Raw genomic sequence first — 57,671 nt, forward strand, 5'->3', positions numbered from 1 at the left:
ATTGTTAAAACATTTAACGAATTCCAGACGGCAGAAGAAGACGTAGTCGCTGCTAATGAAATGCTCAAGGAAGATGATGCTGAAATGCGCGAGATGGCCGTGGAAGAGAAAAAGGATGCAACTGGTCGCATAGAAAACCTGGAACTTGATTTACAAAAACTACTGTTGCCGAAAGACCCTCATGACAACAGCAATATTTATCTTGAAGTAAGAGCAGGAACTGGCGGTGACGAAGCGGCTATTTTTGCCGGTGACCTGTTTAGAATGTATAGCCGTTTTGCAGAAACCCAACGCTGGCAAGTTGAAGTCATGAGCGAAAATCATGGTGAACATGGTGGTTACAAAGAAGTTATTGCTCGCGTTGTTGGTCAGGGCGCTTACTCTAAATTAAAATTTGAGTCAGGTGCTCACCGGGTACAACGTGTTCCTGAAACAGAATCACAGGGCCGTGTACACACATCAGCAGCAACCGTTGCAATTATTCCAGAACCGGATGCTCTGGAAGAAATCACTATTAGCATGTCTGATTTACGAATTGATACTTATCGTGCATCAGGGGCCGGTGGACAGCACGTTAATAAAACTGACTCGGCTGTTCGACTCACACATATTCCAACCGGTGTTGTTGTTGAATGTCAGGATGAGCGCTCACAACATAAAAACAAAGCACGTGCATTATCTTTACTGCAGGCCCGACTAGTTAGTGCAGAAGAAGAAAAGCAGGCGGCTGAGCAGGCTGAAACACGTAAATCACTTGTCGGCAGTGGTGATCGATCTGAACGAATTCGTACTTACAACTATCCACAGGGCCGAGTAACCGATCACCGTATTAATCTTACGTTATACAAACTGGATGAATTTATGCAAGGCGGGCTGGAATGCATAATTTCACCGCTGATAAATGAATATCAGGCAGAGCAGTTAGCAGCGCTTTCAGACCAGTAAATATCTACTCCGTCTACCCTGAAAAATATAACCAGATTTTTTCATTATAGCCGAGCACTAATTGCAAATTATCGAACACTTAATCGCCGCAACAAAACAGCTTGAAAAAACAAGTGATTCACCCCGCCTTGATGCGGAAGTTTTACTTGCTCATAGTCTAAATAAAAATCGTACCTGGTTAATTACCTGGTCAGATCGTGAGCTCACCGAGCCAGAAATTCTGAACTTCGAAAAACGTTTAACAAGACGTGAAAAGGGTGAACCTGTTGCCCACATTACCGGCTCTAGAGAGTTCTGGTCTCTCGATTTACAGGTCAGTAAAGACACCCTCATCCCACGCCCCGAAACCGAGTTAATAATTGAGAAAATTCTCGAACAATATGCTCAATCATCTGATATTAAAGTTCTGGACCTTGGCACAGGTAGTGGCGCTATTGCACTGGCGCTTGCCTCAGAAAGACCCGGCTGGGAAATTACCGCGACGGATAAATCAGCCGCTGCACTCGAAATAGCTAATAGAAATGCACAGCAACTGAATTTAAACAATATAAATTTCATACATGGAAACTGGTTTGAACCCTTTGAAAACCCGTCATCTGAGAATCTGCTGTTCGATATCATCGCCAGCAATCCACCTTATATACCTGATCAGGATCCTCACCTTTCACAGGGAGACGTTCGTTTTGAACCCATGTCCGCACTGGCATCAGGTAAGGATGGTCTGAATGATATTCGCCAGATTTGCCAGCTGGCATCAAAACACCTGAAACCCGGCGCTATGCTAATAATTGAGCACGGATTTGACCAAAAGGAGGAATTACACAATATATTTATGCATTCAGGCTATAAAAATATCAGCCAATATACAGATCTGACTAAAAACCCGAGACTCACATCAGGAATAAACCTATAAATATCAATAATATAAACAAAAACAACTTGCTTTATCTGTTTTATACAGACAAACAGCCGTTAGATAAAAAATACTTGTAAAATAACCATACTTCCTCTAACTTATTAGTTATGAGCGAAGCAGAAGAGCTAATTAAAAGGCGTGAACTTCGGTTCTGCCACCTTCATCCAGATCCAAATCAGGCCCGCAGTGCATTGCTGCTCCTGTCAGATGCAGCCGGTGTGGTTGATATCACTCTCGCCGATGAGCTTTGCCTGTATATATCCTATGATGTACGCCACCTGACTCTTGATGCCATTGAGAGCGTTTTAACACGTCTGGGTTATCATCTTGATAATCGATTGCTTACCCGTATGAAACGAGCGCTTTATAGTTACTCTGAAGAAACTCAACGAGCTAATCTGGGTGTTTCTGACAATACCGACAATACAACGCAGGTATTCGTAAAACGTTATACCAGCAACTACCATGGTTGCCGTGATAAGCGCCCTGATCACTGGCGTAAATACCTCTAACTACTCAGCTCCTGGTGGTATGGGTTTAGGTGACAGAGCGCCAAACCTGTTATCATCACCACCCATGAATGACGAGCAACTCCTTCGCTATAGCCGACAAATATTATTACCCGGCTTTGATGAAAATAAACAACAGAATTTACTCGATGCCCACGTTTTAATTATGGGACTGGGCGGACTGGGTTCTCCCGTTGCCATGTATCTGGCTGCAGCGGGTATAGGTAAATTAACACTGGTCGACTTTGATCATGTAGAGCTGTCTAATTTACAGCGACAAATCATTCACACTACCAGTAACCTCAAACAACCCAAAGTAGACTCAGCTGCTACGACAATCAAGAATCTCAATCCTCAGGTTGAAACAAACTGTATAAATCAGCAGTTAATTCAAAGCGAACTGGAACAACTGTTAGAAAACACAGACCTGCTAATTGATGCAACAGATAATTTCACCAGTCGTTTTATGATAAACCGCGCCTGTTATAATACCCGCACACCACTGGTGTCCGGAGCCGCTATTCGCATGGAAGGCCAGGTGAGTGTATTTAATTTTCAAAACCCGGAAAGTCCCTGTTACCGATGCCTGTATGATGAAGAGGGTGAAGAAGACACCAGTTGCAGTGAAAATGGTGTGATGGCACCCATGGTGGGAATTATTGGCTCTATTCAGGCCATGGAAGCCATTAAAATTTTAACAAGCTATGGTGAAACATTAACCGGTAAACTTTTAATTGCCGACGCGATGTTTCAGGAGTGGCGTTTAATGAAATTTAAAAAAGCCCCTGACTGTCCTGTATGCGGACAGAAATAAACCTAATAATTTAGTATAAAAACAACAATCAATGACACAAATAATAAGCATTCCCCGAACACTGGCAAACCGATTACTTACACTGGCACAGTTAACACCTGACACTGAAGTATGCGGTTTAATTTCGAACAACACAGAAGATAAATATCAGGTTTACCCTGTTAATAACATTGCGAACAATGCTCACAGTATTTTTGAAATGGATCCACAACAACAGATAAATGCTTTCAAACTAATAAGAGAAAAGCAGCAGACATTATTTGCGATTTATCACAGTCATCCGGATAGCGACGCAACTCCTTCAGCAAAAGACCTGCATGATGCAGCTTACAAAGATACTCTAAATATTATTATTTCACTTAGTACGGAAGGTGTATTAGATATGCGGGCTTATTTTTATCAACAGGATAAAATTGAAGCGGTAGATCTGATCATTGAATAATTCTAGAAAGATATTGCTATAGAAACAGTAAGAATGCGTCTACAGCAATATCTTTAATTTCTACAAACGATAAAGAACATTAAACTGTAATGAGTTCACCTCATCACGAGCAACAAACTCCAGTCTTGTATCTATTTTTTTACTAATCGCATAACTTAGACCAGCACCTAACATAAAACCACTATCATCACCCAGATCCAGACCTAAACGAGCCAACCATCCGAACTGGCCACTCATCGCACCATCAATAACATAGGTACCCCAGATACCATTACTATCAGCTCCCGAAAATCCATAATCCATATAACCAAACTCTACAGAGCTATCCACACCGTCCATCAGTTTAAGCTGGGTAAGATCATATGCTCCAAAAAACTGGAATCCAACTTCATCATCAGCCGGCCCACTCACTGAATTTAATGAAATACCCGCACCTATTGAAAATTTACCTTTATCTAATAATGGACCTTTTTTAGTCGAACCGTTATCAGCAAACACAGGCGTTATAAGGCTTACAGAGAGTAAAAGAGCCGTTAATAGCGTAAAGATTTTATTAATATGATGCATTATTGAGACCTTTATCATTGAACTTATTGTAATTCTGAGGCATCTTAAACACTGTGTTACTAACGATCAAGGCGAACATTTACAGACTTTGATACAATCGACACGATAGACACTCTATATTTAGACTACACTTATATTTATATAACATTTCACAACAACTAATTTACTGATTTATATGAAGTTTTCAATAAAAACACCTTTTAGAACGCCTGCTATGGTTATTGGCCTGTTATTTAGCTTTACTATTTCCACGGTTGCCGCGAATACCAGCACATCTCTTGAGACACTAAAGCCACTCGATGAACACAATCGCACGACAGCCGAAATTGTTAATCGTTTAGCCCAACAACACTACCAGCGAACTCAAATACGCCTGGACAACGATTTATCATCTGTTGTTTACAATCGTTATATAAAAGAACTGGATGGAAACCGCAGTTATTTTATTCAGTCTGATATCGATTCATTTGAAAAATATCGTTACCGTCTTGACGATGCACTACGTGCACGAAAAGTTGACCCCGCCTTTGTCATTTTTAATCGTTATCAGCAACGTGTAACCGAAAGACTGGAATACCTGCTTGGGGCAATTAAAGAGGGTGTAGATAAGCTTGATTTTAACAGTAATGATTCTATTCATATTGATCGTGAAAATCACGCATGGCCACAAAACACTCAGGAACTCGATAATCTCTGGCACAAACGTCTGACTAATAGCGCATTAAATTTAAGGCTTTCAGGTAAGGAAGACGATAAGATTACCGAATTACTAACCAAACGTTACACTAGCCAGTTAAAACGTATACAGCAAAATAATGCGGAAGATGCTTACCGTGTTTATATGAATTCGTTAACTCTGAGTTACGACCCGCACACGCAATATTTTTCACCTCGTGGCACAGAAAATTTCAATATCCGTATGCGCCTTTCATTACAGGGCATAGGCGCTATGCTTCAGGCTGAAGATGAATATACAAAAGTAACCCGTTTAATTCCTGCCGGCCCGGCCGACAAAGCAGGTGAGCTCAAAGCCAATGACAAAATAACGGGTGTAGGCCAGGGAGCTAACGGAGAAATAGTAGATGTTATAGGCTGGCGATTAGATGATGTTGTGGATTTGATTCGCGGTAAAAAAGGCACGGTTGTTCGTCTGTCAGTTTTAAAAGCTAATGCTGTAGATACCTCCAAAACAAAAATAATTTCTATCACCCGTGACAAGGTAAAACTGGATGAGCAGGATGCCAGCCAGGAAATTATAGAACTTGATAATTACGGTAAAAAATATCGTCTTGGCGTAATTGATATACCTAAGTTTTATATCGACTTTGAAGCGGCAAACAAGGGTGAGCCAAATTATAAAAGCACCACCCGTGATGTTAAAAGATTATTAAAAGAGCTTGAAGCAGAAAAAGTGGATGGCGTTATCATTGATTTGCGTGACAATGGTGGCGGCTCTTTACACGAAGTGAATACATTAATCGGACTCTTTATTAAGTCTGGCCCTACCGTTCAGGTAAAAGATATTACAGGCCGTATTTATGTATCAAAAGACAAAGATGACAAAGTTTCTTATACCGGCCCTCTAGCTGTACTGGTTAACAGAATCAGCGCATCAGCTTCTGAAATTTTTGCCGGTGCTATACAGGATTACCACCGGGGCATTATCGTTGGCACTCAAACCTACGGTAAAGGCACTGTGCAGGCCATGTTGCCTTTATCCAGCGGCCAGATCACTTTAACCCAGCAAAAATTTTATCGCATTACTGGAGGCAGCACACAGAATCGCGGCGTTATCCCTGATATTGAATTACCTTCTCTGTATGATGTTTCAGAAGTAGGTGAAAGCTCATTAGAAGCTGCCCTTCCCTGGGATAAAATCAAAGCAGCCCAGTTTGACAGCTTTAGTGATTTTTCACTTCAGATACCCAAGCTAACGGCATTACATAACAAACGCATTAGCAAAGACCCTGACTTTATTCATTTAACTGAAACCAATAAACTGATAGAAGAACGTCGCCAGCAAAAAGAAATTTCGCTCAATGAAAAGACACGTCGTCAGGAGAAAAAGGAACTGGAAGACTTCCAGATAAAACTCGAAAACAATCGACGTAAGTCACTGGGCATGGAACTCATTAGTAGTCTTGATGAACTTGATAATGCCATTGGTGATAGTAGTGAAGAAGTTGAATCTGAAGATACTGATAAGGAAAAAGATGGCCCTACACCACTACTAACAGAAACAGGAAATATTTTAATTGATTTTCTGAGTTTAAGTCATCCTAAAATGGCGAACCATAACTAGAAATTATTCGGCTAATTTAATCGGGGAATGATTATTTAAATATTTTCCCCGATTATTATAAATTAACTTTCAATTTTTAATGTCGAACACCATTCACACCAAAACCACCTGCATATTTTCTCATCACTTCACGTACATTATCAGGATAGCCGACAACATCCATTTGTTGCATACCTTCATTAAAAAACTGCTGGCAGTCTGCCGGAATATTTTTAATTAACTGATCAAATACATGCTGCATGATTTCAGAATTATGCGTTCGTGTCGCAACTATACCCCAGTTCAAATTAAGTATACGCCAGGGTCGCATGGGATTAGTCGCTTCCAGATCCCGCTTAATTTCTATATCAGTAACATCAATTACATTACTAATAAGTTCACACAAAAGCTCTAACTGCTTATTATCCTGAATTGTGTTTGCGTAACTGGCTATCGCATTTACAACTATATCCAGTTTTTTTACCTGTCCACCATAAACTTTCAGCCAGCTAACAACCGGTAATGAAAGGCGATGCAATTCCAGCATCTGATCCTGCATACCTCTGGAAGCACAACTCACTGAAATTTCATCAAGCAAATTTAGTGCATAATCACCGATCTTACTCACCTCTTCTGCACTTATATCAGGTTGCTTATTTCTATCCACATCAGAGGCAAGACGTAGCATTATCTGTATATTCTGACGCAATGCATCAATCATTTTTAACGTTTGCTTTGACTCATCTGAATCAGTCGACTGAAGGCTCAATATTAGCGCCTCAACAATGGATTCATATTCTCGACTTAACTCATTAATACCTGTTTCTAACATTACTTATTCATCCTGATCTGGATTGAGATATACTAAATCACCTAAACTAAAAGACTTCAGGTGAGAATTATATGCGTATTTTACACACTATGCTTCGTGTAGGAAATTTAGAAAAATCTATAAAATTTTATACCGAAGTATTTGAAATGCAGTTGCTACGCAGAAAAGACTACCCTGATGGCAAATTCACATTGGCATTTGTAGGTTATGGCGATGAAAAAGAAAACACTGTCATTGAATTAACCCATAACTGGGATACTGACAGTTATGATATGGGCAATGCTTATGGCCATATTGCACTGGAAGTAGATGATGTTTATAAAGCAGTTGACGTCATTAAAAAACAGGGTGGAAAAATACTTCGTGAAGCCGGCCCAATGAATGCGGGGGCAACGATTATTGCATTTGTTGAGGATCCTGATGGATACCAGATAGAGTTACTAGCCGCTAAATCCTGACAATAGCTCATTTAAAAACCAGATTAAGCCAGATCATCAACCATCTTATCTGATACACGATTGCGGCCATTGCGTTTGCTTTCATATAAACAGGTGTCTGCTGCTCTAACCAGAACAGCGCTAGACTGATCAAACTCAGCTGTGGTTGTTGCCAGACCAATACTCACAGTTACCCAGGGGCTCACATCCTCTTTACCGGCCTTTATTCTGGCTTCTTCCACCGATCGTCTCAGTCGTTCAGCTAATAAACGAGCATGCTCAACACTGGTATTAGGTAAAACAATTGCAAATTCTTCACCGCCGTAACGAGCCGTGAAATCAGCGGTGCGTTTTAACTGGCCAGACAAAACCTTGCCTACGGTAAATAAACAGATGTCTCCCAGCTGATGCCCGAAGCTATCGTTATAAGCTTTGAAATAATCGATATCAACCATCAGCAAACTCAGAGGTGTATACTCTCGCATACTTCGTTTCCATTCTTCCTCAAGCACCATATCAAAATAGCGGCGATTATAAGTACCGGACACATCGTCAATAATCGTCATACGGGAAACGCGACTAAACTGTCTGCCAGATGTTCGTAGAGCAACAACTACTACTACCGCTATGACACAAAATATTAACGCAATCCCTATCAATGTATATAATCGAGACAGCTCATATTCAGCAACTACATTTTTATGTGTTTTTGCCTGATTTTCTACAATTCGATCTAACAGGAAAAGCACACTGGTACTAGCAGCCCTACCTTCTCGAAATATGGCTTCAATATCACCCGCATCAACACCACCAAAAATCAACGCTTCAACCAGATTATTATGATAAGGCTGTGCATATGCAACTGACTCATCCAGCTTTTTCAGGTTATCAAGTAAGGTGGTATCTACCATTGTTTTCATTAACTGTTCACGAGCATTCGCATAAACACCTGCCATATGATGAAAACGTGTCGCTTCTTCGTCACGATCAAACACTTCTTTCATGTTTATCATGCGCTGAATGGTCATCTCTCGCTTTTGCACCGCATCACGCATTGTCATTACAAGGCGGACCTGCTGAGTATTATTTTTAACCAGATCAAAGGCAGATCGACTCCAGACATCAATCTGAATCAACAACGTCACAATAATCGCGGCACAAAGCAGAATCACCGCTGCAAACCCAAACAAGGTTGAACGGGTGCTTATAAACTTCGGAAACTGTATCATTAAATTCTTTATTATTTTTTTATCCCTTCAGGTTACAATATAGCCTGTTTTTAGCCAACAAGTAAGCCACCGATGGATATAGTTTATATTGACACTAATGAAGCCCTGGCGCTTTCTTGTGACACCATTCGCCTTAGCAAGGTTATCTGTATTGATACCGAGTTTCACCGTGAAACCACATACTACCCTGAACTTGCCCTCATACAGGTATCAGACGGTGAACAAACCTGCTGTATTGACCCCCTTGGAATTACGGATTTCACACCTTTTCTGGCGCTATTATCAAATTCAAATGTAACGAAAGTACTGCATGCCTCAGGGCAGGATCTGGAAATATTTAATCATTTATTTAATACCTTGCCTTCGCCCATGTTTGATACTCAAATAGCAGCAGGCCTACTCGGTTACGGCGATCAGATTGGTTATGCCGCATTAATTAAAAAAGAACTCAATATTGATATTGATAAGTCACAATCACGCACCGACTGGTTAAGACGTCCATTAAATAAAGACCAGTTACTTTATGCCGCCAGTGATGTGTATTATCTAGCGAAAGCCTACCCTAAAATGGTCGCACAACTCGATTCTCTAAACAGACTTGAATGGTTACACGGTGACTTCTCTGAACTTTGCATGCCGGCCAAATATCAGGTGGATACTAATAACATCTGGAAAAAAGTTAAAGGCAATCAGAAACTTCACGGCATTCAGCTCGCCATTTTACAGGCTGTTGCTGCATGGAGAGAAGAATCTGCACAAAAACGCAATCGACCCAGACGTCGTATCGTACCCGATGATGCATTAATTGATATTGCACGTTTAAAACCGGATAGTGCAGATAAAATTAAAAAACTGCGTTCATTAAACAAAACGCGCCTTAATTCTGAAGATGCATCACAACTGTTACAACGCATGAATAATGCGTTACGCATGGAGAAGGAACATTGGCCTAAACATGCTAAACGTCACAAGTTAAATATGCGTGAAGAGGCCATAATCGATTCACTAATATCCCTGTTAAAATTAAAAGCAGATGAACACCACATAACCCCTTTGAACCTTGCATCACGAAAAGAACTTGAATCCTTACTTCAGGGGAACACCGACATTCCTCTGATGCAGGGATGGCGTTATACACATGCGGGTCAGGTAATAGAAGAGTTTTTAAATGGCCGAAGTTTTCTGAAAATTATTTCTGGTGAATTAAAACTTCAGGTTGAGGAACAATAATGTCTCAGGTTAACGGTATATGTGATTTCCTTAATCAGGCAGGCACTCAATATAAAATTTTTGATATGGGCCGACGTATTGAAGAAATAAATCAGGCAGATTTCCTGCGTTTTGAACAGGGAGAAATTCCCTACCCATTACCACTACAACAACAGGCATGGCTGGGTTTTCTGGTCTGGACAGAAGATAAAAAATCAGAACTTGTTATCTGGTTTTTACGCTTTCCACTGGATGCTGCGGGCAAACTTACAACCGGAATTCGTGATGATTTTGTTCTACAGCTCATTAATAAAGAAGGCAAAGATACTCCAGAGCAGGACGAAGAAAACCCTTATGGTTTCAAACCAAAACAGGAACACATGGCCTGCTTTCATGCAAAAGCGGCAAAGCTGTTAAATCAACCCGCATCCAGTTACTACGAACACACCAGAGATTATTTTATTGGCAAACCCGGTTATGATCAGTGGGCTTTCGTTGGTTTTCAGGGAATTGCAGATTTAGCAACCAGGCTCGATGAAGATAATAATGCCGAGTTAGTTGCGGAATCAATCGAGAAAATTCCACACCAACCATTTGAAGCATTAGCGCAATGCCTTGAACACGAAAAAATTAATACCGATATCTCCCAGTCTATAGTTAATATTATTAATCATGAGCTCGAAAAAGATGAAAGTGATGCTACTTTTATTTCTCTTTGTATTCGTGCTCTATCCAATACACAAGATCAGACATTACTGGAACTAAGCCTTAGCAAAATATTAAAAACTGAAGCAGGCAGACACCCTGAAGTACTGGCTTCAATATCTGGGCGTTGCTGGTTAGCGTTAAAGAACGAAGAGACTATCAATCTTTTTCTTGAAGCTCTCGCTCATTGCAGTGAAGGTCAAAATTTTTTCACACCGGTAATTATCGATTTAATTAATATTCCGGGTATGCAGGAGAGTATCCTTAAAGCGGTGAAATCACCTGAGCGATCCGAGAAATTATCTGTTGCGATTGGTGAGTTGTTTAAGAGTTTTACCTGAATCAACCAGTTTCATCACTTTACTGCCATACGTTCGATTGCTTTGCTCGGGGATGGATCGCGCTTTTTGCGCTCCGTCCCCTGCGGTGATTCCAATCTGACTGGAAGAGTAATGAACGACTCCACACAACTCCCGGTGACCTCAATCAAAGGACAGAGCGCCATAAAACGACAGCTTATCCCCGATAGAGATATGCCATAACAGCACAATTAACCAACATACAAAATAACAACGCATAATCCTCTTGAATTTCAATAAAATACCTCCTATTATCTAGAAACAGCATTAACTGAGATAATAAAAATGAACAACGTCAGTTTATTAATCCCCAAACAGCAGCACCCTACATGGACACCTGAGCTTGATGAAATCGAGCCAGCTATTTCCGAATTAGTAGAAATTCCATTACTTGGTTTTATCACAGCTGGTCAGCCCATTGAACGCATAGAAAATCATGATTCAATAAAAGTACCTTCACATATGGTGCGTAAAAACACCTATGCATTAAAAGTACAGGGTCACTCGATGATTGATGACAACATTCAGGATGGAGATGTCATTATTGTAGAAAAGCAGTTATCTGCAGAAAATGGGCAATCGGTTGTTGCATTAATTAACAATGAACAGGTAACGCTGAAAAAGTTTTACATTGAAGCCGATGGCATTCGCCTGCAACCGGCTAATCCTGACATGGAACCAATTATCCTGAAAAATGAAGAAGTTCAGGTACTGGGTATTGTATCCGGCGTTATTCGTAATTTCGAATAATAGTTTATTACCCCGTTTGGCGTATATCCATCGGGGAAAGAGCGCGCTTTTTTTGCACTCTGTCCCCTGTGGTAATTCCGATCAGGTTAGCAATGTAGTGTAAAAATCAAATTCCCAGCAAACTTTTCATTTCATTAATCTCTTCTCTCGCCTCATCTAATACCTGCATTGCAAAAGCCGGGTCATGTTTATTTGGAAATAATTTTTTAAATGCGGGTACTTTATTTATGTCAGGTAAACTGGAAAGTTGTTTTCGCCTTAATTTATCGTAAACCTGAGCAATAATAATAACGTCTTCAACTTTTAGTTCTTTTCCGCTATCGTGATACCAGTGCTCAGCATGGGTAACTACATTTAACATTTCTTTAGGTAAATCCCATGATTTAACTACCAGCATACCCACAGCAACACGCAGTGAATGAATTAACTGCCTTATTTCCTCCTCATCAGTTAACTCCAGACCTGTTTTCTCTATATAGGTAATAACAGGAATAACCCCAATATCATGAACCAGACCTGCCAGTAACAGTTCATCGGCATCCAGATTTTTTATGTGCTTTCCTAATGCATAACAAATTGATGCTATTTCTATACTGTGTGCATAAAATATTTTCATCTGTTTTTTCAAAAATGGATGCCGTGTTTTAAACAACTGTGCCACACTGAAACTCAACACCAGATTACGAGTCATTTTTAAACCCAGACGAACTATCACATCACGCATGCTGTGAATTGGGTTTACACCTCTCGTTAACGGGCTGTTTGCTACTTTTATTAATCGCGTAGAAATCGCAGGATCTAACTCTACAATTTTACCAATGTGTTCAATGTCAGCTTCACTCTGCTCTACTGCTTTTTTTATACGAAGTGCAATTTCAGGCAAACTGGGTAACTTTAACTGACCCGTCTCTACTGCATTCATTATTTCATTATAAATATTACTTTCAACATGACTCATCTGATGACTTAATGCACGTTCATCCACGAGCACTTCTTTTTCAATTAAACGATTAAATAACTGCCTGTTAAATTGCCATATTTCACAATTAGCCGTAATTGCAATATGCGTTTCTTCTTCTTCGTTTTCTGAAAATACAGGTTTTAAAGCTTCAACAGTATCCGCTACTAACAATTGTGGTGTTAAATACTGCAAACACAAATCAAGTTTTCCACTTATCAAATAAAGCATCTGATCTTTACATTCATTTGAATATAAAGTTTCACCAATGGTCATTTTAATTAACTGACCTGTCTTGGCCAGCTTAATTCGATCACCTGTTGCAAGGTCTTTAAATGGAATTAATTGATGGATGCGTTCTTCTAACTCATTTTCTGAAAATGACATAACCTGTCTCTACATTTTTAATAACTGCATCACTGATGCAATTTCTTCATGCGCCTGCTGAAAAACATTCTGTGCAAAATCAGCATCCTGATTACCGGGATATAGCTTTTTAAATGCGGGAACTTCATTTATTTTTGGCAACCCAGCCAACTGATGATGTTTCAAACGATGATAAATCTGTGCAATTATAATCATATCACAGGTGTCGATTTCTCCCGTTTCCTCTCGTTGCCAGTTTTCAAATTCTTCAACAACAGCAAATAAATCATTTGATAAATCCCAGTGCCGAATAACCATACTACCTACCGCACCTCTGAGGTGCATAATAATATTATTTAGCTCCGCCTCATCAGTTACAACCAGCCCGGTATCTTCTATATAACTTAAAATAGGAATCACACCGATTTCATGTAATAACCCGGCGAGCAACATATGATCAGGGGATAATTTTCCGCTTTGCTTTGATAATGCAAAACTGATTGAGGCAATATCAACACTATGATCATAAAGTTCATGCATACGTTGATTTAACATTTTTGATTTTGTATTAAATAGCTGCTTTATTGCAAAACCGGTAACCAGTTCTTTACTGGTTTGCATACCTAAACGGACAATCGCTGACTGTATACTGTTAATGGGATCAACTCCCCTGCTTAACGGTCCGTTTGCTGCATTAATTAATCGGGTTACCATGGCCGGGTCAGCAGAAACGATACGCGCAACATCCTCGGCACTGGTGCTTTGACTATTCAAGGCTTTTTTAACTTTTACAGCAATATCAGGCAAACTGGGTAGTTTTAAATTCCCCATATTAAAGGCATGCATTATCTCATTAAACAGATTGCCTTCTACTTCATTCATTTCAACCGTTTCAAGCTCTTCACCGGTAATTAACTCCTGATCAACAAAAGTATTAAAGAGCTGTTTTTCAAACCGTGCAATAACACATCCAGCCTGAGCAACCAGACGGGTATTACGTTCACCATCATTAAATAACGGGTGGTATGCTCTCTCATCAGACGCATTTAATAGCACTGGTGGTTTGTCTATGCCCAGCAAATCAAGCTTTCCCTTTAAAAGATAAATAAACCACCGATGCTCTTCATTAGCAGACAGTTCATCACCCGTTCTGAGCTCAATCATTTGTGACTGCTCAGCTATTTGTATTCGGTGCTCACTTTGCAGTTGCTTTATGGGAACCAGATACTTCAGAAGTGTATTATCAAATTGCACTTTAATTATTTCTTTTATTAGTTAGTTTGCCTCTTATAAAAATAGCACATATAAGCAATATCTTTATGATTTTCCTCAAAATAGTATAAGCCTTCCAAAACAGGGCAAATCTCTATTTTTTGGTCTATAGTTGAACACATAGAACCAATATCCCCGTTAGAGAGAAAATAAATATGACACAACATAAAATCACCCTTATTAGCGTATTGATGTTATTTTTCAGCCTGTTTTCCGGCAATATTAATGCAGAAAATTCAAAGCAGTTTGGCAACTATGTTATCCACTACAATGCTTTTCGTAGTGATACCCTGACACCTGAAATTGCTAAGGCCTACTCACTAACGCGACGTAATAATCGCATGGTTATTAATATCACTGTGCAGAAAAAAAATGGTGATGTGACACGACCGGTAAAAGCCAAAGTTAATGGTTTTGCCAGCAACCTGACGGGGCAGATCAAAGCACTGGAATTTAAAGAAATTCACGATGGTGAGGCTATATATTATCTGGCTCAATCTCAGGTATCGAACCAGGAAACACTAAAATTTGACATTAAAGCGACACCAGCAGGCGAGTCTCTGGTCGCTAATGTTAAATTTAAACAGAAATTCTATACTGATTAAATCACCAATTTACTCCAAAAGTGGTAATTAGGCCCTGTTTTTACAGGGCCTGTTTTTTGACCTTAAACAAATTCCTTTAATCCCGCCCTATCAGACATACCATCATTGCCCTATTTCCGTTACAATTCCCCCCCACAGAATTGAGAACAGCTAAAGGCTAATCAAAGCAATGACAAAACAAAGCAGTTATACGAAGGAAGATTTAATAAAATGCGGCCATGGAGAACTGTTCGGACCGGGCAATGCACAGCTTCCTGTCGACAATATGCTTATGATGGACCGTATTAGCCTCATATCTGAAGAAGGCGGGGAATACGACAAAGGCCAAATACAGGCCGAACTGGATATAAGCCCGGATTTATGGTTTTTTGAATGTCACTTCCCCGGTGATCCGGTTATGCCAGGCTGCCTTGGACTAGATGCTATGTGGCAATTAGTTGGTTTTTACCTTGGCTGGAAAGGCCACCCGGGTAGAGGTAGAGCACTAGGTGTAGGCGAAGTTAAATTTACCGGTCAGGTTTTACCTACCGCTAAAAAAGTAAGTTACCAGATCAATATCAAACGAGTTATTGCCCGTGGTTTGATTCTGGGTATTGCTGATGGCGTTATCATGGTTGATGGGCGCGAAATTTATTCTGCTAAAGGGCTTAGGGTAGGTCTGTTTAGCTCAACTGATGATTTTTAGGTAATTAATACATGAAACGAGTTGTAATCACTGGATTTGGGATCGTCTCCTGTCTGGGAAATGACAAACAAGCCGTAACAGAATCACTACGTGAAGGCCGCTCAGGCATTAAGTTTCAGGAAGAATACGAAAAAATGGGCATGCGCAGCCATGTTGCGGGCTCTATAGATATTGATTTAAGCGAACATATAGACCGTAAAGTTAAACGTTTTATGGGTGATGCGGCAGCTTATACTTATGTCGCTATGCAGCAGGCAATCGAAGACGCTGGTCTTTCAGACGAGCAGGTATCTAATATTCGTACAGGACTGATCATGGGTTCTGGTGGCGGTTCGCCTGAAAATCAGGTTATTGCTGCTGATACACTTCGCGAAAAAGGCATTCGTCGTGTTGGTCCTTATATGGTACCCCGCACTATGGCGAGTACGGTTTCAGCCTGCCTTGCGACACCTTTTAAAATAAAAGGTGTCAATTACTCTATAAGCTCTGCCTGTGCGACAAGCACACACTGTATTGGCAATGCTATGGAGCAGATCCAGCTAGGTAAACAGGATATTATTTTTGCCGGTGGTGGTGAAGAAGAGCACTGGGCCATGAGCATGTTATTTGACGGCATGGGCGCACTCTCATCCAAGTACAATGAAACCCCCGAAAAAGCATCACGTAGTTATGATGCAGATCGAGATGGCTTTGTTATCGCCGGTGGCGGTGGTGTTGTTGTTCTGGAAGAACTGGAACACGCACAGGCGCGTGGTGCAACTATATATGCCGAACTGGTAGGGTATGGTGCGACATCTGATGGCCACGATATGGTTGCACCGTCAGGTGAAGGCGCTGTGCGTTGTATGCAAATGGCCCTGTCTACTGTTGATACACCTGTTGATTACATTAATACACACGGCACCAGCACACCGGTTGGTGATGTTGCAGAAACCGGTGCAATTAAAGAAGTATTCGGTGAAAATATTCCACCATTTAGCTCAACCAAGTCATTATGCGGTCACTCACTTGGCGCGGCAGGTGTACAGGAAACCATTTACTGTCTTCTAATGATGCAGAATAATTTCATTCAGGCCTCCGCCAATGTTGATAATCTGGATGAGAAAGTAGATGGGATGCCACTGGTAACCAAACGCGTAGATAACGCCGAGTTAAATACCGTTCTTACAAATAACTTTGGTTTTGGCGGCACTAATGCCTGCCTCGTACTGAGTAAGTTCAAAGCTTAAACCATCGCAAATTAATGTTAGCTCTTACGCAATAAAACTTATCGTGTAGAGTTAGCGTTAACTAACGATAGAGCATTTAGACCCATTCCATGGAATCTCAACCTCCAACTCATGACTTCGCAGCACTCGATCCAACACTTATTATTGATTCAGTAGAATCACTAGGCCTGCAAAGTGATGCTCGAATTTTTGCTCTAAACTCTTACGAAAATCGTGTTTACCAGATAGGCCTGGAAGAAGGCTCTGATTTTGGACAAAAAATAATAGGCAAATATTATCGCCCAAACCGCTGGTCTAATGAACAGATACAGGAAGAACACGATTTCACCACCGAACTATCCGATCTGGAAATTCCAGTCGTTGCACCGCTACAGTTTAATCAACAAAGTCTTCTTAACTATAATAATTTCCGATTTGCACTGTTTCGTCAAAAGGGCGGTCGCACAGCCGAGCTCGACAATACAGAGCATCTTGAGTGGATAGGTCGCTTTTTAGGCCGTATTCATCTGGCAGGTGCCAGCAAACCTTTTAAATACCGCCCACAGATATCGGTACAGGATTATGCAATTGATAGCGCACGTTTCTTACTGGATAACAATTTCATCCCCGACTACCTGCTCGAAGCCTACCAGACGTTAAGCAATGACCTGATAGGTCTGTTAGAACAACGTTTTCAAAGTGATAGCATTAGCTCTATACGCCTACATGGTGACTGCCATCAGGGTAATATTCTGTGGACAGATCAGGGCCCTCATTTCGTCGATTTTGATGACTGTAGAAGCGGCCCTGCGGTGCAGGATATCTGGATGTTGTTATCAGGTGATACGCAGGAACAACAAAAACAGCTAAACCATGTGCTCGATGGTTATTTTGAGTTTGCCGAATTAGAACCAGCTGAATTACGTCTTGTTGAACCGTTACGTAGTCTTCGTTTAATGCATTATGCCAGCTGGCTGGCCAAACGCTGGTCCGACCCGAGTTTCCCAATGAATTTCCCCTGGTTTAATACACCAAACTACTGGGAACAGCACATTCTTGAATTACGTGAGCAGTTTGCCCTGCTTCAGGAAAGCGAAAATCTGCATCTTTAATCAAATTAAATAGCCAAATAACCCGCATTTCTCGAAAACCCATGAAATATTAAGGCTAAGCACCTGTATTTTTTATGAAAAAAGACTAGAATCAATAAAAAAGAGAGAATGGCGAGAGCAATGAAAAATCTTACATTGAAAACAGCAGGTCTACTCATATTAGCTTTGTTCAGTACTCAGGGACTAGCAGGCAGCCCATGGGCTGATGATACGGCTGCTGATGATACGACAGCAACAGAGCAGACAACAACCGAAGTTATGCCACAGGAAACTGGTGGTAGCCCGGCCATGACTGAAGAAACAACTAAACCTGTTGAAACAGTTGAAGTTAGCCCGCAGCCGGAAGTAATTAATGAAACGGTTCAGCAGGGTGATGTACTAAATGTTAATGAAGCACCTCAGGCTGTTGGTGTCAGGTTACTCGATTTTCCACGCCGTGGCATGACAACTGACAAGGTAGAAAATGAACTTGGACGTCCGTCAGAAATAATACCGTCAATTGGCCAGCCACCAATCAGTCGCTGGGTTTATGATGACCGCACTGTTTACTTTGAATATTCATCTGTTATACACGTTGTTGCAAAATAAAAACCTGTCATCCTGAGCAGTAGTGAAAATTTATAACCCACGCAATTACTACACTTTATCTCAGGATGACAACATGCACATTCAATGAGCATTCTTGAAAAACTCAACCTCCCCTCTCCAGTCACTCAAATAAAAAACCCTCTTTTAGACGAAAAAAAAATACAGTTATTTATTAAACGTGATGAGTTAATACATCCTGTTATTCAGGGAAATAAATGGCGAAAATTAAAGTACAATCTGCTGAAAGCTAACAATAAAGGGAAAAAAACCTTACTCAGTTTTGGGGGGGCATATTCAAACCATCTTCATGCACTGGCCGCTGCAGGAAAAGAACTCGGTTTTAAAACCATTGGCATTATTCGCGGCGAAGCACCAAGAGTTCTCAACCCCTGCTTACAGGATATGATGAACTGGGGGATGCAACTCAAATTCATTACCCGTTTAGAATACAAACAAAAAAATAATCCTGAATTTATTAAAAACCTTAAAACCGAATTTAGTGATTTTTATTTAATTCCTGAAGGTGGAAATAATACAGCCGGAAAAAAAGGCTGTGCTGAGTTACTGGATGAACTGGAGGATCATTATGATGTTATATGCTGTGAAGTTGGCAGCGGCACCATGTTAAGTTCACTTATCCACACCAACACCGATCCGGATACTCGTTTTTTAGGCTTTGCCGTAATGAAAAACACAATGCTTAATGAGGAAATTAATGCCAGTTTAGAACTTTCAAAAACTTTATCAGACTGGACAATTAATCACGAATACCACTTTGGCGGTTTTGCAAAATCTACCCCGGAATTGAATGACTTTATTGTAGATTTTAAACAGACATACAACATACAACTGGAGCCAGTCTATAGCGGAAAAATGTTATGGGGTATTCTAGATTTAGTTAAATATGACTATTTCAAAAAAGGATCTAAAATACTAGCTATACATGGGGGAGGACTTCAAGGTTTACGAGGTTTCAAACAGTTTAAAGAGAAGGGTTAGTTAATAACAAAATAACCTCTAATAAATTAATTATTCTGATAAGAGTTAGATTTAGCTGACGATTTACAGTGCGAAGAAAAGCTAGTAATAAAGAACTAATGGTTCGCTATGCACCTCAGAAAATATCGTCAGTTAAAGCTAACTCCAATAAATAACATACATTCGTATTGTTATAGAAAGAATAGGTAGATAACCATCAATCAACTTTAAAGCGTGAAACCAGATCACTAATTGTTCTGGTTATATTTTTAATGTTCTGCGCTGATTCTTCAGACATTTTTGAGCTGACTACCGTTTCATCTGCCAGTTGCTGAATCGAGCAAACACTTTCCTGCACACTCGAAACAACATCACTTTGCTCTCGTGTAGCCACTTGAATTTGCTCAGCCATATCATTTACAGACTGACTTGCTGCAGTAATTTCATTTAGTGCACTACCCGCCTCTCTTGATTGTTGTACACCTTCTGCAGCCAGACTACTTCCTCGCTCCATAACCTCAACCGCTGCTTGTGTATCTGTTTGTAATTTTTCAATTATTTGTTGTATTTCATTCGTAGAATCATGCGTTCGGTTTGCCAGGGTTCTTACCTCATCAGCAACCACCGCAAACCCTCGCCCGGTTTCACCCGCTCTGGCGGCCTCAATTGCCGCATTCAGCGCCAACAGGTTAGTTTGTTCTGCAATTGATAAAATAACATCAGACACCGAACCTATTTGTTCACTACTTTCCGCGAGCGAACCAATAACTGTACTCGCCTGATTCACTTCATTTGCCAGCTTCTGCATAGACTGAACCGATAACTCAACAACTTCTTTACCTTTTATTGCCTGTTCTTTTGCTGACTCACTGTCCTGTTGTGTTTGTCTGCTGATATTTGCAACTTCTGCAGATGATGCATCCAGCTCTGTTATCGCCGTTGCTATTAACTGGGTTTCCTGGCTTTGCTGATTAATTTTATCTGCAGTACTGTGACTGACTGACTCAGACATAACTGCTGCCTGCTCAAAACCAGCTGTTGAATTTTTTACTTTACTAATAATCGTTTGCAAGCTGGCCATAAATTCATTAAATGAATTGGCTAAATAAGCCAGCTCATCTTTGCCTTCAGCATCCAGCCTTTGCGTTAAATCAGCTTCACCATGTGCAATTTCGGACATTGCAAACGCGAGTTTTTTTACCGAACCTTTAATACCCTTCGATACTATTAATGTAATTAGCAATCCCACAATAAATGCGATAGCGGTAACAAGCATACTTGAATTAGATAACTGCTTTGCACTGCGATTGATAAACCTTGCCTGACTTGACAATGCCTGCCAGGATTCCGCCTCCAGATTCACTGAAATAGCCGATAATTTATCAGCGTATTCACGTAACTCCGCCTCTAGCTCTTCAGTAAAATTATAATAACCATCAGACGCGACAACTTCTTCCGTCATTGTTAAAAAAGCACTTGTGTATTTTTTATTTAAATCATCAATTAACTCCAGCTGCTGTATCTTCTTCTGATTATCAGCTTTTGTTTTTAATACATTCAGAGCGGCTATTAGCTCTGCATCATATATCTTAAACAGTGAAACCAGATCCTGGCTATAATTTGATGTATATCGTTCAACAACAATCTGCTTTTTATTGACTGACTTCAAAACCAGACCCGCTTCCTGTGCCTGGACTTTTAAATCATTTATCATTGAATCTACCGCATCAGACACATGCGTTAAATTAAATAGAACATACGAAGAAAAACATAACATCATGATTAATATTATTACTGGTGCCAGCAATAATTTGATGCCTAATCGCATTTTATTAAGTAACATACTTTTTCCTAATTATTTATTTTATACCTGAAATTAGCAGATCTATATTCCGACCTACTAATTGCAAATTTGACAGTACATCCTTTGGTTTTTTTCCTGTCGATTGAGATCCACTCTCAACCTTTATTAAAATTTTATGATGCCTTTTCACATAAGCCAGTTCTGCCATCATCATATTAATTGCATCATAAACATCTGAAGGATTAATCTCACCCTGTGGGTACTCTGGCACACGAAAAGCATTTAACCCGTATTTTTTTTCTAAATATGTAAATTTATGCAAGTTAAGATAAGCCTGCAAATTAACCTGATACGGCGTGGTTTCATCAGGGTTAGTATTAACTTCAGTTTCTAAACTAATTGAATGTTTATTAGCTAATAATTCTAAATTTTTTAAAATCAGAACACTACGCTGATAGACATCATCCGGTGATATCTTTGGCGCCAGACCATCAAGCATAAACGATGCTTTCCAAAAATTCTGGTAAACATCACTTGGCGTTTTACCCAGCACTAGTTGAGCTACCTCTTCTGATTGCCCGACATTTTTTGAATTCTGTATCTTACGCAACTCTTCCAGAATTAACTCTGCCTGCTGAAAAACATCCTCAGGTGTGATCACCTTTAATGGTATTGGCTCAACCTTAACCGCTGCCAGCCCCATGCTCACCTCAGCATCATGAATTTTCTCAAGAATCTCTAGTGATTTAGCATAGACATGCAAAGGTTTTTTATTATTTTGAACACCGGGAACGCGGGGACTATGCTGAACATTTAACTCATTTCGTAGATGCTGTATCTCTAACACCACCTGTTCAGATCGTTCATAAACATCAGAAGGGGTTATTTCGGCTTTAACCGTTGAAGCAACAGAAAATAAAATGACAGAAAAAAAATAAGCGAAGCCGACTAGAGGACATGACCTCATTTTTATCCCCTTATATAATTAAAAATCTAAACTAGTAAAAGGATAGTCCAATAACAAGGCTAGTCAAACAAATACAATAGATATACCTGATTTAAAAGCGCCCCTTCATTTCTAGCTCTAATGGTTGCCATCTGTAAAATCATCCAGCTCTTTATATGCATCAATATAATCTTTAGAAAAATCAGCAAAACCATCAAATGAAGATGTCCAGTCCTTATTTAAATCAGTTTCATTTACCCGGCTACCATTAAAACTAACGACTTTGTTGGCTTCCAGGTCAAAACTCTTTTTGTATTCTACGAATTCTTTACCAATATCTTTCTTGTAGTTACTAAACTCATCATCCAGAGCCTGTTGACGCTGTCTTGCCTGTTGCTTAAAAGCAGCAAAATCATCAGCTACATCTGCTGGTTTATGTATTTCATAATCATCACCAGGAGATTCAATATTTAACTTACCTTCCTGCAAGGCAACCTGCTGATTATTATCATCCGCATCAACGATAAAGGTAGTACCCCGAATGCCGATAGTTGCAAACTTTGTACGTACCTTTTTAGGCTTTTGCTTACCTATTACTTTTCGAAAGACATAATAAATTTTACCGCCCAATTGTGACAACCAGCCTGACTGCTCCACTCTTAAACTACTTTTCTGATCCAGTACCGACATAGCACCATCATCAAACTGTAATACTGCCTTGCTATTTTTACTGGTAACAACGGTTTCATCACTATTCACCAGAAACTGCATTTTCTCGGGTTTTCTCTTTTCACCCTCCGAATTCATCACATATACCTGCCCCTGAACTTTTACAATTCGGGCTCTGAAATTTTCAGCTAATAATGTTGATTGGAATAAAAAGGGTGATAAAACAAATAAAATGCCTGCCAGCTTTGTAGAATTCATTTTTGAACTATCCTAAGTATAATTATCTGGCCGCCATATTTTATGAAATCTGTTAAATATTAAGCTAGCCCTTGCTCTATATTAGCCTAGAATTTACCTGACCGCATTACAGTAGACACGTTAATCATGTAGGATTTTAGAGGTATTTTCCTTTTCCCACCTGATTTCCAGATCCAGTAGCGCCTGAGGTAGTGCCATATCATTAACACTTAATGGATATTTTTTCCGATAATCTTTCATTGCGAGCCTGAGCTTTTCAAACTGACCTGTTTGATACAGTGTTATTAATACATCCTGTTCGTTTTTCTGCTGACTTTTAGCCAGAACGGCCTCTTTGTGCCCCATCGGCGCACCTCCCGTATCTAATGCCTCTTCGGATACCGCCTGTGACATAACCGGCATAGAGGTTATTCCCCTCGATACTTCAGCATCAGACTCCATATACTGATGACTTTGACTCACCGGTAACGATGCTGATGGAGCACTAACCGGCGCCCGGCTCAGTTTTTTACGCTCCTCTACTGCCCTCACTTTCGCTCTTGCAGCTGATGATGCTACTTTTTTCTGTTTACGTTGATCCGATTTTTCACTCATCTTTCGTGCTTGACGCATCTTCATATCAGACATGATAAGTGTTTTTTCATCTGCCTTTCGTTGTTCGTCTTCAGCAAAATCTGACTCCATAAATCTGGAATCTATTACTTCATTCACCGTTGTATCGGGTTCAAATGCAAATTTCAATACAACACTTAAGCTTAATACCATAACCGCCACATAGGACATGGGCACATACCAGGCACGCTTAACATACTTGTTCAGTATTTTTGAATTATTGTTTTTCTCTATTTCACTCTGTTCTAGTTCATGAGAATCAACAGCCTGATGTGCAGCCTGCAATAGTTTTGCATCTACCGAATCAGGAGGTAGCTCGGTTGATTCCAGCAGATATTTATCATGTAAAAGCTGGAAATCCTTATCCTGATCAAATTCTTTATTATTCATGATACAGGCCTCAGTGGATGCAATATTCCCCGTAAACGTTTTATGCCATAACGTAACCTGCTCTTAACTGTTTCCCTGTTTACACCTGTCACTTCAGCTATTTCAGCAAGACTAAGCGCGGCTTCCTCTTTTAATAAGATCGCACTACGTTGTTCTTCAGGTAAGGCAGCTATGGCCTGTTTTATCTGCTGACGCATCTGCCCCTGTTGCAGGTCTACCTGTGGTTGAGAAGACTGACTCTCTATTGATACATCTGTTACCTGTGACTCTGCTGTTTCTTCAAATTCAACCTGGTACTTTAAATGCTTTTCACTACGCCAGTAATCAACCAGCCGATTATGAGCCAGATGATAAAGCCAGGTGCTAAATTTGGCAGTCACCTGATAATTTGAACGCGCATTAATCAGTTTCATCCAGACATCCTGAAATATTTCGTTAGCAATTTCCTCCCGATTATTCAGCTGGCGTAAAACATAACGATACAAACCGCCTTTATGTCGTGCGTAAAGCACATCAAAGGCGGCTGCAGTTCCATCACGATAACTTAACATAAGGTCTTCATCCGTTAAGTTATCAATATCATTAGAAGAAAAACTATTCAAATTCGACTTTTCTAACGGGTGAATCTAATAAGTTGATCCACCCTGTTTTTATTTAAATTCTCAGGTATCTAAAGACTTAGCCAGAGCAACAAGCTGTAAAAATTCACCTCGATAACCGAAGGAATCATCTCCTTTAGATTTTTTAGCCAGCTCAAGAATATCATTATAATCAAAATCTCGCAGATATTTTCCTCCTCTTAACTGTTGAGCAAAAGCCGCTACTGACGCTGAGAACTTAAAGTTATTACTAGCCTGACTAATGTTTTTAATTACATCATGTTTATATATAGGTTTTTCTATCAGCTGACTGGTAGAGTGACTATCTTTTTTATATCTCAAACGAAGAAATGCCAGCTCATTATTATGTTTAACTGAATCAGCCTGCGAACTATCTGATACGGTTTTAGAATAGCGATTATTATCAATCTGTTTTACTGCACTATCCGTAAAGGTCACTTCATATAATGCGGTTACGCTATGACTTTCACCTATATCTCCCGCATCAACTTTGTCATTATTAAAATCCTCCTGTTTTAATGCACGATTTTCATAACCAATTAAACGATACTCAGAAACCTGATCAGGATTAAATTCAACCTGTATTTTCACATCATTCGCAACAGTGTTCAGCGTTGAATTCATCTCTTCAACTAAAACTTTTCTTGCTTCGTTTAAGTTATCAATATAGCTATAATTACCATTACCCACATCTGCCAGCTGCTCCATTAAATGATCATTATAATTACCTCGACCAAAGCCCAGCGTAGTTAATGAAATACCCGTTTTACGTTTTTCTTCAACAATTTGTTTTAATGCCTCAAAATCAGTAACACCCACATTAAAATCACCATCAGTGGCTAATACAATTCGGTTTACACCCCCTTTGATAAACGATTTCTGTGCCATCTGATACGCCAGTTTTATTCCGCTTGCACCATTAGTTGATCCACCGGCAGTTAAGTTATCCAGTGCCATTGTAATATCAGAGGTTTGATCTCCTTTCGTTGGTTTTAAAACCACACCTGTAGATCCTGCATACGTCACAATTGAAATACGATCGTTTTTATTAAGGTTATTAACTAGTAATTTCAAACCTGACTTAAGCAACTGCAGTTTATCTCGTGTATGCATTGAACCAGAAACATCAACTAGAAAAACAAGATTACTTGCGGGACGCTGTTCGTTATGTGACTGATACGCCTGCAACCCTATATGAACTAAATGGCTATATTCATTCCATGGTGTGGGTGCAATTTCAGTATTAATTGTAAATGGCTGACTTTTACTTTTCGGGTATTCATAATTGTAACTAAAATAATTTATTAACTCTTCAGTACGAACCGCATCCCTTTGCGGTAGCTGGCCCTGATTTAGAAAACGTCTTACGTTTGAGTATGCACCTGTATCCACATCAACACTGAATGTTGAAACTGGAATATCAATAGATTTAAAAATTTCACTATCTGTAAAATGATTATAATTTTCTCGATTTTCTTCAATCTGATGGCTAACAAACCCCTGATAATAAACCGGTGCTGAATGCATACGCGCCATAACACCCGGACTTGCACTTTTAGCCATAATAGATTTTCTATATTTAGCTTTTTCACTAGCAGAAGCCCTTGCTGCATCCTGACTCATCAGTTTTTGTTCAGCCATTACGTGTTGCTGAGAATGCTCCTGACGAATATCTGATTCATTTTTTCCGACTAGACCACATGCCGTTAACAGAACACTGCTTACACAGATTAATGATAGTGATGCGGGGGTAATTGAATTATTCATTATAAAACTCCTTAGTTGGTTTAGAGCTATAAACGTAAGGAGTCAGACAATGGGGTTAAATTAATTTATTTTTTGAAGATTTTTCCAGCAGCGATTAAGGTATACACGGTAAAACAGGAACTTTATACAGGGAAATTTATTAGTCAGGTACGGCAATTATAAAATGCTACGATAGTTCATAGCACTTTCTAATTTTACGCCTCAGGTGTTTTCGATAAGTGATTCAATTGTTTCCCAGTTTCTATCTTCCTGAGTTGTGGAAGTAACTGAGTGATATATCCAGTCTTTATTTAAATCATTAATCGTTTTCAGACAAAAGTCAGGTAGATATGTATACAGGATAAACACTCGAAAACCATCTGAAGTAACAACAGCAGCAAATACAGACATTTGCTGCTGCTCCAGCTTCTCTTTTAATAACATTTCGAGTTCATCGAGCAATTTGCATTCTTCAGGGAAAGGAAAACCGCTTTCATCCACATCGTTTAATGGAACAGCTATACATACCTGATGCATATAACGAGGATGACAGACATAATCTTTTATGCCTTCATTTAGACGTACCCTTAAAGGGCTACCTTCGTACTGCTTTTCGTATAATCCCCAACATTCCTGTAGAGCCATAATCTTATCGTCCCTGAAAATATTATTTACAGTTGATTCTTCTTACTAGTGAAGCTAATGCAATTAGACCTGAACCAAATAACCAGAATGCAGCAGGTACCGGTACAGCTTGAATGCGGCCATATATTTGTGCTGTGGTTTTTGAGTGTTCATCCGCAAAAGTGTAATTTTCAAATGTCAGGCCACCATCACGACTAAAGCCTAATATTTCAAATGCATATGACTGACCCTGATAATCAAACAACGAGTCTTCACTAAACGCCGTAAGATTCACGTAATCAGGCGCATTTGTTGAACCATTAGGTGTGTTATCTATACCCAGAGAAAAATCAAAGGTAGACCAGCCAACACCATTTAATTTTACATTCAGATCAAAATCAACACCGGTTACACCGCTGGAATAATAAGTAGATTTATTATAATAGGTAAAATCACCCAAAGAAAATGCCACGCCATCTGTTATGGAAAAATCTGGCTCATAAGCGTCACTGGCAGTGCCATCAAATTTGAACTGACTGCTTCGATTGTAGTAATCCAGCCCCCAGTTAAAAACACTTCGATCATTAGAGTAGTAACCCAGATCATTATTTCTAATTGAAGTGTAATCACCGTAACTTGCTACAGGATTACTAAACTCACCATAGGCATAACCACTAAAACTTACAGAATGGGCTGATGCACTAAACAGCGCCGCACCAGAAAGAACACACACTTTGATATACTGTGAAAGCTGATCCATCATTTATCCTTAAATACTTAAAATACTTAAATTTGTAACTATTAATTATGATTATTTTTGTATGTGTAGCTGCAAGAAACACCCCACGACCTACTTTTTTGTATACTTTTCAACCAATTAGCTAACACACAGTATTTTATGAAAATTATAGCATTTTAAAAAAACCGACAGTCTTTTTAAAAAAAACTATATTTTTCAATCAATTACGTAAATTCAATATTTTAGAAAATGACGGGATTATTATCACTTTGTGACATTTGTCACAGACTCTTCCAGGATTTGGCTCAAGTGGTTCATATCATTAATCAACTTCCAGTTACCGCCTCCCTGCTCAACCCGATTGGTCCATTCATCGACTCGCTTCTGATACTTTCGTGGATCAACATTGTCACTTTTGAGTTTAGTGACATTTATGGCTACAACATGAATACCGTTAAAACTGATAGGAAAATTACGTATCTGCCCTTTCTTTATTTCTTCTTTTAAATCAGAAAATATTAGAATATATCGCTGAGTCGCCTGAGTTTCGTTTAAATACTCAATCGCCTGAAGAATCCCCCCTGTAATATCCGTATATTTACTGGATTTAATGTTTTTGCCAAATTTATCTACTGACTCAAGAAAAGCACGTTTTTGTGCATTAGCCATAGAAGGCCTTAAATCAAAACTCATTCGAGCAACAATATCTTTTTCATTAAAACTTTCACTATCAATTCGTGCCAGCGCCAGAGACTCTCCCGGCTGTAGTGACCCTAATAGATAACGCAATACAGTTTGTACCTTATCAAACTGCTTACTATACGTTCCAGAGGTATCAACCAGTACATATACCGCCTTTTTCTCCCTCGGCTCCGAACAACCATGCTGCGCCAGTATGCTAAGGGAAAGTAGAAAACTCAGCATTATGAATAAACCTTTTGCTGCTAATGCCCTCATAACTCTGCTTCCTGCTCTTTCTGATGAGTCAAAACACCACTGATCTTCTCTTCTTTTTTCTCTTTCTTATCCACGGCACTTTTCTTAACACTGATTTCTAATTTTAACGGTATAAAAATAATCAGGTCATAAAGACTCATCAATAATCGCCCAATACCATAAATGACATTCGCGACAAAACGAATAATCACAACCAGCATATGCAATACCCAGACAATAAATAATCCGCTTACGGTTCTAAAAGAATGGATAAAAGACTCCAGTGGAATCGCTACAAATGTCAGTACAAAGGGCAAAGTAAAACCCATCACCATCTGACCAACCGAAGGTATCCAGCGCAGTGGAGGTTCTGCTACTTCGACCCCCGTAAGTAATTGAGACAACGCTTCACGATCAGCGGCTAACATATCACGCATGTAAGCCAGCGAGGCCTCAATGCCCGCGAAAATAAATAGAAAACTCAGCATAATCCAGAAAATAATTTTACGTTTGTGGTCTTCCAGTAAATGAATAACCGGAAACAGGCGAGTCACTCCCACCGACTCCATCAGGAATAATCCCAATATGACTTCAATGCTAATGATAAACAAAGCAGAAACATCCGATGCCCTGATTGAGCTTGACCCCAGATAACTGGAAGCCCCTACCATTTCCTCCATTGGCAGTGCGACCAGTTGAAAGTTTACATACATACCTATAATGGCCAGACACAGGGCCAGACCCGATATAAAAAACTGAGTCATTGATGAAGATGACAGCATGCGCACGGCATAATCAGTCTGATTCCTGATATCTTCATAACATTTCATCTGTTCATCAAGGATAAGCGAACGCTGCTCCAGACCCGTAATTTTTGTTTCAACAGAATTCAGACTATTGGTAAGAGAGCGCCAGTAAGGCATCATTTTTTTCAATAATCCATGTCTATCCCGATTAGCACGGCGATATTCCTGTAAATCAGTTTCAAGTGCTTTTTTCAAAGTGCTGTGAATATCATTTAATATTTTAGCAACTACCGGTGAGCCATTATCCGGAATATCAGCAACCGCCTCCACTGCTTTTAGCCATTCGGGAGGTTTAGGCGGGACTTCACTCGATTGAACGTAATCTTCATCAATACGTGTAATCTGCTCTTTCAGGTCCCTTTGTAATGATGGGTAACCGCTTAAATCTCGGTTAACCAACGTTTCTACACGCTGGAATTCTCGCTCAATAAAACGTTCCGCATGAACCTGCCCCTGCACTAACAGCACTTCACGATTGCGAGATCGCAGCTGTCTTTCAGCTAGCATTACAGACTGGGCCATCAGGCGTAACGCATTTCGTAAACTACGCGCGAGCAGAAGAATCATTTGATGAGCTGGCTGCCTGGCAATGTACATCACTATAACCAGTGCACTTAACCAGATTAGGAGTGACAACTCCGGCTGGCCATCAATTAAACTAACCCAGAAATCAAACGTCATACCGTGACTCCATTAAAAATTTATTTTTATTATCGTGTGTATGAGGATACACCATAGAAAACGACTTCGCTCAATCTTAACAAACCTGTAAAGAATTAACGCTAAACATATGATACTGTTAATAAACTTACTCCAGATTAATGGCTAAAACTGCAAACTTGGTCTAATATTCATTAAAGAATTCAATAAAAACCTAAAAATACTCAGATAATGGCAAACGTTAAAACAAATAAAAAGACTCAAGAAAAGAAAGCTACAGATAAACCTGTGCTCATCGATTTCAAGAAGCCCGAATACTACCTGAACAGACAACTGAGTCTGCTTGAGTTTAACTGGCGTGTTTTGCAACAGGCGAGAGATAACAGCATCCCCCTGTTAGAGCGTTTACGTTTTTTATGTATATTTAGTACAAACATGGATGAGTTCTTCGAAATCCGTGTTGCCGGGCTACAACAGAAAGTTGAGCTAGGGGCACAACACAATGAACCGGACAATACTTCACCTAAGCAGATTTTAAAACGAATCAGTCAACGAGCCCATGACCTGGTAGATGAACAGTATCAATTATTAAATTCAATTCTGGATGAAAATCTAGCGGATGAAAATATCCGCTTTGTACGACGTACACAATGGAATAGCTGCATGGACAGCTGGCTAAAAGATTACTTTGATAATGAACTGTTACCCATTATTAGCCCTTTAGCTCTCGACCCGGCACACCCGTTTCCTCGCATACTCAACAAGAGCCTGCACTTTATTGTTTCATTAAAAGGTAAAGATGCCTTCGGGCGTAATAGCGGTTTAGCTATTGTGCAAATTCCACGTGCACTTCCGCGAATTATTCAGTTACCTCATGAAGAGTGTGATTGTGGACCCGATGATTTTGTTTTTTTATCATCCGTGGTTCATGCCTATGTTGGCTCACTATTCCCGGGCATGAATGTTAAAGGCTGTTACCAGTTCCGTGTAACCCGTAACAGTGACTTATATGTAGATGAAGAAGAAATAGATGATCTATTACGCGCGGTAGAAGGTGAATTAGGTTCCCGTCGTTATGGTGACGCTGTACGACTTGAAGCGGCACATGACTGCCCTGATGCAATCTGTAATTACCTGCTTGATAAATTTGAACTGTCTGAACAGGATCTTTATAAAGTAGAAGGGCCGGTAAATGTAAATCGTCTAAATGAAGTTTACGATTTAATTAGCCGCCCTGAATTAAAGTACAAACCTTTTGTTCCCGCTATCCCGTCAAAGGTCACACTGAAATCTGATATTTTTGAGTCTATCCGCAAACAGGATATATTACTGCACCACCCATACGAATCTTTTGCGCCGGTTGTTGATTTTATTCGTCAGGCGGCAAATGACCCTAATGTACTGGCAATAAAACAGACCCTGTATAGAACCGGACCGAGTTCTGCTGTTGTTAATGCACTGGTAAAAGCTGCTAAGTTAGGCAAAGAAGTAACCGTTGTAGTAGAGCTGCGCGCACGCTTTGATGAACAGGCCAATATTTCACTTGCGGCTAAATTACAGGAAGCCGGTGCCCATGTTGTATATGGTGTAGTAGGTTATAAAACCCATGCAAAAATGTTACTGGTTATTCGCAGAGAAACCCAACACCTGAGACAATATGCCCATTTAGGTACGGGGAATTATCATTCACGCACTGCCAGATTATACACCGATTACGGCTTTTTCACTTCAAATAAGAAAATTTGTGAAGATGCAAACCGTGTGTTTCACCAGTTAACCAGCATGGGTCAAACCAAGAATTTAAATAAACTGCTGCAATCTCCTTTCACACTTCAGGATACGTTAGAAGCGAAAATTGAAAGAGAAAGACAACACGCAGCGCAGGGAAAAGACGGCCGCATAATCATTAAACTAAACTCTCTCGTCGATTCTGAAATGATCAGCGCCCTGTACCAGGCATCATCAGATGGCGTAAAGATTGATTTAATTATACGTGGCATGTGCAGTCTGCGACCGGGTATTCCCGGTGTATCTGAGAATATAAAAGTTACTTCTATCATTGGCCGTTTTCTGGAACACGATAGAGTTGTCTATTTCAAAAACGATGAAAAACCCGAGGTTTTCATTTCCAGTGCTGACTGGATGGAACGAAATTTATATCATCGAGTTGAAATAGCAACACCAATTGAAAACAAGGTGCTGCAAGATCGTATTATCAATGAATTAGAGTACTACTTACTTGATAATACCCACGCATGGATTATGAATTCTGATGGTGTATACACTCAGGCTGCACCTGAAAACGGTAAAGAAGCCTTTGTTTCTCAGGAGAAGTTTTTAGAAGATCTTGCAGAAAGCAGTTAATAAAATAGTCGTAAGTATTAATGCTTACGACTATTTTATTAAACCATTCTTTCCGTAACAAGTTTTAAGCCAATCACCGACAGGTATTCGGCCTCCTGCTCTAAATCATTAATCGTTAATGGGTGTTCATTAAGCCACCTTTCAGGCAGCTTTAAAGTTAATTCTTTTTCAGAAATAAAAACTTTAATTTCAGGTAATTCATTTTCAGTTCGACTACGATGAAAGATAACAGATAAACGTAAAATAATCGCAAGATGATTTAAAATTAGTCGTTGATCCTTATGCGTTTCACTCGAATTATCCTTAACAAACTTACCACGATGCAATTTAACAATTGCAGATAATCTGCATTGCTCCTGACGGGAGAAACCCGCTAAATCAGCATTTTCAATTATATATGCACTGTGCTTCTGAAATGAAGAATGAGAAATATTTCGTCCAATCTCATGTAATTCACAGGCCCAGAGCAATAAATTTGCAGAGCCCTGAACATCCTTAAACCAGTCATCTTTTAACTGCTGAAACAAACTAAATGCAGTAACCTCTATACGTTGCGCATGTTTAATATCTGTATTAAATCGAATGGACAGTGCATTAATACTCTCATTTCGAATATCTTTGTTCTGCCTCCGACCAACCATGTCATATAACAGGCCTTCTCGCAAAGCACCATCGGATACGTGCATATGCTCGATACCCAGCGCTTCAAACACACCCGCCAGAACAATCAAGCCACCAAGGAATACTGGTAAGCGCTTTTCACTAAGACCTGGCAAGTCCAGTTTTTTAATTTTCTTATAATCACTACAGATAGCCACTAACTTAGTTAAAGACTCACGATTAATACCATCATTTTTCTGTAATTTCATTTCACGAATAACACTGGAAATGGATTTTATTGATCCGGATGAGCCAATAACAGACTCCCACCCCAGTCGTTTATAAGTAAAGTTTATTGCTTTCATTCGCTGTAAAACAAAAATTCGAGCCGCCTGCAATCGTTTAGCTTTTATTTTTCCATCAGCAAAAAATTTCTGCGTCATCATTACACAGCCCATTTCAAGACTGTTTAATAATTGCGGTGTAAAACCCTCACCTATTACTACTTCTGTGCTACCACCACCAATATCAATAATTAATTTTGAATGCTGATCCTGCTCAAGCGTATGCGCAACACCCTGATATACCAGTCGAGCTTCTTCATAACCCGATATTATTTCAATAGGAAAACCCAGCGCCTGTTCGGCCTGAAAAATAAAATCATCAGAATTATTAATACGACGTAAAGTATTCGTTCCAACGGTACTAACGCACTGAGCTTTTAGTGTTCGAATTCGTTGCCCAAATCGACTCAGGCAATCAAGCGCTCTTTGCTCAACATCTGCATCGAGCTCACCCGAACCATCAAGCCCTTCAGCCAGTCGTACCATTTCACGAATACGGTCCTGAATAACAAGCTGACCCTGATCTTCTTCAGCTACAACCATATGAAAACTATTTGAGCCCAGATCAATTGCGGCTATTGTATTTTTACTTAACAAGGAATGTAGTACCCATCAATAATTTTTATCTAAAGGCATTATAGTGCCTTCAAGTTTATGGTCAAAATGTTTTATTTAATAAATTCAGACCCTCTACTGTGGTTTAACATAATTTTTATAGGCTTGCATTGTCTTATGATTATCTATAATTATTTTTATTAAATATGGCCTGTTTATTGCTCATTTTTCATTAACACCGACGAAGTATCAAAAACGTCAATTTTATAACTCTGTCGGTCTGTAACTATATACCGGTTATCTGCAAATTAAATTTGTGCATAAAGTCACTATTTAATGGAGATATTTGCAATTATTCTGGTCTATAGTTTTAGTTAGACAATAATAATTGCATTACTATTTTAATACCACTTTCGGTAGTCGCGCAGCGGGGACAATGAATATGAGTATTTTTGACCACTACACACAACGCTTCGAAAATAATAAGGAAGAAGAATTAAGCTTGCAGGAATATCTTGATCTCTGTAAAAGCGACCCTCTCACCTATGCCAGCCCTGCTGAACGCATGTTAAAATCAATTGGTGAACCTGAATTAATCGACACCCATAACGATCCTAAATTAAGCCGTCTGTTTCAGAATAAAGTCATTAAAATATATCCGGCATTCCGTGAATTTTATGGCATGGAAGAAGTCATTGAGCAAATAGTCTCATTCCTTCGTCATGCAGCTCAGGGGCTGGAAGAAAAGAAACAGGTTTTATATCTTCTTGGACCGGTAGGTGGTGGTAAATCATCTTTAGCAGAACGTCTGAAAGCTTTAATGGAGAGAATCCCTTTTTACGCCATTAAAGGCTCACCTGTTTTTGAGTCACCCCTGTCTTTATTTGATACAGAAGAAGATGGTGAAATTCTTGAATCCGATTACGGCATTCCAAAACGTTACGTTAATAGCATCATGTCGCCATGGGCAACGAAACGGCTGGATGAATTTAATGGCGATATAAGCCAGTTTAAAGTAATTAAAATATACCCCTCCATACTAAGACAGATAGCCATCACTAAAACTGAACCGGGTGATGAAAATAATCAGGACATTTCCTCACTTGTTGGTAAAGTTGATATTCGTATGCTTGAGGATTTCTCACAGGATGATCCTGATGCTTATAGTTTTTCCGGTGGATTGTGCCGTGCAAATCAGGGCTTAATGGAATTTGTAGAAATGTTTAAAGCACCAATTAAAGTGCTTCATCCACTTCTAACCGCTACACAGGAAGGAAATTACAAAGGCACTGAAGGCCTTGCAGCCATTCCATTTGACGGTATTATCCTCGCCCATTCCAATGAGTCTGAGTGGCAGGCTTTTAGAAACAATAAAAACAATGAAGCCTTTCTTGATCGTATTAATATAGTTAAAGTACCTTACTGCTTACGCGTTTCAGAAGAGTTGAAAATTTATGATAAGTTACTCGAAAACAGTTCACTGAACGAGTCACCCTGCGCCCCTGGCACATTAGAAATGATGTCTCAGTTTGCAATACTCTCCCGCCTGAAAGAGCCTGAGAATTCAAACCTGTTTTCAAAAATGCGCGTATATGATGGTGAAAACCTGAAAGATACAGATCCGCATGCTAAGTCATATCAGGAATACCGTGATTATGCTGGTGTAGATGAAGGCATGACCGGTTTATCTACCCGATTCGCATTTAAAATAATTTCTCGTGTTTTTAATTTCGACAATACTGAAATTGCTGCCAACCCTGTACATCTTCTATATGTACTCGAACAACAAATTGAAAGAGAGCAGTTCCCTAAAGAAACTGAGGAAAAATATCTATCCCATCTAAAAGGTTATTTAACACAAAAATACATTGAGTTTATCGGCAAGGAAATCCAGACCGCTTATCTACAGTCTTATTCGGAATATGGACAAAATATATTTGATCGGTATGTTACCTATGCCGACTACTGGATTCAGGATTCAGATTTTCGTGACCCTGAAACCGGTGAAATGTTTGATCGCAGCTCACTTAATGATGAACTGGAAAAAATTGAAAAACCGGCAGGCATTAGCAACCCTAAAGATTTTCGTAATGAAATCGTTAATTTTGTATTACGTGCCCGCGCGAATAATGAAGGCAAAAATCCGACCTGGACCAGTTACGAAAAACTACGAACGGTAATCGAGAAAAAGATGTTCTCAAATACCGAAGACTTACTACCTGTTATTTCATTTAACAGCAAAGCCTCTCAGGACGACCAGAAAAAGCACGAAGACTTTGTCTCACGCATGGTAGAAAAAGGTTATACCGAGAAACAGGTGCGTTTACTAAGCGAGTGGTATCTACGCGTACGTAAATCATCATAGGTTATTCGTATGGCTCAAATTGTAGATAGACGACTTAATGGAAAAAACAAAAGCGCTGTTAACCGGCAGAAATTTCTTCGCCGTTTTCGTAAACAGATAAAAAAATCTGTTGAAAATGTTATCGCTGAACGCAGTGTAACTGACCTTGATAAAGGGGAAAGAATATCAATCCCCAAAAAAGACACGTCTGAACCTTTCTTTCATCATGGGCAGGGTGGGCATAGAGATATGGTTCATCCGGGAAACAGGGAGTTTCATCAGGGCGATAAAATACCACGACCACAGGGCGGTTCAGGACAGGGCGAAGGTGGTGAAGCTTCCGACTCAGGAGAGGGTGAAGATGACTTTGTATTTGAGCTCAGCCGTGAAGAATTTCTACAGTTTTTCTTTGAAGATCTCGAATTACCTAACCTGGTTAAAACCAAACTATCGACTATTACTGAAACAAAAAAAATACGTGCGGGGCACACGTCAGAGGGAATGCCGTCCAATATCAATGTGGTTCGTTCCTTAACAGGGGCAATGGGACGTCGCATAGCGTTACGAGGACCATATAAAAAAGAAATTAAGAAAATTGAAGCAGAGCTTGATGATTTACTGAAACGATATACTGAAACTGATCAGATTATTATCGACTTACGTGAACGTATTAACTATCTGAGAAGTAAAATAAAGAGAGTACCTTTCATCGATAGTTTTGATTTACGCTATGACAATAAAATTGATCAACCAGTGCCGACCACTCAAGCAGTCATGTTTTGTATTATGGATGTATCAGGTTCAATGGGAAGAGAAGAAAAAGATATAGCCAAACGTTTCTTTATGTTGCTGTACTTATTCCTTACTCGGACATATGAAAAAATTCAGATAGTTTTTATTTCACACCATACCATTGCATCTGAAGTTGATGAAGAAACCTTTTTCTACTCACGAGAAACAGGTGGAACAGTTGTCTCTAGCGCATTAAAACTAATGGCATCTATTATTCAGGATCGCTACCCTACAAACGACTGGAATATTTATACCGCTCAGGCATCTGACGGTGACAACTGGCATAACGATTCAAAAATATGTATTGATCTGCTCAATAAAAACATAATGCCCTTTGTACAATATTACTCGTACATAGAAATCACAGCTGATCGTCATCAGAACTTATGGGAAGAGTATAAAAATATTCAATCAAACTGGGATAATTTTGCTATGAAGAAAATTGAAAAAATTGCTGATATATATCCTGTATTTAGAAAACTTTTTCATAAGCAAGAAGCCTGAGTCATGACAGTAAAGCATAAAAAACATCAGCCTATATCAGAAACATCTGAATGGACTTTTGAACTTATTGAAGAGTACCACACTGAAATTGAACGCATTGCAAATAACTTCGGCTTAAACACCTATCCTGTTCAACTAGAGATTATTACCGCTGAACAAATGATGGACGCCTACTCTTCTGTTGGCATGCCTGTTGGTTATAGCCACTGGACTTTTGGTAAGGAATTTGTAAATACTGAAAAAAATTACAAGCGGGGCCAAATGGGCCTGGCTTATGAAATTGTTATTAATTCAGACCCCTGCATTGCATACCTTATGGAAGAAAACTCAATGCCTATGCAGGCACTGGTTATCGCTCATGCAGCCTATGGACATAACTCTTTCTTTAAGAATAATTACCTGTTTACAACATGGACCAGCGCTGACTCCATTATCGATTATTTGCTCTTTGCTAAAAACTATATTGCAAAGTGCGAATCAAGATACGGTGAAGAAGCTGTAGAAAACATTCTTGATTCATGTCATGCATTGAAAAATTTTGGGGTAGACCGTTATAAGCGGCCGCCCAAATTATCTATGCAAGAGGAACAAAGTCGCCAGCATGAACGTGAAGAGTACCTACAGTCACAGGTGAATGAATTATGGCGCACCATTCCTGAAAAATCTGAAAATTCAACTGATGATCAGGCATTTAGATACCCTTCTGAACCTCAGGAAAACATTCTCTATTTCATTGAAAAACATGCTCCACTACTTGAACCATGGCAAAGAGAAATAGTCCGTATTGTAAGAAAAATCGCCCAGTATTTTTACCCGCAGCGGCAAACTCAGGTAATGAATGAAGGATGGGCGACATTCTGGCATTATACAATTTTAAACCAGCTTTATGATGAAGGCCTTTGCACAGACGGCTTCATGATCGAGTTTTTACAGTCTCATACCAATGTTGTTTCCCAACCATCATTCGACAGTGAATATTATTCAGGTATTAATCCTTATGCATTAGGTTTCAATATGATGACTGACATACGTCGAATATGTGAAAACCCGAATGATGAAGATCGCGAATGGTTTCCAGATATAGCCGGAAGTAACTGGCTTGAAACCATGGATTTTGCCATGCGTAACTTTAAAGATGAAAGTTTTATTGGGCAGTATCTTTCACCAAAATTAATTCGTGATTTTAAAATGTTTGGCATTACGGATGATGATAAGAACAGACAGATTGAAGTGAGCGCTATACATGATAGTGCAGGTTATCAAACTATTCGAAGCACTCTTTCGGAACAATATAATCTGGGCAGCAATGAACCAAACATTCAGGTATACAACGTAGACGCCAAAGGTGACAGATCACTTACCCTGCGCCACACGCAACATCTGCGTCGACCTCTGGACAAGTCAGCCTATGAAGTCATTAAACATGTTGCCAGATTATGGGGCTTTGACATTAAACTTGAAAGCGTAGATGAGAACGATAAAATAATTAAAACGTATGAGTGTTCTCCTTCCAAACAATAAGTATTAGTCAAATTAATTTTCAGTATTCGCAAAGTATTCTTTCGTGCCACGCATTTTAATAACCTGTTCCAACTTACTTAATGCTTTGGCATAAGCAGCAGTTCTTAAACTGGTATTTTCACTTTGATGTTGATACTGCCACATTTCGTCAAAACTCATTTTTAATACTGCCTGCAAACGTGTTCGGACTTCATCCAGAGACCAGGGGTATCCGGCTTTATTCTGTACCCACTCAAAATAACTAACAATAACACCTCCTGAATTTGCCAACACATCAGGAATGATAACCGTACCTCTTGCATGCAAAATTTCATCAGCTGCAGCTGATATTGGGCCATTGGCAACTTCGGTAATCCATTTGGCTTTTATATTATTAACATTTTTTATGGTAATTGCATTTTCTAAAGCCGCCGGCACTAATAACTCAACATCAAGTGCTAATAACTCTTCATGACTTATTGATTTATGCGTTTCAGATTCACACACAGAACTTTTACAATAGTCCGAGTCAAATGAACGATCTTTATCCTTAAAACTTTTAACCTTATCAACATCCAGTCCTGCGGCATCACAAATTGCACCTTTTGAATCACTAATTGCGATTATTTTATAACCCGCATCAAATAAAAGCTTAGCTACGTTATAACCCGCATTACCAAAACCCTGAACAGCAACACGAATATCTTCAGGTGCTTTTCCTTCTTTGCTGCGTAAAAATTCAGTTACAAGAAAAGCCCCCCTACCGGTCGCTTCTTCCCGCCCTAAACTACCGCCCAGATTTACAGGTTTGCCCGTAATTACTGCCGGCTGTTTATGTCTCTTGATTACCTCAAATTCATCCCGCATCCAGCCCATTATTCTGGCATTCGTATAGACATCGGGGGCCGGAATATCTTTATCTGGCCCGATAAAATCAGCCATTGCTCTCATATAGGATCGTGACAGTCTTTCCAGCTCCATACGAGATAAAGTTTTCGGATCGACATTCACTCCTCCCTTTCCACCACCAAAAGGTAAGTCGACAACCGCGCATTTAATCGTCATCCACAATGCCAGTGCCTGAACTTCATCCTGCGACACATTTGGGTGGAATCTAATACCACCTTTACAGGGCCCTAGATGTGAACTGTACTGACAACGATATGCATCAAAATACTGTGTTGATCCATCGTCCATTAATACGGGCAATGATGAACAGAGAGTTGACCTGGGACGAGACAGGCTTTCAATTACCGTAGCTGAGATACCTGATAATTTACCTAATGATTTTAAACGTTCGCGGGCATCATGAAAGACAGATGGCATTACATTTACCTGAGTTTATAAAAATATAAACAAGAATAACTCAGAATGATTTAAATTTGAAAAATACTTTTTGAATTAACGTACTACTTTCGTAGAAGGGCCTTTGATGGCATTACAACAGGGATAGACCTTGCTTTTTAAAAGTCTATCCCCGGGCATATTAGTTGCGGGGATATAATCTACGCCGCTTCTGGTCGTTTGCTGTAATTACTTTTCTTCGAACTGACATTCTTTCCACGTTTTTTATAACGTACATTAGGGTTGCGACGTTTAACACCGGATTTTCCAGCATTAAATTTAGGCCTTTCCTGCTGAGGCTCTAAACCGGCAATCACGGTTAATTCATAACGCGTATCCACAAATTTCTGTACACGGTAAAACAACTGCCAGTCCTGTGGACCAATTAATGAGTAAGCCGAACCGGTTGAACCACCCCGACCAGTACGCCCTATTCTATGAACATAGTCTTCTGCCTGCATAGGCATATCGAAGTTAATAACGTGTGACAGTGTTTTTATATCAAGACCGCGGGCAGCAACATCTGTTGCCACTAGTATCTTTAGACGTCTACGTTGCATCTGCTCAATCACACGACGACGCATATTCTGACGCATATCCCCATGCAGAGCAGCACATGCATACCCTTCATCCTTTAATTTTTCAGCCAGTTTATCGGCACCTTTTTTAGTTGCCGTAAAAATAATTGCCTGCTCTACCGACTCATCAGATAACACATGCTCCAGTATTTTTCTTTTATGGCGAAAATCATCTGCCTGCAACATATGCTGAGTAATAGAATCATGCTTAATTTTTACACCGGCAATTTGAATTCGCGCAGGCTCTTTCAAAAGTGCACGCGCCACTTTTTCAACCTGGCCTTCCAGCGTAGCTGAAAACAGTAATGTCTGGCGAGTAGCCGGTGTTTCATTCGCAATACGAGTTACTTCATCAACAAAGCCCATATCTAACATACGGTCAGCTTCATCTAAAATTAACAGCTCAATACGGGAAAAATCAACTCGACCTGAATTCATATGATCAATTAAGCGACCCGGGGTTGCTACCAGAAAGTCTAATGACTGACGTAGAGCTTTAATTTGAGGGGGATAAGGCATACCGCCCACAATAGTGGTTGAGCGCATACGCAAATATTTAGTTAACTGATAAATATTATCTGAAACCTGCTTTGCCAGCTCGCGGGTTGGTGTTAACACCAGCACACGCGGACCTTTACCCTGACCGGCTTCACTCTGAGATAGAAGATGTAAAGCGGGTAATACAAAAGCGGCCGTCTTACCTGTACCCGTAGGTGCAGATGCCATCACATCCTGACCCTCTAAGATATGTGGAATAGCCTGTATTTGAATATCTGATGGTTCGGTAAAGCCCAGATCACTAATAGATTTTAATAAATCTGGATGTAATGCTAATTGATCAAATGACAAGCTGAAAGCCCCTATAACGATGAAATTGGTAGATTTACGCTACCAACCGGGTCTTGCCTGATTACTTTTTAGGCCTAAAGGCTGGAGCGTTTCATGGTCGATTGCAATACTCGCAATCAGGCGTGAACTATAGGTTAAATCGCCTTCAAAAGATACAGTATATTAGAATATATTTAAATATTTACACTTACTTAAGTGGTTAATTATTATACAGTTTTAATATAACACCCTGCCCCTTCAAGCAATTTCACTCATCTCTGATATGAATAATCTAACCCGCTAACCTCTCCTATAATGTGGGCATCGAAATACGCTCCATCAAATAACACAAACAATCCTGGCGAATCACCTGAGTATCCATGGTTAACATAGCCGGCATGACCGGTCGTTTTAATACGATTTTTTCTTCAGAATATTCAAAAAATTCCCGACCCACTTCTCGCTCATCATCATCAAACGCCTGTAAATAAGCACTGCTCTCAGGCTCCACTAATGCCAGCACCGTTCCTTTATCTAACTCACAAAAATTATAATCTTCGATTTCTGGTAACAGGTTAATAGTTGCATCATCTTCAAAACCAAAAGAATATCCTTCTGGAATTTTTACTCTGGCTACAGTGTGAAATAAATTTAAGTTCATATCTGCACACTCGGATAATTTTTCACAACTTAATACACTTTGTAAATAATGCAGAACATGATCAATGCCTGATTTTTCTCCTGATAGACCGCACTCTAATGTAACTGCCGGACATAACTCGGCAAAAGCAGATGACTGCACGCCTTTAGGCGTAGTGAAATAAACCAGTGTTTCACTAAACAACCCCGCCAACGATAAAAATGATTGCTCTAACTTATTGATGCAGGCGTAATGAGGATTTTTACCTGTATTATTATGAATATCTATACTCGCCCAGACATTCATCTGCTGCATGATATCTGTCACCTGTTGCATCATATGCGCTTCGGCTAAATATTGCTGATGAGTACCCGGCCATACACGGTTGTAATCGACCTGCTCATCTAATCGTCGCACACCCGCTTCAGCAGCTTTTACATTACCCACAAAAATTGAAATAGATCTGGGCAAGTTACCATTCTGATAACTACGTAATAATTTTTGTATGGCATAAAGCCCGGTCGTTTCATTGCCATGTAATAAAGTAGAAATAAACAACGGCTCGGGCTCTTTACCCTTTAAATGAATTAAAGATGGTTTGTCTAAAATACGATGCAGGTTTTCAGCTTTAGCATTCAGGAAACCCTCTGGTAATTCATTATATTGCTCTAACATTTCATCTCTTACCTGTAGATTTCAAAATCCCAGCCATGTACCGGCTCACCGGTTTGCTGGTTATGATAATAAGTTTCCAGTAATCGCTGCATATCATTTCCATGAAGTTTTACAAACTCTCGCTGCCAGTGACTACCTGTTTGTTTATGTTCTGCGCGCGACTGAATAATATTTAAATAATATTCAATATCATCCGCATCCAGTTTTAAACTCTCTAAACCTGCCTGAGCATTATCAATTAACTGATGTAAAATAAGATGGCGCATATCACAGCGATCACAACCGGGCCAACTAACCTTATTATCCAGACCATGCTGTGCTGAAGTATAAAAATTATCTCTTGCCTGTGAAAAATGTAACTGCTCATTTGGCGGTGTTTCATGCATCGCATAAAATTGCACCAGACCAAAATAAAAAGCCATATTAGCAATATTATCCACCACACTTGGTCCGGCGGGTATAACACGATGCTCAATTCGTAAGTGTGGCGTGCCGTCCGTATCGTATCCAATTAATGGCCGATTCCAACGCCAGATCGTGCCATTATGTAAACTCACATGCTGCATCAAACTGGTATCTTCAGTAAAACACATAGGTAACAGTACGGGAAAATGCTGTACGTTTTCCGTAAAACACTCCATTAATGAATGCCGCGCATAATCAGTTCCAAAACTGACACGATGTATCGGTCCCTGTGCTGCACCGTTATACCCGCCTACGTCAACCGCCTGTTCAAAAACAGGAATGCGTGTTTCATCCCACAGATCTTTAGCAAACATAAAAGGAGAATTTGCGCTAATGGCAATCATCGGCGCTGAAATTAAAATAGATGCATTGTAATAATGATGAGCCAGTTCCTGCGGAGCCTGTAAATGAATTTGCAAAGAAGTAGCAGCAGCTTCAAGCATAACATTATGATGAGTACTTTTTAGTGATTGACGACCATTTATCTTTAACTCTAATGCCCGCCCCTGACGTTGCAACAAAACCTGTTCATTAAGCGCTTTATAACGTAATAAATTAGAGACATTAGCCATACTCAAGTGTTTATTCTGCAAGGTCTGCAAAATACCCGTGCTCAATACACGACAGCCAATATCATCTGCAACTTTTTTACAGTAATTCCAGTTTTGTTGAAAATCTTTTTCAAACTCAGAAAGAAAATTAGACTGTATACTAGCTGGATCTGCATTAAGCTCGATATTAAATTGAGCTAACTCAGCGGTATAAAGAGAACTATTTGCAGTCTTTAAAAAAGCATCATTACTGGGAGATGGATCTGCATTCTGATCAATTAACCAGGCCTCCATTTCATAACCGGCTACCGGCGATCGAGTAGAAAATACCCGATCAGCAAACCATGTTTCCAGTTCAGATGTTTCCCGTTGAAGACGCTGAAGAAAAACCTGAATATCCTGCTCGGTAAAGTGATCCGTCGTTATTTCCTGACCCATACTACAGCAGCACCTCAGTTTATTTTTTAGCAAAACCCGGATTTTTCAGACTGGATTTAAAAACATCCAGTCATATACTAGTATAGTAGAACATTATAGAAATCTAAACTATTGATAAGCCATTGAAAAACAAGCATTTATATCAACAAATTATAAGGTTGCACCAGTATCCTTGTGTAGAATATTACAATCCTTTTGTATATTATTGATTTTCATAAGGTATTTTCTTTAAAACATGCTATTATCATTTTTATATGCATGGTTTAACCAGAGCACAACCGACTTATTTTGAGGAACAACGGATGAAATTTAAACAAAACTTATTATTAATCATCACGACCTTTTTTATGTTGATGTCTGTAGAAAGTCAGGCAGGTCGTCAGGGCATAAGTTTTTATTACGGTTTAGGTCTTGGTGCAGTAGCTCCTACTGACTTTGATGTGAGTGCGACCGGTGATCTTATGTTCGGCATTGAAGAAGATGGCTGGGCACTCGAGCTTATCGGTTATGGCAGTGTTGAGGCCGGGTCTAATAATAGCGCCGTAGACTATTCAGTAAGTGGCAACCATATTGGGCTGGCATATAGAACGATTGAAAAAGACGGTCAATGGTACAAATTCAAAGTAAGTGGAACGGACATGGACTTCGACCTTAGCAACACAACAACTGATACTGTTACTAGCGGTAACAGTTACACATTTGGCTGGGGGATGCGGATGAACAGGGAAGCACGTCTTGAAATAGATTACAGTTATTACAAGAGTGACGATCTGGCTGACGCAGTTCATATGGCAACTGTTAGATATTTCTGGGGTGGCTCAGAATATCAGGGTAGCTCATACTAAATAGAAAAATCTATAACAGAACAATAAAAAGGCAGACCTGATGGTCTGCCTTTTTATTTTTTATAATCAATATTTAACGATTCAAGTTTTGATGAAAAACCAGCCCACTTTATATTAATCCAGTGACTGAATTAAATCCTGCAGCCTCTGTTGCGTACCTATATCCATCCACTTTCCATTATACAATTCACCACTGATTTTATTTTCAGAAATGTACTTCCTTATCATGGGTGCTAATGGAAATTTATCATTAACCTGTCCTTTAAAAAAATCAGCCGAATAAACACCAATCCCGCTAAAGGTAAAATTATCAGATTGCTTTTCAATTAAGCGATTATTTAGAATTGCAAAATCTCCTTCAGGGTTATGCTCAGGGTTATTTACCAATACCAGATGCGCTTTATCTTTTAGTGAAAAATTAATTAATTTTTCAAATGGGTAATCAGTCCATACATCTCCATTAACAACCAGAAAAGCATCATCTCCCAGCAAAGGCAAAGCATTAACAATACCTCCTCCAGTTTCCAGCGCCTGCCCCCCTTCATTTGAATACTCAATATTTAGATTATATTTTTCACCATTACCGATGGTATCGATTATTTTCTGTCCCAGCCATGCGACATTAATAACAACATCTTTAAAACCAGCACGAGCAAGATTGTATAAATGAAATTCGATTAAACGTTTCGTGCCAGCCTTAATTAAAGGTTTGGGTACACTATCAGTTAATGGACGCATTCGTTCACCACGTCCGGCCGCTAATATCATAACTTTCATCTAATTAAATCCAGCGTCATCGCATCTGCCTTAATTTTTAATATTGATAACATGCTTGAGAATTCGGCTAGTTCTTCATATCGCTGACAAACATCAAACACATAAGCCAATGTACGGGGAATATCATCCAGATAACCCGGTTTACCATCACGGTGATTCAATCGTGCAAAAATACCTATGGCTTTCATATGTCTTTGCATGCCCATGAAATCCATCTGTTTAATAAATACCTGTCGGTCAACATTCAGTGATGATAATTTTAAATACTGATCCACCCATTGCAGCTGTTTAACCCTGGGCCAGGCAATGTAACAATCTTTTATAAGAGAGACCAGATCATAAGCCGGAGAACCATTCACCGCATCCTGAAAATCGATTACTCCCGGATTATTTTCATCTGTAATCATCAGGTTACGTGAATGAAAGTCACGATGCACAAAAACAGCAGACTGCTGTAATGCTGATTGCATCAGCAAATTAACTGTATCGGTTATTATTTTATTTTGAGATACATCTAACTCAATATTTAAATGTTTTAGCAAAAACCAGTCTTTAAATAAACTCATTTCAAATTGTAAAAGCTCAGCATTATATTCTGGCAACTCGGCCTGGATACCCTGCATTTTCACAATTGACTGAATTGCATCGGCATAAAATTGATCAACTGTTTCATTGGTTAATCTATCTAAATATGCTGTAGAACCCAGGTCGCTTAATTGCATAAAGCCCTGCGCCTGATTAAAATTATAAATATGGGGTGCCTGAACGCCCGCCGCTTCGATTAACTTTGCAATAGTTACAAATGACCGACAGTCTTCTTTATCTGGTGGTGCATCCATAATAACCCAGCTCTTATTTGCAGAGCGCACCCTGAAATATCGTCTAAAACTGGCATCAGCTGAGGCGACTTCAATCTGATAATTTTCCAGTTTTAAATCAGCACTTATCCATTCTTTTATATCATCAAGCCTTGAATCAGTTATCCCTGCATCAATTTCTGAAGTATCATTTATATCTAACTGTTGAGTCATTACTGTAAGTCTGTTTTGTTTGTTATAATCATGCAAATTCTACCAGTAAACGGCTCTCGGAATACAAAATATGAAAAAGAAAAGCATTATAATAATTGGTATGGGCGAAATGGCCGGTGTATTTGCACGGGGATTTCTACGCTGCGGTTTCCCGGTCACTCCAGTTACCCGACAAATGGATAGTCAGCAGGTTGCTAGTGAAATACCTGACCCGGAACTGGTATTAGTCGCTGTTGCTGAAAAAGATGTGCAGGCCGTACTCTCTAATATCCCTCAGCAATGGCAAGAGTCTCTGGTACTGTTACAAAATGAACTACTACCCAATGACTGGTTACAACATCAGCTAAACCCGACTGTTATTTCCGTCTGGTTTGAAAAGAAAAAGGGGCAGGACTATAAAGTACTTATAGCATCTCCCGCATATGGCGACAAAGCAAACATACTTGTAGACACACTCGCCTCAATTGATATATCAGCACGTGAACTACAATCTGCTGACGAATTACTTTTTGAACTTGTCGTAAAAAACGTTTATATACTCACCACCAATATAGCAGGGTTAAAAGTAGGCGGCACAGTGTCTGAGTTATGGAAAAACCATGAAGCACTTACCAGATCTGTTGCAGGTGAAATAATCGAATTACAGAAAAAACTAAGCACTCAGAGCTTTGACACTGAAAAACTTATAGATGCCATGTTATTTGCATTTGATGGTGACCCTGATCATAACTGCATGGGCCGCAGCGCGCCTGACAGATTAAAAAGAGCATTACAATTAGCTGAAAAACATCAGCTGAATCTGACCACACTGAACGATATAGCCTCCGAATGTCTACTATAATCAGGTGACCATACAATGTAATTTAACTGCCTTATGCTCCAGCTATCATTAAAACAACTCACTTTACGTTATACTGTCATCATGCTGAGTCTGGTGATAGCGCTTTCTATTATATCCTTCATTAGCATTAAAAATTTACTGGATGACAACTATCAGGAAAAGCAGCTTGAAACCCTGAAAATAAAAGCCTACAACATCAGCGTCAGACTAGAATTTTATCGTAGAATTCTTTACCGATTAGCAGAAGAAAACAAAACAAAAGATCTAATCGTTTTTGGTGATAAAAATCAGGCACAGTTATGGGCAAAAGAAATGCAGTTACTCTTACCTGACAGTATAAGCGTGGCACTTTTCAATGATGATGGCGAAATTCTCGGACAACAGAAAGCTTTACGAGTAGGTAGATTATGTTATGCCGATTTACATAGGCATATTAATGACACCCCTTTTAATAAACCACCAGTACATCGTGAAGATCCTGCATTTGCCCACTTTGATTTATTCAACAACGTCATATCTAACAATGAAAATATCGGGGTTTTATTCGCCAGTTTCAGATTATCCGTTTTACAGGCATTGCTGGGTGAACTCACTGAACAGGGTCAACACCTGCAATTATATACTGGGGATAATAAACTAATAGTAGAGACCAACCACTTTGTAAACCACTCTTCTAACAACAATATTTTACATACAGTTAACTTACCAATTAAAAACTCTGACTGGTATTTAAAAGCACACATTCAACAAAAAAAAGTAACAGATATTCTGGTTTATATCGGATTTACCAATGCCATATTATTTATTCTATTAAGCTTTATGCTTTTTGTTTTTTCCAATCGCCTGGTTAAAACATTTTCATCTGATTTTAAAACCATTAAAAACTTACTCATTGGTTTAAAAAACAATGATATAGATACAGACAATATTCATTCAAAACTAAGTGAAACTGAAGATATTATTATAGATATTCAACACATCGCCGAAGATATTTCAGAATCCCAACAACAACTGATGAAATTCAGTCAATGTGATGATCTGACCGGACTTTTAAATCGACGTGGTTTTTTACAGGAGTCGACTCACTGCATCGATTTAGCAAAACGTTCAATTGAATCAACATTGATTTTACTGGATCTGGATTATTTTAAACAGGTGAATGATAATTTTGGTCATGCAACCGGTGACCTAATATTAAAAACCTTAGCGTCATGCATTAAGTCATCAACTCGTACTGTTGATGTTTCAGCTCGAATAGGTGGTGATGAATTTTCTATTATCCTGGTGAAATGCAGTTATGAACAGGCCATCACCTGGTATCAGGATATCTCTGAGGATTTTCAACAACAGCAAAAACAAAAACTCAACCTTCCCGATGAGATAAGACTGTGTAGTTTGAGTGCAGGTTATGCCGGTATAGAATTTGATGACAAGGATATTTCTTATGCCATGTCACGTGCAGATAAAGCACTTTATGCGGCAAAGGGAGCAGGAAGGTCGAATATTCAGGGGTATGAAATCGAGTAATCCCTGTTAACACCCGTAAAAGGGATTAAGCTAACATGTCCTTCAGAGCAGCAAGATGCCCTCTACCCCTTTCTTTTGCTGCCACTTCATCCACTTTACGCCCGCTACCTTCCCACTCTATTTCATCTTCAGGCAGCTCAGTTAAAAAACGACTCGGCTCACATTCAACATCTTCACCATAACGTCGCCTGTGTTTAGCATAGGTAATGGTTAATTCTTTCTGCGCACGGGTTATACCCACATAACAAAGCCTGCGCTCTTCATCCAGGTTCTCTTCCATAATACTGGTGCGATGTGGCAGACACTCTTCTTCAACACCCACCATAAATACATAAGGAAACTCCAGACCTTTAGCTGCATGTAATGTCATTAAACTGACCATGTCATCCTTGGCTTCTTCTTTATTTCTCTCAAGAATATCCATTAAACTCATATGAGCAACGAGTGCACCCAGATTTTTGCTGCTATCGTCTTTATGTAAACGCGCCAGCCATTCAACTAACTCATAAACATTTTCCATGCGTTTTTCAGCAATTTTAATATCACTGCTTAGCTCTTCAAGCCAGTCCTGATACCCGATATCTTTAATCATATCTTTGACGACTTCTATCGGATCTCCGCGCTCTGCATTATCACTTAGTAAATTAATCCAGTTTGTAAAATTCTGTAATTTTGTGACTGCCCGTTCATTTAATATTGTCGATAAACCCATTTCAAAACAGGCTTCAAACAAACTGACATTTCGTGCATTGGCATATTCCCCCAGCTTTTCCAGAGTACTGCCACCAATTTCTCTGCGCGGGGTATTTATAATACGTAAAAAAGCGGTATCATCATCCTGATTTGCCAGCAGGCGCAAATAACCCATCATATCTTTTACTTCAGGACGTTCAAAAAATGACGTACCTCCACTCACAACATAAGGTATCTGCATTTCACGTAAATATTTTTCAAAAATTCTCGCCTGATGGTTACCTCTATATAAAATGGCATAATCACCAAAGCTGGTTCGTTTCTGAAATTTATGTGTATTCAGCTCGACCGTCACACGCTCTGCTTCACCATCAGCACCAGGGCATTCTATAATTCGAATATTGCTACCCAGACCTAAATCAGACCAGAGCTGTTTTTCAAATGTATGTGGATTATTTTGAATTAAGTGATTCGCACATTTTAAAATGCGTGAAGTAGAACGATAATTTTGTTCCAGTTTTATAAGATTTAATTTCGGATAATCTTCATTGAGTAAAGCCAGATTTTCCGGTCTTGCACCACGCCAGGAATAAACCGACTGATCATCGTCACCTACCGCTGTTAAACGACCCTGATCACCAAGCAGCATTTTCACTAATTGATACTGACTGGCATTGGTATCCTGATACTCGTCCACCAGTAAATAATGAATTCGATTTTGCCATTTTTGCAACACATCAGGGCATTTCTGAAATAACACCACTGGCTGTAAAATCAGATCATCAAAATCAAATGCATTGTAAGCCTTTAACTGACGTTGATAACGGACATATAACATGGCATGTTTTATTTCTATGTCATTTTCAGCATTAGCAATGGCCTGCTCAGGTGAGATGAAATCATTCTTCCAGCGAGAAATAGCCCAGCGGGCTTCTTCTGCATCATCCACATTACTCAACGACTCAGAAGCATATAAACCTTTAATGAGTACCAGCGTATCTGCTGAATCAAAAACACTAAAACCCGTTTTATAACCCAGATGTTTATGCTCTATACCCAGTATTCGTAAACCCAGATTATGAAACGTAGAGACAATCAATCCCCGGCCTTCACCTTTACCTAATAAACCTTTTACACGCGCTTTCATTTCTCTGGCCGCTTTATTGGTAAATGTTACAGCTGCAATATGGATAGGTTTAATTCCACATTCGCGAATTAAATAGGCAATTTTCTGAGTGATTACCCGAGTTTTACCACTACCAGCCCCCGCCAATACCAGCATAGGGCCAGAAATATATTCTGCTGCTTCTCTCTGGGGCTCATTTAAACCTGCCAGAGGATGACTATCGACATTAAAACTGGAATTTGCTGGATGGTGATCGGACATAGTTGACGCTTAAGTAGAGTTTGAGTACACCTGATCGTCAGCCCCGAGCTATAATCGTGGCCGGCACTTACACGAAACAAACATGCTTTGAATGACAATCAGGTGCATAGTTTATCGAATCGAACGAAAAGAGATATACCCATTGCGAAATATTTCTTTTTATAGTCAAACACTGAACCAGCTGCTAGACTCTAACTATATGAAAATTAACAATAATTCTGGATTACTGGAGGACACTACACAAATACCATCCTGTAATTTTGATGACAGACCTGATAAGACAAGTATTAGCCTGATAGTTGTGCATAACATTAGCCTGCCCCCGGGACAGTATGGTGGCCCTTACATATCTCAGCTATTTACTAACCAGCTGGATAAAGAGGAGCATCCTTATTTCGCTGATATTTACCAGCTGAAAGTCTCATCACACCTGTTAATTCGCAGAGACGGCGAAATCATTCAATATGTGCCCTTTAATAAACGCGCCTGGCATGCCGGTGCGTCTACCTACTGCGGTAAAGAATGCTGTAATGACTTTAGTATTGGCATTGAGCTCGAGGGTGCTGATGAAGAGCCTTATGAAGACATTCAATACGAAAAACTGGCAGAATTGATATTAGAATTAAGGCAAAACTACCCTGATATCAATAAAAATGCTATAACCGGCCACAGTGATATTGCACCTGGCCGAAAAACTGACCCGGGACCTGCTTTTAACTGGGATCATTTACAACAGTTAATAACACAACAAACTGACTAAGGATTAAACCCGCACCATGGCACTCATCTGTATATTAATCGGGATTATTTTTGAACGCGTTAGCGACATACTTGAAAATTTACGTAATTTTGACTGGTTTGATAATTATAGCCGCTGGTTACTAAAAACCCTGCCCGGCTTAAGCTCGCAACACCAGTCATCTATCCTGATCTTATTACTGCCCATAATGTTAAGCGTCATTATTTTGCAGATCTGGTTTGACGGGAAATTACTGGGGCTGATAGATCTGATATTTGGTCTGGTAATATTTGCTTTCTGTTTAGGCCCTAAAGATCTCAATCGACAGATAAACAGGTACCTGGATGCAAGGGAGAATGGCAATGAAGCGGATGCAGATACAGAAGCCAGCGCGATTATGCAAAGAGAGCCCCCATCAGACCCGGACCAGCAAATCGTTGAGGTAATGCGCTCAATATTACATGAATCGAATGACCGTTTTTTTGCCGTTATTTTCTGGTTTGTGCTTCTGGGACCTTTTGGAGCGTTACTTTACCGTTTGACCTCATACACTATGCGCTCAACAACCAGTGCAACACTTGCCAATGCTGCTCGCCAGTTTCAGGCTATGCTCGCCTGGGCACCGGCACATATGGTTGCGATGGGTTACGCACTCACCGGTAATTACGAGGGTGCCAAAAAGGAATTTTACGGTAAAAACAAACAGGACGATTTATACGACTGTAATTACCATACATTAATCACTGCGGGTCAGGGTGCCCTGAAAGACTGTGCACCCGGAGAGGAAACATCCTGCATCCGCTCTGCTCGCGGGCTGGTATTAAGAACATTAGTCGTGTGGTTAGCATTTATTGCGATTCTGACACTGATAGGCTGGATGTCATGAGTGAGACACAGATCGATATTATCCGCCACGGCGAACCTGAAGGTGGGCGCCGATATCGTGGATCCAGCATTGATGACCCGTTAAGTAAAATCGGCTGGCAGCAAATGTGGGATGCGGTACCGGAAAAACCACCCTGGGAACATATCATCACCTCCCCGCTTTCACGGTGTTTAAAGTTTAGCGAAGCACTGGCTGACACCATGAGTATAGATTTTTCTGTCGTAGAGAATTTAAAAGAAATTGGTTTTGGCAGCTGGGAAGGACGTACTCCTGAAGACATTAAAAATCTTGAAGGTGATGCTCTGGAAAAATTTTTACTCGATCCGGTAAATAACCGCCCTGAAGGAGCAGAACCACTGGATGATTTTGCTAACCGTATCTGGACAGTATATGAAGATATCGCAGAGCAGTATCACGGACAGCATGTATTGGTTGTCGCTCATGCCGGCGTGATACGCGCCATTACCAGTAGTATTCTGGGCATGGCTTTAGACGACGTATATAGCCGCTTAAAAATAGAATATGCAGCGGTTTCGACAACCCGTATATCTGCGGGTAAAAAACCTGTAATGGTTTTGACTTAAAAGACAGTCATTAGTCGTTAATCATCTTTTAATAAGTAGATCTTCCATCTCTTTAGCCGGCAAAGGTCGACTAAATAAATATCCCTGAATCGTATCACAGGCATTAGCACCTAAAAATTCAAGTTGCTCCTGAACCTCAACACCTTCTGCAATTACATCCATACCTAAGCCATGCGCCATGGAGATAATTGCTTTCACCAGCGCCGCATCTTCATGATCAACTTTTACATCACGAATAAATGCCTGATCAATTTTTAAAGTATCAATCGGAAAACGTTTTAGGTAACTTAATGATGAATAACCGGTACCAAAATCATCCAGTGATAATGCAATACCCAGTTCTTTAATTTTCTTCAATCGGGCAAGTGCAATTTCAGGATCAAGAATCAATGCTGTCTCGGTTAATTCAATACACAACTTATCAGCTGGCATTCCTGTTTCTTCCAGAATCAGGGCAATTAACACAGGCAGGCCTTCATCTTTAAGCTGTCTGGCCGAAAGGTTTACTGATATTTTTTCTAACTGATAACCCGATCTAAGCCATTCCACTCCCTGACTACAGGCTTCACGAAAAACCCATTCACCAATTTGCATAATCAGGCCTGTTTCTTCCGCCACGGGAATAAATACACCAGGCGAGACAAAACCTCTTTCGGGGTGCTGCCAGCGGATTAATGCTTCCATACCCACTACCTGCCCGGTAACAACACTAACCTGAGGCTGGTAATATAAGCACAGTTCATTATTATCAATTGCTTTATGCAGGTTATTTTCTAAAGCTAATAACTCAACCGAAGATTGATTCATTGAATCTGCAAAAAACTGGAAATTATTTCTACCCTGCGCTTTCGCATGATACATCGCAGAGTCTGCATGCTTTAGTATTTCATCCGCCTGTTTTCCATCATCAGGGTAAATCGCAATACCAATACTGGTTGATATATGTACTTCCTGTCGTTCCAGCATCATTGGCTGACTAACATTTTCAACAATACGTTCTGCTATGCGAATGATTGCCTGAATATTTTCAACATCATCGAGTAAAATTGTAAATTCATCACCACCAAAACGTGCAATTGAAGAACTATTACCATTCGCATTTATTGCAACCGAATCTGTTTTGCGCACCGCTTCAATTAAACGCTGCGATGTTATTTTTAATAATTCATCACCCGCCGAGTGCCCCATGGTGTCATTAATTAATTTAAATCTGTCCAGATCTAAAAACATTATTGCGAGTATTTTATTACTTCGTTCGGCCTGTGAGATAGCATGCTCGAGACGATCTTTAAACAATCGATTATTAGGTAAGGCAGTAAGGCTATCGTGGTAAGCCAGAAATGCAATTTGCTCTTCTGCCAGTTTACGTTCAGTTACATCACGAATAAGTGCAATCACTTCTCGTGATTTCACCGGCATCATACGCACTTCGTAATAATATAATTTCTTATCGTGATAAATAATAAATTCAAAATGTTTTATCGAGAGTTGCTCTAACACCTGCTTGATCGAAACCTGAAATTTATCAACCACTTCAATATCTAAAACATCGTTTAAATGCTGGTTGATTAGTTTTTCACTTTTTAAATAATGATGGCTACTTTGACCAAGTTTGTAATTAATCACTCGCCCGCTAGAATCAAGATGAAATAGCTGATCAGGAATGGCGGCGAACACCGCATTCATTTCTTCGTTAGCCTGCAATAACTCTTCTGCACTCAGGGTTAAAGACTGCTCAAGCGTGCGCTGGTCAACATCAAATTTTTGATAGGTCTCATTAACTGAAGCCAGAAACGCTTTCCAGGGTGCGCCTGATACATCAACTGATGGTAGGTATTGCTGAATTTGTTGTTTTAGTACGTGATATAAATCTGAATCAGTCATTAGCTGTTTTAATTATTATAATTACAATGCTTATAAATTTAGCAGATTTTAGAGATATTTCCGAGTTTATGAACAAAGTAAAGCAATTCACATAGAGCTCACAGGGGTTTGTTTATGCTTTGGACTCAGTACGCCCACATTAAACAGGTGATTTGTCCCTGTAAACTCTATGATCAAAGCTGTAACTGTCATAGAGTGATGAGAAAGGAATTAAGCCTTATTGTAGATTTCAGCTCCCTTATCAATAAACTCGATCGCCTTTTCCTGCATACCCTGTTCCAGAGCCTCTCCTTCAGAGATACCCTGTTTTTTGGCATAATCTCGAACATCCTGAGAAATTTTCATCGAGCAGAAATGCGGGCCACACATAGAACAAAAATGCGCCACTTTAGCTGATTCCTTAGGCAGTGTTTCATCATGATACTCACGGGCCTTTTCAGGATCGAGACCTAGATTAAACTGATCTTCCCAACGGAACTCAAAACGCGCTTTAGACATCGCATTATCACGAATCTGCGCCCCCGGGTTACCTTTAGCCAGATCAGCGGCATGTGCAGCAACTTTATAAGTAATAATACCTTCACGCACATCATCTTTATTCGGCAGGCCTAAATGCTCTTTAGGCGTAACATAACAAAGCATTGCACAGCCATACCAGCCAATATTCGCCGCACCCAGTGCCGATGTAATGTGATCGTAACCCGGCGCAATATCCGTAGTCAGTGGGCCTAATGTATAAAAAGGAGCTTCAAAGCAATCCTGCAGCTCTTTATCCATATTTTCTTTGATCATCTGCAAAGGCACATGACCCGGACCTTCAATCATCACCTGGATATCATGCTCCCAGGCAACTTTGGTTAATTCACCCAGTGTTTCCAGCTCACCAAACTGTGCTGCATCATTGGCATCAGCCAGTGAACCCGGACGTAAACCATCACCTAATGAGAAACTTACATCATAGGCTTTCATAATTTCACAGATATCTTCAAAATGCGTATACAGGAAGCTTTCCTGATGATGAGCAAGACACCATTTCGCCATAATAGAACCACCACGAGAAACGATGCCGGTAACACGCTCAGCTGTCAGTGGCACATATTTAAGCAATACACCCGCGTGAATCGTAAAGTAATCAACACCCTGTTCTGCCTGTTCTATTAATGTATCGCGGAAAATTTCCCAGGTCAGGTCTTCTGCTTTACCGTTTACTTTTTCCAGTGCCTGATAAATCGGCACAGTACCAATCGGCATAGGTGCGTTACGCAGAATCCACTCACGGGTTTCATGAATATTTTTACCTGTTGATAGATCCATTAATGTATCGCCGCCCCAACGAGCTGACCATGCCATCTTCTCAACTTCTTCTTCAATTGAAGAG

The 57,671-nt window shown here is 39.7% G+C and carries 51 protein-coding genes (2 of these 51 running past the window's edge); 26 read left to right on the plus strand and 25 right to left on the minus strand.

The genetic code is table 11. The features are described 5' to 3' along the window. From prfA to DIZ80_15280, 5 genes are all read left to right on the plus strand, one after another. On the plus strand, positions 1-945 hold the 3' portion of the coding sequence (gene prfA, locus DIZ80_15260; GenBank protein RDH81441.1) for a peptide chain release factor 1. 141 nt of this gene lie to the left of the window's left edge; 945 of the gene's 1,086 nt are visible here — the last part of the coding sequence; its start codon lies off the left edge, out of view; its stop codon occupies positions 943-945. 82 nt (positions 946-1,027) lie between these two features. Beyond that, positions 1,028-1,858, plus strand: a complete 831-nt coding sequence (gene prmC / locus DIZ80_15265) for a peptide chain release factor N(5)-glutamine methyltransferase (GenBank protein RDH81711.1) — start codon at positions 1,028-1,030, stop codon at positions 1,856-1,858. Between the two features lie 110 nt (positions 1,859-1,968). Next, positions 1,969-2,373: a hypothetical protein gene (locus DIZ80_15270; protein ID RDH81442.1), complete on the plus strand. Its 405-nt coding sequence runs from the start codon at positions 1,969-1,971 to the stop codon at positions 2,371-2,373. 64 nt (positions 2,374-2,437) lie between these two features. Beyond that, on the plus strand, positions 2,438-3,184 hold the full coding sequence (locus tag DIZ80_15275; GenBank protein ID RDH81712.1) for a molybdopterin-synthase adenylyltransferase MoeB: 747 nt from the start codon (positions 2,438-2,440) through the stop codon (positions 3,182-3,184). Between the two features lie 31 nt (positions 3,185-3,215). Then, the gene (locus DIZ80_15280; GenBank protein RDH81443.1) at positions 3,216-3,626 is read left to right on the plus strand and encodes a hypothetical protein; all 411 of its coding nucleotides are present in this window, start codon (positions 3,216-3,218) and stop codon (positions 3,624-3,626) included. Positions 3,627-3,686: 60 nt separating this feature from the next. On the opposite strand, the gene DIZ80_15285 is transcribed toward DIZ80_15280, so the two are convergent. Continuing rightward, the gene (locus DIZ80_15285; protein RDH81444.1) at positions 3,687-4,193 is read right to left on the minus strand and encodes a hypothetical protein; all 507 of its coding nucleotides are present in this window, start codon (positions 4,191-4,193) and stop codon (positions 3,687-3,689) included. Between the two features lie 214 nt (positions 4,194-4,407). Between DIZ80_15285 and DIZ80_15290 the strand changes: the two genes are divergently transcribed. Further along, positions 4,408-6,495 carry a tail-specific protease gene (locus DIZ80_15290; protein ID RDH81713.1) on the plus strand — a complete coding sequence of 696 codons (2,088 nt, stop codon included), beginning with the start codon at positions 4,408-4,410 and terminating at the stop codon, positions 6,493-6,495. Positions 6,496-6,571: 76 nt separating this feature from the next. Here the strand turns inward: DIZ80_15290 and DIZ80_15295 are convergent, their stop codons facing one another. Beyond that, complete coding sequence (locus tag DIZ80_15295) at positions 6,572-7,306, minus strand: hypothetical protein (protein RDH81445.1); 735 nt, start codon at positions 7,304-7,306, stop codon at positions 6,572-6,574. Between the two features lie 71 nt (positions 7,307-7,377). Between DIZ80_15295 and gloA the strand changes: the two genes are divergently transcribed. Beyond that, positions 7,378-7,764 carry a lactoylglutathione lyase gene (gloA, locus tag DIZ80_15300; protein ID RDH81446.1) on the plus strand — a complete coding sequence of 129 codons (387 nt, stop codon included), beginning with the start codon at positions 7,378-7,380 and terminating at the stop codon, positions 7,762-7,764. A gap of 23 nt (positions 7,765-7,787) precedes the next feature. Here gloA and DIZ80_15305 read toward each other — a convergent pair whose 3' ends face one another. Next, entirely contained in the window at positions 7,788-8,972 is a 1,185-nt protein-coding gene (locus DIZ80_15305) for a hypothetical protein (protein ID RDH81447.1), read from the minus strand. Between the two features lie 72 nt (positions 8,973-9,044). On the opposite strand from DIZ80_15305, the gene rnd reads away from it, so the two are divergent. The 3 genes from rnd (at position 9,045) to lexA (ending at position 11,995) form a co-directional block, all read left to right on the plus strand. Next, complete coding sequence (gene rnd / locus DIZ80_15310) at positions 9,045-10,202, plus strand: ribonuclease D (protein ID RDH81448.1); 1,158 nt, start codon at positions 9,045-9,047, stop codon at positions 10,200-10,202. Then, complete coding sequence (locus DIZ80_15315) at positions 10,202-11,227, plus strand: hypothetical protein (protein ID RDH81449.1); 1,026 nt, start codon at positions 10,202-10,204, stop codon at positions 11,225-11,227. The genes rnd and DIZ80_15315 overlap by 1 nt, the downstream gene beginning before the upstream one ends. 303 nt (positions 11,228-11,530) lie before the next feature. Next, a complete protein-coding gene (lexA, locus tag DIZ80_15320) occupies positions 11,531-11,995 on the plus strand; it encodes a repressor LexA (GenBank protein RDH81450.1) in 465 nt (154 codons plus the stop codon). Between the two features lie 106 nt (positions 11,996-12,101). Here the strand turns inward: lexA and DIZ80_15325 are convergent, their stop codons facing one another. Both DIZ80_15325 and DIZ80_15330 read right to left on the minus strand, forming a co-directional pair. After that, a complete protein-coding gene (locus DIZ80_15325) occupies positions 12,102-13,340 on the minus strand; it encodes a hypothetical protein (protein RDH81451.1) in 1,239 nt (412 codons plus the stop codon). Between the two features lie 9 nt (positions 13,341-13,349). Continuing rightward, positions 13,350-14,573, minus strand: a complete 1,224-nt coding sequence (locus DIZ80_15330) for a hypothetical protein (protein RDH81452.1) — start codon at positions 14,571-14,573, stop codon at positions 13,350-13,352. A 173-nt stretch (positions 14,574-14,746) separates the two neighbouring features. Between DIZ80_15330 and DIZ80_15335 the strand changes: the two genes are divergently transcribed. The 6 genes from DIZ80_15335 (at position 14,747) to DIZ80_15360 (ending at position 19,788) form a co-directional block, all read left to right on the plus strand. Further along, positions 14,747-15,196: a DUF4426 domain-containing protein gene (locus DIZ80_15335; GenBank protein RDH81453.1), complete on the plus strand. Its 450-nt coding sequence runs from the start codon at positions 14,747-14,749 to the stop codon at positions 15,194-15,196. Between the two features lie 169 nt (positions 15,197-15,365). Continuing rightward, complete coding sequence (locus DIZ80_15340) at positions 15,366-15,881, plus strand: 3-hydroxyacyl-[acyl-carrier-protein] dehydratase FabA (GenBank protein ID RDH81454.1); 516 nt, start codon at positions 15,366-15,368, stop codon at positions 15,879-15,881. An 11-nt stretch (positions 15,882-15,892) separates the two neighbouring features. Further along, entirely contained in the window at positions 15,893-17,110 is a 1,218-nt protein-coding gene (locus tag DIZ80_15345) for a beta-ketoacyl-ACP synthase I (GenBank protein ID RDH81455.1), read from the plus strand. Between the two features lie 89 nt (positions 17,111-17,199). Continuing rightward, positions 17,200-18,201 carry a serine/threonine protein kinase gene (locus DIZ80_15350; protein RDH81456.1) on the plus strand — a complete coding sequence of 334 codons (1,002 nt, stop codon included), beginning with the start codon at positions 17,200-17,202 and terminating at the stop codon, positions 18,199-18,201. A gap of 120 nt (positions 18,202-18,321) precedes the next feature. After that, positions 18,322-18,789: a hypothetical protein gene (locus DIZ80_15355; protein RDH81457.1), complete on the plus strand. Its 468-nt coding sequence runs from the start codon at positions 18,322-18,324 to the stop codon at positions 18,787-18,789. Between the two features lie 84 nt (positions 18,790-18,873). Next, a complete protein-coding gene (locus DIZ80_15360; protein RDH81458.1) occupies positions 18,874-19,788 on the plus strand; it encodes a 1-aminocyclopropane-1-carboxylate deaminase in 915 nt (304 codons plus the stop codon). Positions 19,789-19,984: 196 nt separating this feature from the next. Here the strand turns inward: DIZ80_15360 and DIZ80_15365 are convergent, their stop codons facing one another. From DIZ80_15365 to DIZ80_15410, 10 genes are all read right to left on the minus strand, one after another. Beyond that, a complete protein-coding gene (locus DIZ80_15365) occupies positions 19,985-21,610 on the minus strand; it encodes a hypothetical protein (protein ID RDH81459.1) in 1,626 nt (541 codons plus the stop codon). Between the two features lie 16 nt (positions 21,611-21,626). Then, the gene (locus tag DIZ80_15370; protein RDH81460.1) at positions 21,627-22,538 is read right to left on the minus strand and encodes a hypothetical protein; all 912 of its coding nucleotides are present in this window, start codon (positions 22,536-22,538) and stop codon (positions 21,627-21,629) included. 117 nt (positions 22,539-22,655) lie between these two features. Beyond that, positions 22,656-23,444, minus strand: a complete 789-nt coding sequence (locus DIZ80_15375; GenBank protein RDH81461.1) for a hypothetical protein — start codon at positions 23,442-23,444, stop codon at positions 22,656-22,658. A 120-nt stretch (positions 23,445-23,564) separates the two neighbouring features. Then, the gene (locus DIZ80_15380) at positions 23,565-24,446 is read right to left on the minus strand and encodes a hypothetical protein (protein ID RDH81462.1); all 882 of its coding nucleotides are present in this window, start codon (positions 24,444-24,446) and stop codon (positions 23,565-23,567) included. After that, positions 24,443-25,048, minus strand: coding sequence for an RNA polymerase sigma factor (locus DIZ80_15385; protein ID RDH81463.1), 606 nt, complete (start codon positions 25,046-25,048; stop codon positions 24,443-24,445). The genes DIZ80_15380 and DIZ80_15385 overlap by 4 nt, the downstream gene beginning before the upstream one ends. A 60-nt stretch (positions 25,049-25,108) precedes the next feature. Continuing rightward, positions 25,109-26,707, minus strand: coding sequence for a hypothetical protein (locus tag DIZ80_15390; GenBank protein RDH81714.1), 1,599 nt, complete (start codon positions 26,705-26,707; stop codon positions 25,109-25,111). 327 nt (positions 26,708-27,034) lie between these two features. Continuing rightward, complete coding sequence (locus DIZ80_15395; GenBank protein ID RDH81464.1) at positions 27,035-27,457, minus strand: hypothetical protein; 423 nt, start codon at positions 27,455-27,457, stop codon at positions 27,035-27,037. A gap of 22 nt (positions 27,458-27,479) precedes the next feature. Next, on the minus strand, positions 27,480-28,196 hold the full coding sequence (locus tag DIZ80_15400) for a hypothetical protein (protein RDH81465.1): 717 nt from the start codon (positions 28,194-28,196) through the stop codon (positions 27,480-27,482). 243 nt (positions 28,197-28,439) lie between these two features. Beyond that, positions 28,440-29,132 (minus strand): hypothetical protein, encoded by a 693-nt coding sequence (locus DIZ80_15405; protein ID RDH81466.1) that lies wholly within the window; start codon positions 29,130-29,132, stop codon positions 28,440-28,442. Continuing rightward, positions 29,129-30,598, minus strand: coding sequence for a hypothetical protein (locus tag DIZ80_15410; GenBank protein ID RDH81467.1), 1,470 nt, complete (start codon positions 30,596-30,598; stop codon positions 29,129-29,131). The genes DIZ80_15405 and DIZ80_15410 overlap by 4 nt, the downstream gene beginning before the upstream one ends. Positions 30,599-30,808: 210 nt before the next feature. Between DIZ80_15410 and ppk1 the strand changes: the two genes are divergently transcribed. Further along, positions 30,809-32,941: a polyphosphate kinase 1 gene (gene ppk1 / locus DIZ80_15415; GenBank protein RDH81468.1), complete on the plus strand. Its 2,133-nt coding sequence runs from the start codon at positions 30,809-30,811 to the stop codon at positions 32,939-32,941. 38 nt (positions 32,942-32,979) lie between these two features. Here the strand turns inward: ppk1 and ppx are convergent, their stop codons facing one another. Continuing rightward, positions 32,980-34,482 carry an exopolyphosphatase gene (gene ppx, locus DIZ80_15420; protein RDH81469.1) on the minus strand — a complete coding sequence of 501 codons (1,503 nt, stop codon included), beginning with the start codon at positions 34,480-34,482 and terminating at the stop codon, positions 32,980-32,982. Between the two features lie 400 nt (positions 34,483-34,882). On the opposite strand from ppx, the gene DIZ80_15425 reads away from it, so the two are divergent. Genes DIZ80_15425 through DIZ80_15435 form a run of 3 tightly spaced genes read left to right on the plus strand, consistent with a single transcriptional unit; the run spans position 34,883 to position 39,601 of the window. Then, a complete protein-coding gene (locus tag DIZ80_15425; protein RDH81715.1) occupies positions 34,883-36,805 on the plus strand; it encodes a PrkA family serine protein kinase in 1,923 nt (640 codons plus the stop codon). Between the two features lie 9 nt (positions 36,806-36,814). Next, positions 36,815-38,080, plus strand: coding sequence for a hypothetical protein (locus tag DIZ80_15430; protein ID RDH81470.1), 1,266 nt, complete (start codon positions 36,815-36,817; stop codon positions 38,078-38,080). Positions 38,081-38,083: 3 nt separating this feature from the next. Beyond that, complete coding sequence (locus DIZ80_15435; protein RDH81471.1) at positions 38,084-39,601, plus strand: SpoVR family protein; 1,518 nt, start codon at positions 38,084-38,086, stop codon at positions 39,599-39,601. 12 nt (positions 39,602-39,613) lie between these two features. Here DIZ80_15435 and DIZ80_15440 read toward each other — a convergent pair whose 3' ends face one another. The 4 genes from DIZ80_15440 to DIZ80_15455 form a co-directional block, all read right to left on the minus strand. Then, positions 39,614-40,906: a glutamate dehydrogenase gene (locus DIZ80_15440; GenBank protein ID RDH81472.1), complete on the minus strand. Its 1,293-nt coding sequence runs from the start codon at positions 40,904-40,906 to the stop codon at positions 39,614-39,616. A gap of 179 nt (positions 40,907-41,085) precedes the next feature. Further along, on the minus strand, positions 41,086-42,351 hold the full coding sequence (locus DIZ80_15445; GenBank protein ID RDH81473.1) for a hypothetical protein: 1,266 nt from the start codon (positions 42,349-42,351) through the stop codon (positions 41,086-41,088). Between the two features lie 289 nt (positions 42,352-42,640). Next, the gene (locus tag DIZ80_15450; protein RDH81474.1) at positions 42,641-43,645 is read right to left on the minus strand and encodes a peptidase M14; all 1,005 of its coding nucleotides are present in this window, start codon (positions 43,643-43,645) and stop codon (positions 42,641-42,643) included. 8 nt (positions 43,646-43,653) lie between these two features. Continuing rightward, positions 43,654-45,099: a glutamate--cysteine ligase gene (locus DIZ80_15455; protein RDH81475.1), complete on the minus strand. Its 1,446-nt coding sequence runs from the start codon at positions 45,097-45,099 to the stop codon at positions 43,654-43,656. A 302-nt stretch (positions 45,100-45,401) separates the two neighbouring features. Here DIZ80_15455 and DIZ80_15460 point away from each other — a divergent pair, with 302 nt between their 5' ends. Further along, complete coding sequence (locus DIZ80_15460; GenBank protein ID RDH81476.1) at positions 45,402-45,944, plus strand: hypothetical protein; 543 nt, start codon at positions 45,402-45,404, stop codon at positions 45,942-45,944. A 114-nt stretch (positions 45,945-46,058) separates the two neighbouring features. Here DIZ80_15460 and DIZ80_15465 read toward each other — a convergent pair whose 3' ends face one another. Both DIZ80_15465 and DIZ80_15470 read right to left on the minus strand, forming a co-directional pair. Beyond that, positions 46,059-46,721, minus strand: coding sequence for a mannose-1-phosphate guanylyltransferase (locus DIZ80_15465; protein ID RDH81477.1), 663 nt, complete (start codon positions 46,719-46,721; stop codon positions 46,059-46,061). Continuing rightward, on the minus strand, positions 46,718-47,752 hold the full coding sequence (locus DIZ80_15470; protein RDH81478.1) for a phosphotransferase: 1,035 nt from the start codon (positions 47,750-47,752) through the stop codon (positions 46,718-46,720). Before DIZ80_15470 ends, DIZ80_15465 begins: the two co-directional genes overlap by 4 nt. A 70-nt stretch (positions 47,753-47,822) precedes the next feature. Here DIZ80_15470 and DIZ80_15475 point away from each other — a divergent pair, with 70 nt between their 5' ends. Both DIZ80_15475 and DIZ80_15480 read left to right on the plus strand, forming a co-directional pair. After that, entirely contained in the window at positions 47,823-48,593 is a 771-nt protein-coding gene (locus tag DIZ80_15475; protein ID RDH81479.1) for a hypothetical protein, read from the plus strand. A gap of 33 nt (positions 48,594-48,626) precedes the next feature. Beyond that, positions 48,627-50,120, plus strand: a complete 1,494-nt coding sequence (locus DIZ80_15480) for a hypothetical protein (protein RDH81480.1) — start codon at positions 48,627-48,629, stop codon at positions 50,118-50,120. A gap of 25 nt (positions 50,121-50,145) precedes the next feature. Here DIZ80_15480 and rep read toward each other — a convergent pair whose 3' ends face one another. Then, positions 50,146-52,149 (minus strand): DNA helicase Rep, encoded by a 2,004-nt coding sequence (rep, locus tag DIZ80_15485; protein RDH81716.1) that lies wholly within the window; start codon positions 52,147-52,149, stop codon positions 50,146-50,148. 250 nt (positions 52,150-52,399) lie between these two features. Here rep and DIZ80_15490 point away from each other — a divergent pair, with 250 nt between their 5' ends. Genes DIZ80_15490 through DIZ80_15500 form a run of 3 tightly spaced genes read left to right on the plus strand, consistent with a single transcriptional unit; the run spans position 52,400 to position 54,409 of the window. After that, positions 52,400-52,960, plus strand: a complete 561-nt coding sequence (locus tag DIZ80_15490) for a 1,6-anhydro-N-acetylmuramyl-L-alanine amidase AmpD (GenBank protein RDH81481.1) — start codon at positions 52,400-52,402, stop codon at positions 52,958-52,960. Between the two features lie 16 nt (positions 52,961-52,976). Then, complete coding sequence (locus DIZ80_15495) at positions 52,977-53,825, plus strand: hypothetical protein (GenBank protein RDH81482.1); 849 nt, start codon at positions 52,977-52,979, stop codon at positions 53,823-53,825. Beyond that, positions 53,822-54,409, plus strand: coding sequence for a histidine phosphatase family protein (locus DIZ80_15500; GenBank protein ID RDH81483.1), 588 nt, complete (start codon positions 53,822-53,824; stop codon positions 54,407-54,409). Before DIZ80_15495 ends, DIZ80_15500 begins: the two co-directional genes overlap by 4 nt. Before the next feature lie 21 nt (positions 54,410-54,430). Here the strand turns inward: DIZ80_15500 and DIZ80_15505 are convergent, their stop codons facing one another. After that, entirely contained in the window at positions 54,431-56,293 is a 1,863-nt protein-coding gene (locus tag DIZ80_15505) for a response regulator receiver protein (GenBank protein RDH81484.1), read from the minus strand. A 210-nt stretch (positions 56,294-56,503) separates the two neighbouring features. After that, positions 56,504-57,671: the 3' portion of a phosphomethylpyrimidine synthase ThiC gene (locus DIZ80_15510; GenBank protein RDH81485.1), read on the minus strand. The gene runs 722 nt beyond the window's last position; only the last 1,168 of its 1,890 coding nucleotides appear in the window; its start codon lies off the right edge, out of view; the stop codon is at positions 56,504-56,506.

Origin of the sequence: endosymbiont of Galathealinum brachiosum, from assembly GCA_003349885.1 — a bacterium.
In the GTDB taxonomy this organism is placed as follows: domain Bacteria; phylum Pseudomonadota; class Gammaproteobacteria; order SZUA-229; family SZUA-229; genus SZUA-229.

Excerpts from the sequence above, each read along its gene's own strand:
- DIZ80_15270 (RDH81442.1), top strand. The coding sequence starts at position 1,969 with ATGAGCGAAGCAGAAGAGCTAATTAAAAGGCGTGAACTTCGGTTCTGC.
- DIZ80_15275 (RDH81712.1), top strand. The coding sequence starts at position 2,438 with ATGAATGACGAGCAACTCCTTCGCTATAGCCGACAAATATTATTACCC.
- DIZ80_15280 (RDH81443.1), top strand. The coding sequence starts at position 3,216 with ATGACACAAATAATAAGCATTCCCCGAACACTGGCAAACCGATTACTT.
- DIZ80_15285 (RDH81444.1), bottom strand. The coding sequence starts at position 4,193 with ATGCATCATATTAATAAAATCTTTACGCTATTAACGGCTCTTTTACTC.
- DIZ80_15290 (RDH81713.1), top strand. The coding sequence starts at position 4,408 with ATGGTTATTGGCCTGTTATTTAGCTTTACTATTTCCACGGTTGCCGCG.
- DIZ80_15295 (RDH81445.1), bottom strand. The coding sequence starts at position 7,306 with ATGTTAGAAACAGGTATTAATGAGTTAAGTCGAGAATATGAATCCATT.
- gloA (RDH81446.1), top strand. The coding sequence starts at position 7,378 with ATGCGTATTTTACACACTATGCTTCGTGTAGGAAATTTAGAAAAATCT.
- DIZ80_15305 (RDH81447.1), bottom strand. The coding sequence starts at position 8,972 with ATGATACAGTTTCCGAAGTTTATAAGCACCCGTTCAACCTTGTTTGGG.
- rnd (RDH81448.1), top strand. The coding sequence starts at position 9,045 with ATGGATATAGTTTATATTGACACTAATGAAGCCCTGGCGCTTTCTTGT.
- DIZ80_15315 (RDH81449.1), top strand. The coding sequence starts at position 10,202 with ATGTCTCAGGTTAACGGTATATGTGATTTCCTTAATCAGGCAGGCACT.
- lexA (RDH81450.1), top strand. The coding sequence starts at position 11,531 with ATGAACAACGTCAGTTTATTAATCCCCAAACAGCAGCACCCTACATGG.
- DIZ80_15325 (RDH81451.1), bottom strand. The coding sequence starts at position 13,340 with ATGTCATTTTCAGAAAATGAGTTAGAAGAACGCATCCATCAATTAATT.
- DIZ80_15335 (RDH81453.1), top strand. The coding sequence starts at position 14,747 with ATGACACAACATAAAATCACCCTTATTAGCGTATTGATGTTATTTTTC.
- DIZ80_15340 (RDH81454.1), top strand. The coding sequence starts at position 15,366 with ATGACAAAACAAAGCAGTTATACGAAGGAAGATTTAATAAAATGCGGC.
- DIZ80_15345 (RDH81455.1), top strand. The coding sequence starts at position 15,893 with ATGAAACGAGTTGTAATCACTGGATTTGGGATCGTCTCCTGTCTGGGA.
- DIZ80_15350 (RDH81456.1), top strand. The coding sequence starts at position 17,200 with ATGGAATCTCAACCTCCAACTCATGACTTCGCAGCACTCGATCCAACA.
- DIZ80_15355 (RDH81457.1), top strand. The coding sequence starts at position 18,322 with ATGAAAAATCTTACATTGAAAACAGCAGGTCTACTCATATTAGCTTTG.
- DIZ80_15360 (RDH81458.1), top strand. The coding sequence starts at position 18,874 with ATGAGCATTCTTGAAAAACTCAACCTCCCCTCTCCAGTCACTCAAATA.
- DIZ80_15365 (RDH81459.1), bottom strand. The coding sequence starts at position 21,610 with ATGTTACTTAATAAAATGCGATTAGGCATCAAATTATTGCTGGCACCA.
- DIZ80_15370 (RDH81460.1), bottom strand. The coding sequence starts at position 22,538 with ATGAGGTCATGTCCTCTAGTCGGCTTCGCTTATTTTTTTTCTGTCATT.
- DIZ80_15375 (RDH81461.1), bottom strand. The coding sequence starts at position 23,444 with ATGAATTCTACAAAGCTGGCAGGCATTTTATTTGTTTTATCACCCTTT.
- DIZ80_15380 (RDH81462.1), bottom strand. The coding sequence starts at position 24,446 with ATGAATAATAAAGAATTTGATCAGGATAAGGATTTCCAGCTTTTACAT.
- DIZ80_15390 (RDH81714.1), bottom strand. The coding sequence starts at position 26,707 with ATGGCTGAACAAAAACTGATGAGTCAGGATGCAGCAAGGGCTTCTGCT.
- DIZ80_15395 (RDH81464.1), bottom strand. The coding sequence starts at position 27,457 with ATGGCTCTACAGGAATGTTGGGGATTATACGAAAAGCAGTACGAAGGT.
- DIZ80_15400 (RDH81465.1), bottom strand. The coding sequence starts at position 28,196 with ATGGATCAGCTTTCACAGTATATCAAAGTGTGTGTTCTTTCTGGTGCG.
- DIZ80_15405 (RDH81466.1), bottom strand. The coding sequence starts at position 29,132 with ATGAGGGCATTAGCAGCAAAAGGTTTATTCATAATGCTGAGTTTTCTA.
- DIZ80_15410 (RDH81467.1), bottom strand. The coding sequence starts at position 30,598 with ATGACGTTTGATTTCTGGGTTAGTTTAATTGATGGCCAGCCGGAGTTG.
- ppk1 (RDH81468.1), top strand. The coding sequence starts at position 30,809 with ATGGCAAACGTTAAAACAAATAAAAAGACTCAAGAAAAGAAAGCTACA.
- DIZ80_15425 (RDH81715.1), top strand. The coding sequence starts at position 34,883 with ATGAGTATTTTTGACCACTACACACAACGCTTCGAAAATAATAAGGAA.
- DIZ80_15430 (RDH81470.1), top strand. The coding sequence starts at position 36,815 with ATGGCTCAAATTGTAGATAGACGACTTAATGGAAAAAACAAAAGCGCT.
- DIZ80_15435 (RDH81471.1), top strand. The coding sequence starts at position 38,084 with ATGACAGTAAAGCATAAAAAACATCAGCCTATATCAGAAACATCTGAA.
- DIZ80_15440 (RDH81472.1), bottom strand. The coding sequence starts at position 40,906 with ATGCCATCTGTCTTTCATGATGCCCGCGAACGTTTAAAATCATTAGGT.
- DIZ80_15450 (RDH81474.1), bottom strand. The coding sequence starts at position 43,645 with ATGTTAGAGCAATATAATGAATTACCAGAGGGTTTCCTGAATGCTAAA.
- DIZ80_15455 (RDH81475.1), bottom strand. The coding sequence starts at position 45,099 with ATGGGTCAGGAAATAACGACGGATCACTTTACCGAGCAGGATATTCAG.
- DIZ80_15460 (RDH81476.1), top strand. The coding sequence starts at position 45,402 with ATGAAATTTAAACAAAACTTATTATTAATCATCACGACCTTTTTTATG.
- DIZ80_15465 (RDH81477.1), bottom strand. The coding sequence starts at position 46,721 with ATGAAAGTTATGATATTAGCGGCCGGACGTGGTGAACGAATGCGTCCA.
- DIZ80_15470 (RDH81478.1), bottom strand. The coding sequence starts at position 47,752 with ATGACTCAACAGTTAGATATAAATGATACTTCAGAAATTGATGCAGGG.
- DIZ80_15475 (RDH81479.1), top strand. The coding sequence starts at position 47,823 with ATGAAAAAGAAAAGCATTATAATAATTGGTATGGGCGAAATGGCCGGT.
- DIZ80_15480 (RDH81480.1), top strand. The coding sequence starts at position 48,627 with ATGCTCCAGCTATCATTAAAACAACTCACTTTACGTTATACTGTCATC.
- DIZ80_15490 (RDH81481.1), top strand. The coding sequence starts at position 52,400 with ATGAAAATTAACAATAATTCTGGATTACTGGAGGACACTACACAAATA.
- DIZ80_15495 (RDH81482.1), top strand. The coding sequence starts at position 52,977 with ATGGCACTCATCTGTATATTAATCGGGATTATTTTTGAACGCGTTAGC.
- DIZ80_15500 (RDH81483.1), top strand. The coding sequence starts at position 53,822 with ATGAGTGAGACACAGATCGATATTATCCGCCACGGCGAACCTGAAGGT.
- DIZ80_15505 (RDH81484.1), bottom strand. The coding sequence starts at position 56,293 with ATGACTGATTCAGATTTATATCACGTACTAAAACAACAAATTCAGCAA.